Genomic DNA, 54238 nt, shown 5'->3' with positions numbered 1-54238 from the left:
TATTACCTGCCTCAGGCCTGCCATGGCGCGCAGCCACCCGCACGCCTGCCCACCATCGTCATCTTCACGCCCTATTACCGGCGCTTTGTGACCATCGACCCCACGGTGGAGGCCAGCCCCAACTGCGGCCGCTACCGCGACTTCTTCGTGCCGCATGGCTACGCCGTGGTGGTGGTGGACGTGCGGGGCACCGGCGCGAGCTTTGGCACGCGCGACGCGCTGCGCTCGCCGAAGGAGCGCGACGACTACCACGAGATCGCCGAATGGATCGTACAGCAGCCCTGGAGCGACGGGCGCATCGGCTCGACCGGCATTTCGTACCTGGGCGCAGCGGCGGTATTCCTCGCGAGCACGCGGCACCCCGCCGTCAGAGCCATCGCACCGCTGTTCGCCGTGACCGACATCTATACCGACCAGCTCTACGTGGGCGGCGTGCTCTCGACCATCTGGACCGGGCGCTACGACGAACTCATGGTCGCGCTCGACCAGGACGACCGCCCTGCCCTTGCCAAGTTCGCGTACTACGGCAATCCGCTGTTCGCGGGGCCGCAGCCGGTGGACGCCGATGCCGATGGCCACCTGCTGGCCCAGGCGCTGCACCAGCACCGCAGCAACTGCCGGCTGAACGACATGGCCCGCGAGCTTCCGTTCCGGCACGATGCAACGCTGCACGACCCCGCATTGACGCTGGACGTGTGCAGCCCGGGCCACTATGCGCGCCAGATCCCCGAGGAGGTGGCGATCTACTCCGTCTCGGGCTGGTATGACGGTGCCGGCTACAGCAACTCGGCGATCACGCGCTTCCTGACACTGCCCAGGCACCCGCACCGCCTGCTGCTCGGCCCCTGGGACCACGGCGCTCGCAGCAACGTCTCGCCCTGGCGCGAGCAAACCGGCTCGGACTTTCCGCTGCTGGCCGAAGTGCTGCGCTTCTTCGACCATCACCTGCGCGGCATCGACACCGGGCTCGACAGGGAGCAGCCGGTGCATTACTTCACCCTCCACGACGAGAAGTGGCAGGCCGCCGATGCCTGGCCGCCGATCGCGGGAACCCGCCGCGTCCATCCCGATGCGGATGGCGTGCTGGCACTGCATGCGCCCGCCGCCCCGGGCCGCGACCCCTACCAAGTCGACTTCGCCGTCTCGACCGGCCGCCAGACGCGGCTGGAACGGCTGGGCGCCGTCGGCATCGAGCACTACTACCCCGACTGGACCGAGCGCCAGGCGCAGTACCTGCACTACACCAGCGCACCGCTGTCCGCGCCGGCCGAACTGACGGGCCACGTGAGCGCGAGCCTGCTGCTCGCATCGTCGGAGACCGACGCGGCCGTCTACGTCTATCTGAGCGAGGTGCTGGCCGACGGCAACTGCCGCTACGTCACCGAAGGCCTGCTGCGCGCCCTGCACCGCGAAGGCCTGTCGCATTCGCCGGATTACGTGGCGAGCTGGCCCGTGAACACCTGTGACCGTGCGTCGGCCCGCCTGCTCGTACCCCACGAGCCCGCGCGCCTGGACTTCGCGCTGCTGCCGGTGTCGTGGACCTTTGCCGCGGGAAGCCGCATACGCCTGTCCATCGGCGGCAGCGACGAAGGCCACGGCCCGCAGGTGCCGCACGGGCGGCCGCCGCGGCTGGAAATCCTTCGCGGCGCTGGCGCCAGCTGGTTCGATCTTCCGCTGCGCGGCGCGCTGCGCTAGCACCACCCTCCCCCGTCCTTCAACACGCCAAGAGAGAGGCACGCCATGGCCCACATCACCCGTCGCTCGTTCGTTTCCATGCTGGCAATGGCCGGCCCAGCGCTCCTGTCCGTGCCGATGTCCGTCCAGGCCCAATCGCCCTGGCCCGCGCGGCCAGTCAAGCTCGTCGTGCCGCAGGGGGCGGGGTCGGGCTCCGACGTGATCGCGCGCCTGCTCAGCGACCGGCTCGCCCAGCAACTGGGCCAGGCCGTGGTGGTGGAGAACAATCCGGCGGCCAACGGCCTGGTGGCTCTCGGGGCCGTGGCCAAGGCGCCCGCCGACGGCTACACGCTGGTGCTCGCGGGCGTGTCGCAGATCGCCTTCAACCCGGCCTTGTACAAGAGCCTGCCCTACGACCCGCTGAAGGACTTCACCTTTCTTGCGCCGGTTGCCGACACCCCCTTCGCGCTGGTGACCAGCAACAGGAGCGGCATCAAGACCTTCGCCCAGTTCCTCGAACAGGCGAAAGCGAAGAACGGCGAACTGACCTTCGGCAGTGCCGGCATCGGCAACTCCACGCACATCGCGATGGAGCTGGTCGAGGCGACCGCGGGGGTCAAGCTGACGCACGTGCCCTACAAGGGTTCGGCCGCGGCGCTCACGGCCGTGCTGGCGGGCGAGGTCGACGCCATGGTGAGCGTGGTCGGCCCGGCCCTGCCGCAGGTGCAGTCGGGCAAGGTGCAGGCGGTGGCGGTGCTCGGCGCCAGCCGCGTGCCGCAGTGGCCCCAGGTGCCGACGGTGAAGGAAGCGGGGCTCAATGTGCCGCCGATGCCCGGCTGGTACGCCATCGCCGGCCCGGCGCGCCTGGACCCGAAGATCGTCGCCGCCTTCAACGCCGCGCTGAACAAAGTGATGGCGGACCCCGCAGTCAAGGCCCGGCTGGCCGAACTGTCGCTGCTGGCCATGAGCGGCGGCGAAGCCGAGATCCGCCGCCGCGCGATCGACGACCAGGCCTTCTGGGGCGCCTTCATCACCAGGAACAACATCCGCGTGGAATAGGGAGCGCCTCGTGAAAAGACGCACCGCCCTCCTCTGCACCGCGGCATTGCTCAGCGGTGCCGGCGCCCTGGCCAGCGCGCAGGACACTTACCCGCACCGTCCTGTCACGCTGATCGTGCCCTTCTCCGCAGGCGGCTCCACCGACTTGGTGGCGCGCCAGCTCGCGCAGGAGATGACCGCGCGGACCGGACAGCCCTTCGTGGTCGACAACAAGCCCGGCGCCGGCAGCACCATCGGTGCCGACTTCGTCGCCAAGGCGCCGGCGGACGGCTACACGCTGCTGCTGGGCACGATCAGTTCGCATGCGACGGCGGTGGGCCTGTCTCCGAAGCTGCCGTACGACCCGCTGAAGGACTTCGCGCCCATCACCGAGATCACCGCCATTCCCAACGTGATCGTCGCCAGCCCGCAAAATCCCCGGCTGGTCAACGTGCGCTCGCTCGCGGACCTGGTTGCGGCGGCGAAGAAGCCGCCCGCACTGACCTATGCGTCGAGCGGCTCGGGCAGTTCCAATCACCTGGCAACCGAGTCGTTCAAGTCGGCCGCGGGCATTGCGCTGAACCACATTCCGTACAAGGGCTCGGGCCCCGCACTCACCGACGTCAGCGCCGGCCACGTGGACCTGATGCTCGATGTGGTGCTGACCTCGCTGCCGCACATCAAGGCCGGCCGCCTCAGGGCGCTGGGCATCACGAGCCTGCGGCGCTCGCCGCTGTTGCCCAATGTACCGACCGTCGCGGAGCAAGGCTATCCCGGCTTCGAGGTGCTCGGCTGGTATGGCCTGTTCGCGCCGGCCGGCACGCCGCCGGCCGTGCTCGAGCGGCTGAGCCGGGACTTCACTGCCGTGCTGCGCAGCGACAGGATGCGCGCGACACTGGAGTCGCAGGGGGGAGCGGCCATCGCGAGCACGCCGGCCGAATTCGGCGCGCTGATTCGCACCGAGATTGCGCGATGGAAGAAGGTCGTCGAGCAATCCGGCGCCAAGCCCGATTGAATCCATGATCGATCCCCTCATGCAGGCGAGCGAGCGCGCCGGACATGCACTGGGCATGGAGGCCTTGCCCGCCGTGCTGGCGGCGCAGCGCGCGGACGATGCGGCGCTGGCGCTGTTCCAGGCCATGGATGCTGGCCTGGCTCGCTCGCCGGGCCACCTTCTGCTCACAGTGCTCGTCTACCACCGCGAGTTCGGCGAATCGCAACGTGCGTACAGCAGCCGGCCGCTGGAATATCCCGTCGGCGGCCGCAAGACCCTGGGCCAGGCGCCGCGCATGCGCCATGTGTTGGCCTCGGGCGAGCCGTTCATCGGCCGCAGCCGCCAGGACATCGTCGACAACTACGCCGACCACGCCACGCTGCTGGCCATGGGCTGCGAAAGCATCGTCAACATGCCGGTGCACTGGGGCACCGAGGTGCTGGGCACCGTCAATCTGCTGCACGCGCAGGGCCGCTACGCCGAGGCCGACTTGCCGCGGATCGCCGGCTGGGCTCAGCTGTCGGCGCCGGCTTTCCTGGCGACGCTTCAGCGTCGCTGAACAGCCGCACGCCCTTCCAGCGCTTGCTTGCGATCTCCTCCTCGATCACCCGCAGAAGCAGTTCGCGCACGCATTGCACGGCGGGGCTGCGTGCTGCCGAGACCGACAGGCTCAGCGACAGCTCGCGCAGCAGCGGCCGCCCCTTGATGGGCACGCCGCGCACGCGGCCATGCTGCTGCGCCAGCGCAAAGGCTGCGGTCGGCAGCACCGTGGCGCCGAGCCCGCGCTCGACGGCAAGGATCAGGATTTCCACCGCGCTGGTTTCGGCCACCAGGCGGAACTTCAGCTGGCGATCGCGCAGCAGCCGCTCGGTGGCCACGCGCACCGAGTTCGGGTGCGTGGGCAGCAGCAGCGGTAGCTTGGCGAAGGCCTCAATGCCGAAGGCGCGCGGTGCGGTTTGCGACGAGGCCACCACCACGAACAGTTCTTCCTCGAGGATCGGCTCGATGCGCAGGCGCGAATCGGCCCGCGCATCCATCGTGACCGCCAGCGCCAGTCGGTCGGCAGCCACCTGCCCCGTCAGGTCCCCGCTGGAGGCCTCCACCAGTTCCAGTTCGATCAGCGGATAGCGCTCCTGCAGCCGCGCCAGCAGCGGCGCGGCCAGGATGCGCGAGGTGCTGGTCGGGAACCCGATCGCCACCCGGCCGGATGGCGATTCGCTCTCCTGCCGGATGGCCGAGCGGGTGTCTTCGAACTGCCGCAGGATCGTCTTGGCATGGCGGTAGAGCAGTTCGCCGGTGGCCGTGGCCCGCGTGCCGTGCACGCTGCGCTCCAGCAAGGTGACGCCGAGCTCCGACTCCAGATTGGCCATGTGCTGGCTCAAGGAAGGCTGGGCGATGAAAAGCGCCTCCGCCGCGGTCGTGATGTTCTTGAGCTCGACGACCTTGACGAAATAGCGCAGCTGCCGGATGTCCATGTGAAGAGTATTGCGTGCAATGGGCCAGGAAGGCATTGTCGTCTTGGGCTGTCCGCGGCTGTCCTCCCGAGGCTGCGCGCATGGCGCGGTCGCCGTGCGCCATCTGGAAGGCAGAAGACAGTTTGCGCGCGAGCATCTTCGTGCCATAAAGCTGGACGTGAGAACTTCAAGACACAGCACCCTGCGCGCCGGCCTTGCCGCGGTTGCGGCACTCGCCGTGCTGGCGGGGCTGGCCGGCGTTGCCTACGAGCAGATCGGCCGCTACCGCGCGGCACGGGACTTCCCTACGCCCGGCAGGATGGTCGACATCGGCGGGCGCGGCATCCAGCTGGATTGCCGCGGCACCGGCTCTCCCACCGTGGTGTTCGAAGCGGGCCTGAGCGTCGATGGATCGTTGAGCTGGTCGGCCGTGCAGCCGAAGGTCGCCGCGCACACGCGCGCATGCGCCTACAGCCGCGCGGGGCTGATGTGGAGCGATCCTTCAAACACACCGCCGGGCGCAACACAGGCGGTGCACGACCTGCATGCCGTGCTGGCCAGGGCGGGCGAACGCGGCCCCTACGTGCTGGTCGGCCACTCGCTGGGCGGGCTCTATGCCCTGGGCTTCACGCATCGGTTCGGCACCGAGGTCGCGGGGCTGGTGCTGGTCGATCCGTCGCATCCGGAGCAGGTCGAGCGCGTGGCGCATTTCATGACCGAATCGCGCTCGATGCGCTCGCGCATCGGCATCGCGCTGGCACCGTTCGGCGTGCTGCGCGCGGCCGCGCCAATGCTGCTGCCAGAGAGCCCGCACCGCAGCGCACAGGACATGCAGGCGGTCCGCGCCTTCGCGCCCAAGTCGCTGCGCACGCTGCTCGCGGAGGGCGACGCGGTCGACGCCTCGCTTGCCGAAGCCATGGACTTCCAGCACCTGGGCGATCGACCGCTGGTGGTGCTGACCGCGATGGCCCCGCTCACCGCCACGGAACTGCGCGAAATGAAGGTCACGCCCGAGCAGGGCCGACAGGTCCAGGCCATCTGGCGGCACATGCATGAGGAAATGGCGGCCTGGTCCTCGCGCGGCAGGCAGCTGCTGGTGGCGAGCGCCGGGCACAACATCCAGCTCGACGAGCCGCAGGTGGTGGTGGACGCCGTGCTGTCGGTGATCGACGCAGTGCACGCGGAGCGCCGCTGAGGGCATCGCGGCAGCAGGCGTGCGTTTGCCTCACAGCTTCGGCTGGCCGGCCCGCGCCGGTTTCAGGGCCGCGGGTGCGTGGCCGTAAGCTCTTGAAAAGGCTCTGGAGAATGCCTCGGCGCTGCTGAACCCGGTGCGGCGGGCCGCGAGCTTGACCGGATCGCCGGCCATCAGGTAGCGGCGCGCCAGCGTCAGGCGCCACGCGCCGAGGTACGCCATGGGCGTGGTGCCGACGATCGTGCGGAAGGTCGACATGAAGGTGCTCCTGGACATGGCCGACCGGCTCGCCAGGTCGTCGACGGTCCATGGCCGCGACGGCATGTCGTGGATCGACACCACCGCCCGGTGCAGCGAAGGATGCGCGAGCGCGGCGAACAGGCCCGGCTTCTGCGTGCCCGCATCGATCGCGCTCCTGAGCGCCATCAGCACCAGCACTTCGGCGAGCCGGTTCAGCGCCGCGCTGCGGCCGCAGCGGCTCCCGGCCGCTTCCGCCACGAAGGCCGCAGCGGTGGCCTGCAGCGACGGCGAGCCGTCCAGGGGCACGGAGACCTCCTCGGGCATCGCACTCATCAACGGATTGGCTTCATTGTCGAAGTCGACGCTGGCCGCGATGCGCGCATCGGACGGCAGTTCGGAAAAGCCGCCAGGCCGGAAGACCACCCGGCCCGCGGTGCCGTCTTCCGGGCCCGCCAGCAGCAAAGCCGGCACGCCGGGCTCGCCCGGCGCCAACACCGCCACGCGGAGCTTGAACACTTCGACGAAGGCGGCGAGCCGGTCCATCTTGGGTGGATTCGGACTTTGGATCATGAAAGTCGGACGTTTCATGGCGCCGAGCATGAGATCTTTGGGCCTTGTTTGCAACCCCTCCCTTTTTTCCAAGGAGCACCCCCATGCTGATTCCGCGCCAACAAGCCCCGGACCTGAGTGTCGACACTCTCGGCGCAGGCCGGTTCCGGCTGATCGACGAGAAGCCCGAGCGCATGACGCTGGTGTGCTTCTACCGCGGGCTGCACTGCCCGATCTGCGCTGGCTACCTGAAGGAGCTCGAGCGGCTGACGCCGGCCTTCGCCGAGCGCGGCGTGGGCACCATCGCGATCAGTTCCGACGGTGAGGAACGCGCCCGCGCGATGGCCGACAAGATCGGCGCGGCGAAGCTGCGCATCGGTTATGGTCTGTCGCTCGCGGACGCCAGGAAGTGGGGGCTGTACATTTCGGCGAGCCGGGGCAAGACCTCCATCGGCATCGACGAGCCGGCGCTGTTCTCAGAGCCCGGCCTGTTTCTGGTCAGGCCCGACAACACGGTCTATTACCTCTCGGTGCAATCGATGCCCTTCGTGCGCCCCAACTTCGCCGAGATGGTGCAGGCGCTGGACTTTGTCATCAAGAACGACTACCCGGCGCGCGGCGAGCAGCTGCTGGCGCAGCCGCCGGGCTGATCACGCCCGCCGCCAGCACAACGCCGACGCGGTCACCAGGCAGAGCGCGAGGAACACGATCCCCGCGTTCACCGCATGCGAGTACTCCCACTGGCGCCGGAGGGTTTCCCAGTTCGCCGGGACGATGGTCCAGTTCTGCGTCGCCTGGTTGCCCGGCAAGGTCCACGTCACGAAGATCGCGAACATCGCCGCGATGCAGGCCGCGGCACCGAGCGCGAGCCGGAACGGCAGGGGCTGCGAGCGGACGACGACCGCGAGGACGATGTTTACCACCAGCGCCGCCACCCACAGCGACCCGAGCACGGCCCAGCCGCGGTAGATGCCCTGCACCAGAAAATACTCTGATGGGCCGAGGCCGATCTTGCTCGGGAGCGCCGCCAGGTGCGCGCCTGAAGGAATCAACGCGAGCGCGCCGATCGCAATGGCCAAGAACTGAACGATCCTCGTGCTCATGACACGAAGGGGCGGACCTTCTCCAGGAAGACCTGGTGCCTCGCGTCGAGCTCTTCGATGTCTTTTCCCAGCTCGGCCTTGTCGTAGGGCTCGCCGGCGGCGATGGCCGTCATCCAGCGGTCGAACTTGTCACGCTCCGCGCGCCAGGCGTCGTATGCGGCCCGGAGCTCGTCCCATTGAATGGTCATGCCGCGGCCTGCTCGATCTTCAGCACGCGGCTGGAGCTGCCCTGCTGCTTGGGCAGCGTGAGGCGCAGCACGCCATCCTCCAGCTTGGCGACGGCGGTCTTGTCGTCCACCTCGCTGCCGAGCGTGAAGCCGCGCGAGGCGCTGCCGTGCTTTTCTTCCAGTTCCTTTTTGATGTCGGCCGCGGTCGAGATGTAGTTGCCGTCGATCGAGACGCGGATGTCGGACGGCACGTCGACATCGTCGAGCATCTGCAGCGGCCGCGCCCAGCGGCGCATCATTTCAGGGAACAGGTTGTCTATTCGTTCCAAGCGGGTCTGGGCATTCATGAGGATGGTCTCCCGTCAAGGGTGGTGGCGAAACACGTCGCCTCCGCGCGGGAACGGCGACGCTCCAACCGGTATGTTCGGCCGTTGGCAAGCGAACTCAGCTGCGACGACACGGCAGAGGGAATCTCCAGACGGCAGGGCCGCGCCGAGCCCCGCCGGGCGTCCGCTGCATTGAGCGCGGGCGCGGACAGCGGGCGGGTTCGACCTCGCGCCGTGCTCAGGCGTGCGCCCGCGCATCTGCAAACAGCCGGACCATCTCGCGGTCGAAGGCCGGCAGGTCCTGGGGCTTGCGGCTGGTGATCAGGTTGCCGTCGACCACGACCTCGCGGTCCACCCACTTGGCGCCGGCATTCGTGAGGTCAGTGCGCAGCGAGGGCCACGAGGTCATCGTGCGGCCGCGCACCGCGTCGGCCTCGATCAGCGTCCACGGTCCGTGGCAGATCGCGGCCACGGGCTTGCCGGCCTTGAAGAAGTCCCGCACAAAGGCGATGGCTTCCTCGTTGGTGCGCAGCGCATCGGGGTTCATGACGCCGCCGGGCAGCACGAGCGCATCGAACTCGTGCGCGGCCGCCTGCGGCAGCGGTATGTCGACGTTGAACTCATCGGCCGGCCTGTGATGCTTCCAGCCGCGCACGGTGCTGTCCTTCGGCGAGACGATCCTGGTCGCGGCGCCGGCCGCCTCGAGCGCCTTGCGCGGCTCCGTCATCTCGGCTTGCTCGAAGCCGTCGGCCACCAGAATGGCAACCTTGGCGCCATCGAGTTGGGTCTTGCTCATGGGGAATCCTTTCGGCGGTGTTTTCGAGAGGGAAGGCAGCGGCCGGTCGCTGCGCTTCAAATAAGGGGGACGTGGTGCGCCTTTCATGCCATGCGCCTTGCCCACGAGCTTCGCTCATTGGCCTGTGCGCCGGCCTGTCCTGCTTCGTTCTCGTCGTGCTCGCTCGATTCCACTTGAGCACCGTCGGAGCCCGGAGGGGCGCACCACATCCGATGCCAGACTGCGCCACCGCATCGCCGACTTCTGTCAGAGGGATGCGGAAGCGCTGTAGGAAATCGCCAACGGTGGCGCCGGTGCTCAGGCGGGCTCCGAGATCTCGCACAGCGCTTCGGCCGCGGGTTCGGACTCGGCTTCCCTGACCGCAAGGTCGCCCAGCGCCACGATGCCCACCAGGCGCTTGTCGCGGCTGACGACCGGCAGCCGACGGATCTGGTACTCGCCCATGATCGCGACGGCGCGTTCGACCGGTTCGTCCTCGTAGGCCCAGCGGATGCCGTCGGACATCACGTCGCGCACCTTGGTGTCGGCGCTGCGGCCTTCGGCCACCGCGCGCACGGCAATGTCGCGGTCCGAGATCGAGCCGATCATCCGGTCGTTCGCGCCGACCGGCATCATGCCGAAGTCGCCGTCGCGCATCTGCCGCGCGGCCTCTGCGATGGTCGCATCGGGACTGATGACTTGCACGTCCCGGCTCATCACATCCTTGATCGTGTGCATGAGAAATCTCCTCTTCGGTTGAAAGGCCACGCAGCAGGTCCAGCCGAGGCGGCCGGCGCCCGGGCCTCGTGGACACTTTGCGAAAGATTGCCGCCTCCCATCTGTAGGACTCGGCGCCCCGCGCGCGTGATCGCCTGCATCGTCGAAGGCCTACATCGACGAGGTTGCGGCGCCCTACACCCACTGCACGCCACCGGCCTAGAGTGAAATTTAACTACGGGAGATATTTCAACTACGGGAGATCCGCCATGCCCGAGAAGAAAACCATCGAACGCGCCGAGCGCGACAAACGCGAAGGCAAGGCGCCGACCACGCAGGCCGGCGAATTCGTGCGCGAGGAAATCGAGCACATCCGCGAAGGCCGGCACGGAGCGCGTTCGCCCGAGCAGGCCATTGCGATCGGCTTGTCCAAAGCGCGCCGCGCCGGCGTCGACCTGCCAGTGCCCAAGAAGGGCACGGTCTCAGAGAAGACGCGGCGCAGCGCACAGCATGCGCTGGAGGCCGGCGACAAGCCGGATGCCAAGGTCTCGCGCAAGCGCTCGCGCGCGACCATCGGCGCCCTGCAGCACGAAAGCCAGGCTGCGGCGTCCAGGCCGGCGCTGGCCCGGCATGCCAAGGCGGCGTCCAAGGAGCGCACCGCGGCAGAGCGCTCGGCAGCGGCGCGCAAGGCGGCGCGCACCAAGGGTTCCGCCGAGCGTTCGCATGCCGCCCGCAAGGCCGCGCGGACGCGGGCCGCGCACAGGGCCGGCAAGTGAGGGCAGGCAGCGAGATGGCCATCGAATCCATCAACCCCGCGACCGGCGAGAAGCTCGAGGCCCATGCGGAAATGCCGCGTGCCGCCGTCGACGACATCATCGGCAAGACGCACGAGGCATTCCTGGCCTGGCGCGGCACCTCGTTCGAGCAGCGCGCACAGCACCTGCGCGCGGCGGCAAAGATCCTGTGCGCGAAGTCCGACAGCTGGGGCCGGCTGATGGCGCGCGAAATGGGAAAACCGCTGCGCGACGGCATTGCCGAGGCGCAGAAGTGCGCGGCATGCTGCGAATTCTTCGCCGACAACGCAGCACGGCTGCTGGCACGCGAGCCGGTCGAGACCGAAGCGCGCACGAGTTTCGTCACCTTCAATCCGCTGGGCGTGGTTTTGGCCGTGATGCCCTGGAACTTTCCGTTCTGGCAGGTGTTCCGCTTCGCCGCGCCCGCGCTGATGGCCGGCAACGCGGCGGTGCTCAAGCATGCGTCGAACGTGCCGGGCTGCGCGCTCGCGATCGAGCAGATCCTGCGCGAGGCCGGCATGCCCGACCACCTGTTCCGAACGCTGCTGATCGGCAATGCGCAGGTCGATGCGGCCATCGCGCATCCGCTGGTGCGCGCGGTCACGTTGACCGGCAGCGGCCCGGCCGGGAGCGCAGTGGCGCGCAAGGCCGGCGAGATGCTGAAGAAGACCGTGCTCGAACTCGGCGGCAGCGATCCCTACCTGGTGCTGGAGGACTCCGACCTCGACCTGGCCGCCAGCGTGTGCACAAGGGGCCGGCTGGTCAACGGCGGCCAGAGCTGCATTGCCGCCAAGCGCTTCATCGTCGTCGAGCCGGTGCGGCGCGAATTCGAGCAGCGCTTCGTGCAGAAGATGAAGGCGGTGCGGCAAGGCGATCCGCTGGACATGGCGACGGAAATCGGCCCGCTGGCCCGGCACGACCTGCGCGACGCCCTGCACCGGCAGGTCGAGCAGAGCGTGCAGCGCGGCGCGCGCTGCCTGCTCGGCGGCCGGATTCCCGAGGGCCCGGGCGCTTACTACCCACCCACCGTGCTGACCGACGTCGCCAAGGGCATGGCCGCGTACGACGAAGAGTTGTTCGGCCCCGTGGCCGCAGTCATTCCGGTGCGCGACGAGGCGCAGGCCATTGCGGTCGCCAACGACTCCTCGTTCGGTCTGGGCGCCGCCGTCCTCACGCGCGACCTGGCCCGCGGCGAGCGCATCGCGGCCGAGTCGATCGAGGCGGGATGCGTGTTCGTCAACGACGCCGTCCGCTCCGATCCGCGGTTGCCCTTCGGCGGCGTGAAGGACAGCGGCTACGGCCGCGAGCTGTCGGGCTACGGCATCAAGGAGTTCGTGAACATCAAGACGGTGTGGGTGGCATAGCCCGATCGCGCCTGGAAGCTCACCTGCCTTGATAACCCAGGCAGCGCTCGAAAAAGGCGTCGAGTTCGGTGGACTTGTCGAAGACCGCATCGGCGCCGAGCGCCAGGCAGCGGCGGCGCATCTCGGGGCTCGGGTAGTTCGTCAGGACGATCAGGTGCTTGTCCCTGGAGCGGCCCTGGCAGGCGCGGATGACCGTCAGTCCCGAGCCCTCCTTCAGGAAGAGATCGACGATGGCCAGTTGCCAGGAAGCGTGCAGCGCCAGCGCATCGATGGCCGCTTGCGCCGTCTCGGCGGTGGCCACGACGCGAACGCCGGCCAGCTCCTCCAATGCCGGAATCAGGTTGTCCCGGATCGTCCGGCTGTCCTCGACAAGGATTGCAGTGAGCGGCATGCATGCGCTTTCGGCGTCTGGAGGCGCTTGGGCAACGGGACGCAACCACCAATCGATTCTTTTTACGGCCGGTGTTTCTTCATCCTTGTAGGCAGGCTGCTCGACTTGGAGACGGTGCCCAGGCAGCACGCGGCGCAAGGCGCAGGGGCTTCTTTCTTCTCACGAGGCCTTCCTGTGGCTTTCGGCCTCCAGCGCTTCGGCGACCCGCTCCAGCAGATCGACCGACTTCGACAGCTTCTTCTCGATCTGGTCGGTCTGCTCGATCGCGCGGCCGAGGTCGTCGGTGCGCGCGTCCTCGGAGACGCCCTTGTCCAGCACCACATGAACGACAGCGAGTTCGTCCGCGGCTTCCTCCACTGTTTTCTTCACCTGCTTGCTTTCGTCCAGCGCGCGTTCGACGGCGCGGGTGCTGCTGCTCTCGGGCGCGTTCAGTTCGGGCATTTGCGATCTCCTCGTGAGTGCACTTTCATCCTATACCCGCGAAGCCGAAGCGTCGACAAAGCGGGGTAACCCGCCTCATGCTTCCAGCGCCTCCAGCGGCCCGAAGAATTCGTAGCGCAGCTGCTGCTTGGGCACGCCCAGCGCAAGGCCGCTCGCATACACCGCCTTCATGAAAGGCTTCGGGCCGAGGAAGTAGAGATCGACGTCGCGGTCGGCCGGCAGCTGCTGCGCGAGCAGCTCGCGCGTGACGAAGCCGGTCGCATGCGGCCGGTCGGATTCGCGCGGCACGTCGTAGACATAGAGCGGCTTCACGTTGGCATGCCGGGCTGCCAGCGCATCGACGCGCGCGCGGAACGCATGGGCGCCGCCATGCCGCGCGGCGTGGATGAAGTGCACCGGCCGGCCGGTGTGCGCCACCGACTCGAGCATGCTCATGGCCGGCGTGATGCCCACGCCGCCCGTCACCAGCACCAGCGGCCGCACGCGCTCGCCCGCGGGCTGCAGCACGAAGTCGCCGCAAGGCGCCTGCACCTGCAGCAGGGTGCCGACGCCGGCCTTCTCGTGCAGCCAGTTCGATGCGCGGCCGCCCTCTTCCTGCTTGACGCTGATGCGGTAGAAGGGCTTGCCCGGCGCATCGGACAGCGAGTAGTTGCGCCGCAGCGGCTCGCCGTCGATGTTCAGCACCAGCGTGAGGTACTGGCCCGGCGAGAAAGCGAGCAGCGGGCCGCCGTCGGTCGGCTCCAGGTAGAAGGAGGTGATGACCTCGCTCTCCTGCTCGCGGCGCGCCACGCGGAACTCGCGCTCGCCGCGCCAGCCGCCGGTCTGTGCGGCGTTGGCGCGGTAGACCTCTTCCTCGGCGGCGATCAGCAGCGCCGCGAGCGATTGGTAGGCCTCGCCCCAGGCCGCGATGATCTCGTCGGTCGCGGCCTCGCCGAGCACGTCCTTGATGGCCTGCAGCAGGCAGCCGCCGACGATCGGGTAGTGCTCGGGCAGCACGCCCAGCGCGGCGTGCTTCTGGATGATGCGCGGCAGCGCGCCGGCGATCTCGTCGAGCCGGTCGATGTGCGTGGCATAGGCCAGCACCGCGCCCGCGAGTGCGCGCGCCTGGCTGCCCGCGGCCTGGTGCGCCTCGTTGAAGAAGGCCTTCACCTCCGGATGGCTCTCGAACATGATCCGGTAGAAGTGGCTGGTGATGGCCTCCCCGTGCGCCTGGAGCGCGGGAACGGTGGCTTTGACGATGGCGATGGTTTGCGGGGTCATCTGTGGCTTTCGGGGTCGGCAGTTGGGATGCTCTTCCCTCTCACGATCCATGCCAGCCGGCGGCCTCTCGCAAGTGCCCGCCACCATTGGGGATTTGCGATACGTGGTCAAATCCGCAACAGGATTCATGTTGCATTTATGACCACCACAAGTGTCAATTCGACCACAAGCGGGGCGGCCGCGGCCACCGAGGGTCCGCGCTACCGGTCGCTCCTTGCCGCCGCGCGCGGCCTCGTCCGATGCGATGCCGCCGCACTGCTGCGGCTCGACGGCGACGTGCTGCGGCCGCTGGCCGTGGACGGCCTGAGCGACGAAACCCTGGGGCGGCAGTTTCCGGTGGCCTCGCACCCGCGCTTTGCCCGCCTGCTCGAGAGCGCGCGGGGCCTGCGCTTCGCGCAGGACTGCGGCCTGCCCGATCCGTACGACGGCCTCGTCGCGGGCCAGCCGGGCATCCTGCCCGTGCACGACTGCATGGGCGCGCCGCTGCGGCTGCGCGGCGTCGTCTGGGGCCTGCTGACGCTGGATGCGCTCGAGGCCGGCACCTTCGAGGCCGTGGGGCCGGCGCAGCTCAACGCGCTGGTGGCGCTGGTCGAAACCGGCATCGAGGCGGCCCACACGATCCAGGAAATGGAAGCGCGCGCGATGCGCGAGCAGGCCGTCGCGCAGGCCCTGCGCTCGGGCGGCGGCGCCACGCGCGAGCTGCTCGGCGGCAGCCCCGCGATGAAGCAGCTGTGCAGCGAGATCGACACGGTCGCGGTGTCCGACCTCACGGTGCTGGTGCTCGGCGAGACCGGCGTGGGCAAGGACCTGGTGGCGCAGCGCCTGCATGCGCGCTCGCGCCGCAGCGACCAGCCGCTGGTGCAGGTGAACTGCGCGGCGCTGCCCGAGACGCTGGCCGACAGCGAGCTCTTCGGCCACAAGCGCGGCGCCTTCACCGGCGCGCTGCAGGACCGCAGCGGCAAGTTCGAGATCGCCGATGGCGGCACGCTCTTTCTCGACGAGGTGGGCGAGCTGCCGCTGACGGTGCAGGCCAAGCTGCTGCGCGTGCTGCAGAGCGGCGAGCTGCAGCGGCCCGGCAGCGATCGCACGCTGAAGGTCGACGTGCGCGTGATCGCGGCCACCAACCGCGACCTGCCCGCAGCGATCGCGCAGGGCCGCTTCCGTGCCGACCTCTACCACCGGCTCTCGGTCTATCCGCTGGTCGTGCCACCGCTGCGCGAGCGCGGGCGCGACGTGGTGGCGCTCGCGGGCGGCTTTCTCGAGGAGAACCAGCACCGCCTGGGCGCGCGCAACCTGCGGCTGTCGCCGGCCGCCAAGGCCGCGCTGCTCGCGCACGGCTGGCCCGGCAACGTGCGCGAACTCGAGCATGTGATCAGCCGCGCATCGCTGCGCGCCTTCAGGGAGCAGCGCCGCGGCGCGCGCTGGACCGCGATCGAGCCGCATCACCTGGCGCTGGATGCGGCGGCGGCCGGGGGCTCCGCAACGCCATCGACATCACCCGCCCCGGTGTCCGCAGGCACGGGCACGGGCCTTGCCGGCGCCGCCGGCGGCACACTGCGCGAAGCCACCGAGGCGTTCCAGCGCGCCTGGCTCGCCGATGCGCTGGCGCGGCACCGCGGGCACGTGGCCAATGCAGCGCGCGAGGCCGGCATCGACCGCAGCAACTTCCACCGGACGCTGCGCAAGCTCGGCGTGCCGCGGACTGGCAGCACGCCCTGAACGGGCCGGCCGCGGCATAAGCGGCGCCTATGAATAACGAACGCGCGCGCGGATTCCGCTGCAGCGCTTCCCTGCCGATACTTCCGCCTCACTTCATCGAGGAGGCGCGATCTGTTTTCTTCCCATCCTCTGCCGCAGCGATCGACGTTCCGCGACGGTCCGCGAGACCTGCGCGCGGTCGACAGCCATGCGCACGTCTTCCTCGGCAGCCTGCCGCTCGCTCCCGAGCGCCGGCATGCGCCGGACTACGACGCCACGCCCGGCGAGTACCTCGGCCTCCTCGACGCGCACGATGTGTCGCACGGCGTGCTGGTGCAGCCCAGCTTCCTCGGCACCGACAACAGCTACCTGCTCGGCGTGCTGCGCGCCCACCCGGAGCGCTTGCGCGGCGTGGCGGTGGTCGACGCCGCAACGCCGTTCGATGAACTGCGGGTGCTCGCGGATGCCGGTGTCCGCGGCCTGCGGCTCAACCTCGTGGGGCTGCCGATGCCGGACCTTTCCCGGCCCGTGTGGCAAACCCTGCTGCAGCATGTGCGGGCGCTGGACTGGCATGTCGAGCTGCACCGGCCATCGCAGGACCTGGCCGCGGCGGGCCAGCCCGTGCTCGATGCCGGCTGCAAGCTGGTCGTCGACCACTTCGGACGTCCGGGCGAGAACTCCGCGGCCGACAGCGGCTTCGGCTGGCTCGCGCGCGCCGCCGCCGGTGGTCGCACCTGGGTCAAGCTGTCGGCCGCCTACCGCAGCTGGCGCGATCCGCTCGGGGCCGAGGCGCGGCGCGCCGCGGCGTCGCTGCTCGACGCCTGCGGACCGCAGCGCCTGCTGTGGGGCAGCGACTGGCCCCACACCCAGCACCGCGAACACGCGGGCTACGCACAGACGCGCACCGCGCTGAACCACTGGATCCCGGACGCCGACGCACGGCGCTGCATCCTGGTCGACACGCCGGCCGCGCTTTTCGGTTTTTCCAAGGAGACGACAACATCATGAATGCGACAACCCCCAAGCTGCGCGCGTGGCTTCCCGCCGCCTGCATCGGCACCGCGCTGTGCCTTTCGGCCCTGGGCGCCGCGGCACAGGCATGGCCCGCCAAACCCGTGAAGATGGTCGTGACCTACCCGCCGGGCGGCACGGTCGACGCGGTGGCGCGCGTGATCGCGCCGAAGCTCTCGGCCCGGCTCGGGCAGCCGGTGGTGATCGACAACCGCGCCGGCGCGGGCGGCGCGATCGGCGGCGACCTGGTTGCCAAGAGCGCGGCCGACGGCTACACGGTCATGCTCGACGCCTCCAACCATTCGCAGAACCCGGCGCTGCGCAGCAAGATGCCGTTCGACACGCTGCGCGACCTCGCGCCGGTCTCGCTGCTGGTGCGGGTGCCCAATGTGCTGGTGGTCAACCCTGCCGCGCCCATCGCGGGCGTGAAGGACCTCGTCGCGCAGGCGAAGGCCAGGCCCGAGCAGATCAACTACGCCTCCTCGGGCAACGGCTCGGCGCAGCACCTCGCCGCGGAACTCTTCGGTGCGATGGCCGGCGTGCGCATGACCCACGTGGCCTACAAGGGCGGCGGCCCCGCGCTCACCGACGTGATGGCGGGCCAGGTGCCGGTGTTCTTCGGCAGCCTGGCCTCCAGCCTGCCGTACATCCAGGGCGGCAAGCTGCGCGCGCTGGCGGTGACCGGCAAGGCGCGCTCGCCGGTGCTGCCGCAGGTGCCGACGGTGGCCGAGGCGGGGCTGGCCGGCTACGAGGTCTACGAATGGAACGGCGTGTTCGTTCCGGCCGGAACGCCTGCGCCCGTGGTCGACAGGCTGTCCAGGGAATTGGCCGCCGTGCTGCGCGAGCCCGATGTGCGCACGCGCCTCGAAACCATGGGCGCCGAGGTCATCGGCTCCACCCCGGCCGAACTGGACGCCTTCCGCCGCGCCGAGATCGCCAAATGGACCCAGGTCGCGAAGACCAACCGGATCGCGCTCGACTGAACCGGGGCCACTCCCCACTTTGTGGGAGTGTTAACCGTTACCAATATCAACACAATCAGGCGAAATTTCGACAAACAATTACGTGACGCAACGAAGCTGCCGGAGCCGAGAAGTTCTAGCGACAGACGAGTTCGGTACTGCGGATCCATTTGGAGCTTGTCTTGGAAAACCTGTTTTCAAGTTGCCCGTGCGGCTTCGGCCACCTGAAGCGCCTGCAGCGGCGCCTCTGGATGCGTCTGTTCCCTTCGCGGCGGCTCTATCGCTGCGCTCAGTGCGGCCGCTTGCAGCTCGCCTCGCGCAGGCTGGTTGAACAGGCAATCGTCACGCGGCTGGCCGAGGAAGCGGCGCTTCGACAGCCTTAGCGGCACGGCGACGCATCGAGCATGGCGGCGAAGGCATCGGCGAATGCGGGGCGCGATTTCGCCAGGCACATCGCGGAGAGCTCGAAAGGCGGCAGCGCGGCGCCGTCGCGCACCTCGGCATAGCGCACGCCTTCGTGGCGCAGCGCGCGCACCGAGCTCGGCAGCAGCGACCACCCCAGGCCCGCCGCCACGCACGACAGCACCGTGAGCGTGCGGTTGGCATCCTGCACGATCCGCAACTCGTGTCCGGCGGCGCGAAACGCCGCCAGAACCTGCGTGCGTAGCGCCGACATCTGCAGGCTCGGAAACCACACCAGCCCGTGCGCGGCAATCTCCGCCAGCGACACGCAGCCGTCGGCCCCGGGCTCATGGGCGACGGGAATGGCTGCGACCAGCCGTTCCTCGCCGAGCCGCTTCTCGTGCACGCGCGCGTTGACGGCCACGGGGGGATGCAGCAGCGCGATGTCGATGCGCCCGCCTTCGAGCGCCTCGACCTGCTCGGCATTGCTCATCTCGCGCAAGGAGATGTCGAGCTGCGGGTATGCCGCGCGCAGGCGTTGCAGCGCACGTGGCAGCACCTGGTAGACGGCGTGCGTGACAAAGCCGATGGTGAGCCGGCCCGCGCGTCCGGCGCCCATGGCGCGGATGCGCTCGGTGGCCGCGTCGCCGTAGGCCAGGCTCGCCCGCAGGTCATCGACGACGGCGAGCCCGGCCTCGGTGAGCGTGGCTCCGCGGCGCGTGCGCGTGAAGAGCCGGGTGCCGAGCTCGCTTTCCAGCCGGTTCAGCATCTGCGTCAGCGCGGGCTGCGCGAGGCCGAGGTTCTCCGCCGCGCGCGTGAGGCTGCCGGCCTCGGCAATGGCCACGATACAACGCATCTGCCGGGTTTCCATGCGGCATTCTAGGGAGCGGTCCTGCGCCGCCTGGCGCGGCCGCGGCTCAGGCAATGCCGGTCAGGGCGCGCCGTCGATCAGCCACTGCGCGAGCGACTGCAGGTCGGCATCGGGGACCCGGCCCTGCGGCGGCATGGGCATGGCGCCCCACTTGCCCGAGCTGCCGGCCTTGATGCTCGCCGCCAGCTGCGCCGCGCTGGTCTTCCCGTCGCCGTAGCGTGCGCCGATCTCCTTCCACGACGGCCCCACCACCTTGGCCGCGGGCTGGTGGCACGCGATGCAGGCGTACTTCTGCGCCAGTGCCTGGCTGGCCGCCGCGCGGTCCGGCCAGGCCGCGCCTGCGCCAAGCGCCAAGGCCAACGCGAGAGAGGCTGCGAGGCGCTGCTTGCGATCGTTGCGGGTCATGCCGGTTTGCTGTCCGCCAGGTTGAACGGCAGCTGGCGCAGCGGCTTGCCGGTCAGCTGCGCGATGGCGTTCGCGAAGGCCGGCGCCAGCGGCGGCAGGCCCGGCTCGCCGATGCCCTTGGGCGGCTCCGCGCTCGGCACGATATGCACGGCAAACTCGGGCATGTCGGTGATGCGCGCGACGGTGAAGTCGCCGAAGTTGCTCTGCTGCACTTCGCCGTCCTTCAGCGTGATGGCGCCGCCCGGCAGGCACATCGACAGGCCCATGACCGCGGCACCCTGCACCTGGGCTTCCACGCTGCGCGGATTGACGGCCAGGTTGCAGTGCACGCCGGCGGTGGCGCGGTGCAGCACCGGCTGACCGTCCTTCACCGAAGCTTCCACCACGTAGGCCACCACGGACTCGAAGGATTCGTGTACCGCCACCCCCCAGGCACGGCCGGCGGGCAGCTGCTTCTTGCCGTAGCCGCTCCGGTCGACGGCGAGCTGCAGCGCGGCGCGGTGGCGCGGATGCTTGTCGCCGAAGAGCTGCATGCGGTAGGCCACCGGATCCTGCTTCGTGCTGCGCGCGATCTCGTCGAGCAGCGTCTCCATCACGAAGGCGGTGTGGGTGGAACCCACGCTGCGCCACCACAGCACCGGCACGTTGGCCTTGGGGTGGTGCACGGTCAGGCGCATGGGCAGCGGATACGGATCGCGCATGCCCTCGACGGCCGTGGCGTCGATGCCGTTCTTCACCATCGAGTCGCCGAACACCGTGCCGGCGGTGATCGACTGGCCCACGATGACGTGGTCCCAGGCCAGCACCTTGCCGCGCTCGTCGAAGCCGATGCGCGCGCGGTGCAGGTGCATGGGGCGGTAGTAGCCGCCCTTGATGTCGTCCTCGCGGCTCCACAGCAGGCGCACCGGCGCATTGAGCCCGGCGGCGCGCGCGGCCTTGGCGATCTCGCACGCCTCGACCACCACGTCGCTCGAGCCCACGAAGCGCCGGCCGAAGCCGCCGCCGGCCATCTGCACGTTCACGCGCACCTGCTCGGGCTTGAGGCCGAGCGTGCGCGCCGCCGCGGCGCCGTCGAGCCCGGCGCTCTGCGTGCCGACCCACAGTTCGGCGCGGTCGCCCGACAGCTGGACGGTGCAGTTCAGCGGCTCCATCGGCGCATGGGCGAGGTAGGGGAACACGAACTCGGCTTCCAGCTGCCGCGGCGCCTTGGCCAGCGGCGCCATGTCGGCGTCGAACTTGCGCGCGCCGGGCTGCCTGGCCAGTTCGCGGTACTGGACCAGCTGCCGGTCGCTGTCGACCTTCTCGACGGCGGCCGTGTCCCACTGCAGCTTGAGCGCGTCGCGGCCCAGCTTGGCGGGCCAGTAGCCGTCGGCCACCACGGCCACGCCTTCGGCGCCGCGGTCCAGCGGCACGCGCAGCACGGCCTTCACGCCCTTGACGGCGCGCGCGGCGCTGTCGTCCACCGAAGCGAGGCGCGCGCCGAACACAGGCGGATGCGCCACCACGGCCGTGAGCTGGCCGGCGTGCCTGACGTCGATGCCGAAGTCCTGCCGGCCGCTGCTCTTGGCGCGCGCGTCCAGGCGCGTGGTCGGGCGGCCGATGATCCGGAAGTCCTTGGGATCCTTCAGCGTGACTTTCTCGGGCACCGGCAGCGCCATGGCGGCTTCGGCCAGCTCGCCATAGCCCAGCTTGCGGCCGTTCGGGCCCAGCACGGTGCCGGCCTGCGTGCGCAGCGTGGACACGTCGACGTTCCAGCGCGCCGCGGCGGCCGACAGCAGCATGGCGCGGGCGCGCGCGCCCAGCTCGCGGTACTGCGTGTAGCTGTTCTTGATCGAGTTGGAGCCGCCGGTCAGGTGCATGCCGAAGAGCGGGTCGTGGTAGGCGGGGTCGTTGGTGCCGCTCTTGCTGCGCACCAGGCTCCAGTCGGCATCGAGCTCCTCGGCCAGGATCATCGGCAAGCCGGTCTGCACCCCCTGGCCGAATTCGAGGCGGTTCTGGGTCACGGTGACTTCGCCGTTGGGGGCGATCTGCACGAAGGCCGAGGGCTGCTGCGTCGGCTTGAGGGTGCTGGCCGCGGCGCCCTTGCCAGTGGCCTGCGCCATGGCCATGTGGGGAAAGGCGCCGAGCGCGAGGCCGCCGACGCCGGCCAGCTTCAGGAAGCTGCGGCGCGGCAGCGCGGCGGCGTCTTCGGGTTGCTGTTGGCTGGCGGCCATCAGGCGCTGCAGGATGCGCGGCAGTTCGGCGGGATCGATGTGGGTGGGCAGCATGGCGGATGCTCCTTCAGGCCAGGGATTTGGCGGCATCGGCCACCGCGGCGCGGATGCGGGCGTAGGTGCCGCAGCGGCAGATGTTGCCGGCCATGGCGGCATCGATCTCGGCCGCCGTGGGCTGCTTGCCCTGGGGCTGCGACTTGAGGAACGCCGTGGCGCTCATGATCTGGCCGCTCTGGCAGTAGCCGCACTGCGCCACGTCGTGCCGGACCCATGCGGCGTGCACGGCGGCGCCGACCGGGTCGCTGCCGTCGGTGGCGGCTTCGATGGTGACGATCTTCTTGCCTTCAGCGGCCGAGATGGGCGTGATGCACGAGCGGATGGCCTGGCCGTCCAGATGCACGGTGCAGGCGCCGCACAGCGCCGCGCCGCAGCCGAACTTGGTGCCGGTCATGCCCAGCGTGTCACGCAGGGCCCAGAGGATGGGGGTGCCGGGATCGGCGTCGACCGCGTGGTCGCGGCCGTTGACGTTGAGCGAGCTCATGGTGGGATCCGTTCTTCGTGGGTGGGGTCGCGCCCGAGGGGCGCTGGCGGCGACTGTAAGAAGAAGAATCCAAAAGAAATAGTGGCGAATACTGCACACCTTGTGAAGCCAGGCTTCATGAAGCACGTCCGCGGGCGGGAGTTGGCCAGCCTGAGGGCGCCCTGCACCACCATGTTCCTGCTTTGAAGTATTTATATAAGCTATTGATTTATATATATTTTCATCACATTTTCCGAAATCATCTGTTTGCAGTGAAAGGAAACAAAGGGCCTGCCTTCGCGTTTTTCACCATAAAAATGAAAACTTCAGGAAAATGATGAAATGTCGGACATCCTCGAAAACAGTGAAAGCCAGAAGCGGCAGTACATCGACGCGGAGAGCGTCTTTGCAGAAATTCGACGCTTGAGGCATGAGGCCGCGCAGTTCCGAGGCGGGATGATCTGGCGCGAGATCTCGGGTCATCGGTATCTGATCCGTACTTCTGTCAAGGGCGCCCACAAATCATTGGGGCCCGAAAGCGACGCGACCGCCAAGATTTTTCAGATCTTCACCCAGCGCAAGGTCGCTCTTGCCGATCGACTGGCGTCCATCGAAAGGACATTCGAAGAGCAGCGTCGTCTGAATCGCGCGCTGCGGGTCGGCCGTGTCCCCCCCGTCGTCGTCGATGTACTGAACGTCCTGGACAAAGCGGGGATATCCGAGCATTTCACCGTGGTCGGCACACACGCCCTGTACGCCTATGAAAGTGCGTGTGGCGTGAGATTCGTGCCTCAGGCCATGGCGACTCGCGACATCGACCTTCTGTTTGATACGCGCAAGCATCTGGCCTTTTTTTCCCGCATGAAGGAATCGGAGGTGTCGCTGCTCGGTCTTCTTCGCAAGGCCGACAAGTCTTTCGAGCGCCTCGAGGATCAAAAGGAGACCGTGCGCAACGCGACCGGATTCGAGGTCGATGTCATTCGCCGTGTCGCCAAGGATGGTGACCCGCATCCACTGCGCATGAGCGATGACGAAGACGACATCTGGGCGGTGCAGGCCTCCACGGGCGAGCGGATCCTGAATTCCCCGCGATTCAGCCAGATGGTGGTCTCCACGACCGGTGAGATGGCACTCATGAACACGATGCATCCCTTGGATTTCGTGGACGTCAAGCTGGCTTTGGCGAAATATCCGAACCGCGATCCCCTCAAGCGTTCGAAAGACGTGTTGCAGGCTGAGCTCGTGGCAATGCTGGTGCGGAACTACATGCCCCAGTACGCACGACCGCTGTAGCCTCGCGCCATGGATTCCCTGATTGCCGCCTCCGCCCGCGCCCTGGCCGCCGGCGATGCGCTCGGCGCGCTCAAGCGGGTCGCGCTGCGTGACGACCCGCCGGCGCTGGCCCTGCGCGGCATCGCGATGGCGCAGCTCGGCGAGCATCCGCGCGCCCGCGAACTGCTGCGACGCGCCGCGCGCGGCTTCGGGGCCCACGAGGAACTCGCGCGCGCGCGCTGCGTGGTGGCCGAGGCCGAGGTGGCCATGGCCATGCGCGAGCTCGGCGGCTCGCCGCGCGCGCTGGCCGCGGCGGCCGCCACGCTCGAAGCGCACGCCGACCATGCCAACGCGCTGCAGGCGCGGCTGATCGCGGCGCGGCAGCAGCTCCTGCTCGGCCGGCTCGAGGCAGCCCGGGCCGCGCTGGCGCCGCTCGATGCGCGTGACCTGCCGCCCGCGCTCGAGGCGGTCGCCGAGCTGACCACCATGGAACTGGCACTGCGCTCGCTGCACGTCGGCCCGGCACGCGCAGCGCTGGCCCGCGCGCAGGCGGCGGCCGCCCGCGCCCGCGTGCCGGCGCTTTCGGCCGAGGTGGCGGAGGCGCAGGCTGCGCTCGACCGTCCCGCGGCACGGCGTCTCTTTGCCGGCGGCGAAGAGGCGCTGCGGCTCGACGAGGTCGCGGCGCTGCGGGCCTCGGACGCGCTGGTGGTCGACGCCTGCCGCCGCGGCGTGGGCGCCGGCGGTGCATGGCGGCCGTTGGCGCGCCGTCCGGTGCTGTTCGCGCTGGCGCGGGCGCTCGCCGAGGCCTGGCCCGGCGACATCGAACGCGAGGCGCTGATCGCCTACGCGTTCAACACCCGACATCCCGACGAGACGCTGCGCGCGCGCCTGCGGGTCGAGATCGGCCGCCTGCGCGCGCTGGTCGCGGCCGAGGCCGGCATCGAGGCCACGGCGCGCGGCTTTGTGCTCAGGCCGCGCGATGCCCGCGAGGTGGTCGTGCTCGCGCCACCCATCGACGGCGAGCAGGCTTCGCTGGTGGCGCTGCTGTCCGACGGGGCAGCGTGGTCGACCTCGGCGCTGGCGCTGGCGCTGGACGCGAGCCAGCGCACGGTGCAGCGCGCGCTGGCCGAACTCGAGGCCGAGGGGCGGGTGCGCGCCATCGGCCGGGCGCGGGCGCAGCGCTGGCTCGCGCCGCCGCTGACGGGATTCACGACGATCTTGTTACTCCCCGCCGCGCTGCCGATTGAATAGAGTTGTCTCCAAGGCGCCGATTCCGGAGCCCGCCACACCAGGAGCCCGCGATGAACAGCAGCACAGCAGCCAGCAAGAAAGACAAGCCTGAGGCCGCACCGCGCACGGCCGAGATCGTGCGCGAGTACGGTCCCTTCGCCGGCGCCACCAGCGTGGCCGGCGTGACCCATGACGGCGAGCGCGTCTGGGCGGCCACCGGCGCGCAGCTGGTGGCCTTCGACCCCGCGAGCGGCGAGACCACGCGCACCCTCGATTGCGCCTGCGACGCCGGCACCGCCTTCGACGGCACCTACTTCTATCAAATCGCCGAGGCGCGCATCGACAAGATCGATCCGGCCAGCGGCAAGGTGCTGGCGTCGATTCCCACGCCCGGCCACGGCGGCGACTCGGGCCTGACCTGGGCCGAGGGCAGCCTCTGGATCGGGCAGTACCGCGACCGCAAGATCCTCCAGATCGACCCGGTGAGCGGCGCGGTGCTGCGCACCATCGAGTCCAACCGCTTCGTCACCGGCGTGACCTGGGTCGACGGCGAGCTGTGGCACGCCACCTGGGAAGGCGACGAGAGCGAGCTGCGCCGCGTCGACCCCGACAGCGGCGCCGTGCTCGAGCGGCTGGAGATGCCGCGCGGCGCCAACGTGAGCGGGCTCGAGTCCGACGGCGCCGACCTCTTCTACTGCGGTGGCGGCGGCAGCGGCAAGGTCCGCGCCGTGCGGCGCCCGAAAGCCGCCCGGGCCTGAGCGGCCCACCGCGACAACCCCCTTTCGGCTTGCCTGCCGAAGACGAGCGCGCCGGCCACCAGGCGGGTGGCGCCGCGCATGGACGAAACCCACATCGGCTCACCGAGCCCAAGGAGAAACGCATGAACACCGCCATTGCCGAAAAGAACACCGTGACGAACCACCCCGTCGTCTCGAAGGACCGGTGGCTGGCCCGGCGCAAGGCGCTGCTGGCGCGCGAAAAGGAACTGACGCACCTGCGCGACCAGGTCGCCCGCGAGCGCCGCGCGCTGCCGTGGACCCGCGTCGAGAAGAACTACGTCTTCGACACGCCCGAGGGCCCGCGCGCGCTGGCCGACCTGTTCGAAGGCCGCCGCCAGCTGCTGGTGCAGCACTTCATGCTCGGCCCCGACTGGGAGCAGGGCTGCCCGAGCTGCTCCTACATGTCCGACCACCTCGGCGGGATGAAGGTGCACCTGGAAAACCGCGACGTCACGCTCCTGGTCGTCTCGCGCGCGCCGCTGGACCAGATCGAACGCTTCCGCCGGCGCATGGGCTGGCAGTTCAGGTGGGTCTCGGCACACGGCAGCGACTTCAACTACGACTTCAACGTGAGCTTCACGCCACAGCAGTGGGCCGAGGGCCAAGGCGAGGTCTGCTACAACTACAGTGTGCGGCCCTTCCCCGCGCAGGAGGCCCCCGGCATCAGCGTGTTCTATAGAAACGACGCGGGCGAGGTGTTCCACACCTATTCGACCTACGAGCGCGGCGTGGAAGTGATGATGGGCACCTACAGCCTGCTCGACCTCACGCCCAAGGGCCGCGACGAGCCGAACCCCATCTACGCGATGGACTGGGTGCGCCATCACGACCGCTACGAGCCGGCGCCGGCCGCAAAGCCGGCGGCCGCGGCGGGTTCGTGCTGCCACGCGTCCGACTGAACGGTCAACGCGCTGAACCGGCAGGCACACCATGGCAAGCCTCTGGCCGTGGCTCGCGGTTGCGGGCGTCGGCGCCCTGCACGGGCTGAACCCTGCCAGCGGCTGGATGTGGGCCGCCGCCTGGGGCCTGCGTTCGCGCGACCGCAGGCAGGCCTTGCGGGCGCTGCTGCCGATCGCGATCGGCCATGCCGCCTCGGTGGCGCTGGTGGCCGGTGCGGTGGCCTTCGGCCTGTCGTTGGACCGCGCGTTGCTGCAGATGCTGGCGGGTGTGCTGGTGGTGCTCTTCGCGGCGCTTCACCTGTGGGGCCGCACGCCCAGTGCGGCGCGCGCACCGGCGGGGCATGCGGGAATGGCGCTCTGGTCCTTCATGGTGTCCACCGCGCACGGCGCCGGCCTGATGCTGGTGCCGGCACTGATCCCGCTGTGCATCGGCGATGGCGCAGCGACGGCGTTCAGCTCGTCGGACTCGCTGCTGCTGGCGCTCGCGGCGGTCGGCGTCCACACCGCGGCCATGCTCGCGGTCACCGGTGCGATCGCGGTGGGCGCTTGCCGCGGCTTCGATGCCGGCGGCCGCTGGCTTCGAAGACTCAGGCGCAAGCCATCAGCTGCAGCCGCGCATCGGCCGTGACGTAGCGGATGTGGCGGTAGTCGCGGATCAGGCTGATGCGGCCACCCCGCCACTCCAGCCACATGATGTAGCCGGGTTCCGGATCGCCGCGCTGGTCGAACACCGCGATCACCTCGCGGCCCTCGAGCCATGCCGGGGCCAGCCACACGCCATCGATCTTTGCGTAGAGCGTGAAGAACATGCCGACGTCGGCGCGGCCGGCGCGCACCGGATGCGCCGACTGGACCAGCCTCACGTCGTCGGCGAGCAGCGCGCGCAGGCCGTCCCAGTCACGCTGGTTGAAGAGCGCGACATAGCGCGCAAGCGCGGCGGACGGCGGTGGCGGTGCTGCGGGCGGGCCGGGCGGCTGTGCGTTGATCTCCCGCAGTCGCGCTCGCCCGCGCGCAAGATGGCCCTTCACGGCGTCGACCGTGAGGTCGAGCACCGCGGCGATCTCCGCCAGCGATTCGCCGAGCACGTCCTTCAGGACCACCACGCTGCGCTGGTGGATCGGGAGTTCCGCGAAGCGCGACACCGCGGTCTCGACAGCTTCCTGGCGCATCAGCATCTCCATCGGGTCGGGGTTGGCGGTGTCGGCCAGGTCGTCGGCAGCGGCTATCGGCTCGGCCATGCGGATCGTGCGGCCGCGCAGCAGATCGAGCGCGCGGTTGTGGGCGATGCGGAACAGCCAGGGCCGAAGCGGCGTGGCCTCGTCCATGCCATGCACGGCCGCGAAGGCACGTTCGAAAGTGTCCTGCACGACGTCCTCGCCCTCGATGACCGAGCCCATCAGCCGCGCGCAGTAGCGGTGCAGCTCGGGCCGCAGCGCCTCGGCAAGCGCCGCCAGCTGCGCCTGGGTGCCGCCGAGGTCCGGCGAAGGCGCCTGTGCTGCACTCATGCGGCCGCCTCCTCGAGCACCGTGATGCCCGAGTCGCCGCCGAAGCCGAAGGCGAAGCCCTTGGCCCACGCCGGGTCGTCCAGCATCGAAACCACCTTGTCGCCGAAGGCGCGCGGCGGCATCGGCGTACCGAAGCGCGCGAGGAACTCGCCGGGCGCAACGCCCATGGCGCGCGCATAGGCGGCGGCCCCCGCGTCGCCCACGCCGGTGCCGCCGATCATCTGCATCGGCACGATCGCCTGGAAGCGAATGCCGAGCTTCTGCTGTTCCGAAATGCCGTTGGCATACCTGGCCATGAACCAGAGCATGCGCTTGGCGCCGGCATAGCCGCCCGAGAGCGGCGAGCCGTTGCGCGCCGCGCCGCTCGATCCCACGAGCACGCGGCTGCCGGGCGCGAGCGGCAGCCTGAGCGCCGCCTGCAGCCAGTAGAGCCCGGCCTTGACGTCGGTCTCCCATGGCGCGCTGAAATCGGCCCAGCTCAGCTGGTCGAGCCGGCCCATGCGCGGCGGCGCGCCGGCGTTCAGCGCCAGGATCTCGGGGCGGACCTCGGCCAGGATGCGGTGGGCCGCGGCCTCGTCCGTCACATCCGCGGAGACGGTGGCCACGCCCAGCCGGGCGCGCACGGCTTCGAGCGCACCGGCGTCGCGCGCGACCACCGTCACCCTGGCGCCCTGCGCGACCAGCGCTTCGACCAGCCCCAGGCCCAGGCCGCGGCTTCCGCCGGTGACGACGATGTTCTTGTCCTTGATGATGCTCATGATCTGGCTCCGTTGTTGGTGTGGATGGAACCAGGACGATCCAGGCCTGCCAAAGGAGTCAGCCGGCCGGCTGAAGCTGCGGCTGCTTGTTGGCGGCACCGGTCCGCGGGAACGTGAGCGCGATGGCCACGGCGCCAAGCCCCACGGTCATCGAGCCGATGTACATCCAGGTGTAGCTGCCGTAGCGGTCGAACAGCCAGCCGCCGAGCACCGGGCCGAGCGCCATGCCCAGGCTCGACAGCATCGACGCCGCGCCCAGCACCGTGCCCAGGATGCGGGGACCGAAGTAGTCCCGCGCCAGCACCGCATAGAGCGGCATCACGCCGCCATAGGCAAGGCCGAAGACGATGGCCACGGCATAGAAGCCGCCGAGCTGCTTCACCAGCAGGTAGCTCGCGGCGGCCAAGGCCTGGATCAGCAGGCCGGCCACCAGCACCCGCTTGGCGCCCAGCCGGTCCGCCAGCACGCCGAACAGCAACCGCCCGCCGAGGCCCGCCGCCCCTTCCATGCTGTAGATGGTGACGGCCGCGAAGGTCGGCAAGCCGCAGCCGATGGCATAGCTCACCGTATGGAAGATCGGCCCGGAGTGCGCCGCGCAGCACGCGAAGAACGTGATGCCGAGCACCAGGAAGGCACGCGAGCGCAGCGCCTGTCCGACCTTCATCTCCGCTGCCGGGGCGGCGCCTCCCGCCGAAGCGTCCCTGTGGGCTGCGCGTGGTGCCGCGCGAATGAGCCAGACCGCCGGCAGCAGCACGATCCATGCGCCGATGCCGATGATCAGCTGGGCCGTGCGCCAGTCGTGGTGCGTGACCAGCCACGCGGCCAGTGGCGAGATGGTCATGGGCGCCACGCCCATGCCCGCCGAGACCAGCGAGACGGCCAGGCTGCGGTGCCGGTCGAACCAGGACGCGGCAGTGGCGATCACCGGCGCGAAGAAGCTGCCGGCCGCGAGGCCCATCAGCACGCCGTAGAAGAGCTGGAATTCGAGCAAGGTCGATGCGCGGCTGGCCAGCACGGTCGAGAGTCCGAGCAGCACCGTGCCGGCCAGCACCACCATGCGCGGGCCGTAGCGGTCGCTCAAGGCGCCCCAGCCGAAACCGGCCACGCCCATGCTCAGGAAGGCCAGCGTCATGGCGCTGGAAACACCCGCGCGCGACCAGCCGGTGGCCGCGCTCATGGGTTCCAGGAAAACGGCCAGCGAAAACAGCACGCCGATGGCCACGCAGGTCATCAGCGCGCCGGCGGCCACGAGGGACCAGTTCGAGTCGAGCGCGTCGGCCGGACGCGCGGGAGCAGCAGTGTTCATTGTCTTGTTCCAGTGGAAGGTCGAAAATAGTGAACTGATTGGTTGACTATAAAGGAATTCACCTCTTCGGGCGCGCTTTTCAGCGCAGAGGTCCAACCAGGACGTTCAAGACTTCGCAAAGGAGCCGGACATGCGCCGGCGCCGCGCGGCGGGCACGGCGCACTTCGGTGCCGCTGCGGTGGCTACTGCGCCTCGATGCCGAACTCCCGCATGCGCCGGGTGATCACGTCGAAGTCGCGCCGGTAGTTCGCATTGAACTGCTCGGGCGTGGTGTTGAGCATTTCCAGACCGCGCTCCGCCATTCGCGCCTGGATCTCGGGCATGGCGGCGGCATTGCGCAGCGCCACCGTCAGCCGCTCGACCACCGCGGGCGGCGTCCTGGCGGGCGCGACGAACGCGATCCATACCGCCGCCTCGAACAGCGGATCGTCGAAGCCCAGTTCGCGCATCGTGGGCACCTGCGGCAGCACCGCCGAGCGCTCGCGCCCCATGATCGCGAGCGGAACGACCTTGCCCGCCTGCACATGCTGGCGCGCGAGTCCCGCCGACGTGAGGCCGACGCTCACGGTGTGGCTCAGCAGGTCGGCCATGACGGGCGCCTCGCCGCGCTGCGGCACGTGCACCATGTGCGCATCGAGCCTGCGGTTGAGCGCCTCGCCCGCCAGATGGCCGAGCCCGCCCGGTCCCCAGGTGCCATAGCTGAGCTGCTGGCCCGGCCGGGCCGCGAGCTTGCGGAAGCCTTCCATGTCCTTGACGCCGAGCTCGAGGTTGGCCGACAGGAGGGCCGGGCTGCGCACGACCTGCGTCAGGAAGACGAAGTCGCGCTGCGGGTCGTAGGGCAGCGTCTTGTAGAGCGCGACGTTGTTGATGAGCGAGTCGCCGAGCGTGACCGCGATCGTGTAGCCGTCGGGCGCAGCGCGTGCCACTTCGCCCAGGCCCACCGCGCCGTTGGCGCCGGCGCGGTTGTCGACCACGAAGGGCTGGCCCAGCGCCTTCGCGGCATGCTCGCCGATCAGGCGCGCGACGAAGTCGTTGGCACCGCCGGCCTGGGCCGTGACGACGACGCGGATCGGCTTGCCCGGGAAGTTGCCTTGCGCAAGCGCCGCAAGCGGCAGCGCGGCGAGCATGGTGAAGCCGAGGGTGAGGAAGTGGCGGCGCATCGGGGTCTCCTGGCGTTGTTCTGGATGTGGTCCGCAGCGTCAAGCGGCCTGCGAGGCGCGCTGCTCGCGCTCGACCTCTTGCTGCAGCAGCCGCCGGTACTGGACCAGCGCGGCGTCCATCGCGAGCGGCAGCATCCGCGCTTCGGGATCGATGTTCAGGTACTGCGAGGTGATCATTGCGCGGTCTTCCTCGAAGGCGGTGACCAGGCCCTGGTAGATGGTCTCGGTGACCGCGGGGTCCGCGATGCTGCTTCGGTGCGATTGCTGGAAGAAGTAGTGCGTGGTCGTGGCCGTCTCGGGCGTGAGCGCCTGGCAGCTGTGCAGCTGCACGCCGCCGCGCAAGTCGCCCTCGGCCTGCCCCACCGGCGCGCCGCCCGACTTCATCAGCAAGGTGCCGGGCAGCAGGAAGTCATAGATGAAGTAGCGGTCGACGTTGCGGTCGAAGCTCTGGAACGACTTCCAGAACGGAGACGGGGGCACGTCGGGCACGTGCCGCGTCACGCGGATGCCGCGCGGCACCTTCTCGATCCTGGGCACGGCCTGGGCGATGGCCGTCGATCCGCCCAGCGTGCCTTCGTGCACATAGCTCAGGTGCGAGAAGTCCAGCAGGTTGTCGCACACCAGCAGGTAGGGCGTGTCGTAGTGGACATAGCCGGGCCTGTAGCGCCAGTCGGGATGGTCGCACGAGAAGTTGTCCGGCAGCAAGGCGCAGTGCGCGCGCGCCGGATCGCCCATCCACACGAAGATCCACTTGTTGTGCGAGACCACCGGGTAGGTCCGCACGCGCGCCTTCGCGGGAATGCTGGCCAGACCGGGCGCTTCCACGCAGGCGCCGTCGGCCGCGAACTTGAGGCCGTGGTAGCCGCAGCGTACGCAGTCGCCTTCCCTGCGTCCTCGCGACAGCGGCGCATGCCGATGGCAGCAGCGGTCCTGCATCGCAACGAGTTCGCCGCCTTCGGTTCTATAGACCAGGATGGGCTCGCCGAGCACCGTGCGCGTGAACAGCGCGTTCGCGGAAATTTCGTGATCCCACGCAATGACGTACCAGCAGTTTCGAAGCCACATGCCTGTCTCCAAGAGTCCAGGCAATGTAGGAATTCGCGCGGCGCTCGTCTGTCCTCGCAGAAGGGTACAAAACCCTAATGGATGAAGCGCAGGAGCTGTTGCCGCCCGTGGATCGCGAGCTTCAGGTAGGCGCGCTTGCGCAGCGTGGCCACGCTCGACGCGGCAATGCCCAGGTCCGCGGCGATGCCGTCGGCGCCGATCCCGCAGGCGATGCGCGCACAGACCTCGCGCTCGCGCGGCGACAGCTGCGGCGCCGTGCGCTGCAGCGTGCGCTCGATGCTCGCCACGCGCAGCGGCGTATCGGGCGATGCGAGCTGCGCGAACAGCGCATTGCGATGTGCGCGTTTCAGCAGGGGCGCCAGTCCGAGCAGTTGCGCGACATCCGCTTGCGCGAACCTGCCGTTCTGCCGGTTGCGATACAGGTTGATGGCAAAGACCGTCCGCGGCACGGGCGAATAGAGAAAGCTCAGCCGACCCGTCAATTGGCGGCCGACGAAGATCTGCTCGCGCCATGCGGGGTCGGGAATGTCCGCCGCGTCGTACAGCAAGGCGGTGACGGGTGCATGGGCCAATGCCTCCCCGCCCATGCGCGCGGCCAGGCGGGTCATGTCGTCCGCCTGCCGGAACCGCTTCTTGTAGAGGGAGAAGCACTCGGCCGTGATGTTGTCGCGCCGGCCGGCCGAATGCCCTTCGACCTGCGAGGGAACGCCGTCGATGTACTCCACGAGCGAGATGTATTCGACCGGCACCACGTGGTTGATGAAGTCGAGCATGTGGAGCGCGGGCGCCTGCTCATTGCCTGCATCGAGCAGGTGCGCGACGGCGCCGGCGTCCAGCAGCTGGCCCGCAGGTGGCGCGTCGAGAAACCAGGTGGAAGGCATGGCGGCCCAATATAGGCAAGCCGCGCCCGATTCAACAGGGTGGAAGCCCGCGGGCCGGGTGCCGGTCCGTCAGCGAATGCCCAGCGCGTGGTCGAGCGACAGGCGGCCCGCGCCGCGGCCTGCCAGGTACAGCAGCAGCGCGGCCCATGAGAGGTGCGTCGGCCATGCGTCCGGGTAGACGAAGACCTGGATCACCAGCGTCATCCCCAGCAGGGCCAGTGCCGACAGGCGCGTGAACAGGCCCAGCACCAGCAGCAGCGGGAACAGATGCTCCGAGTAGGCCGCGAGGTGCGCGGCGATTTCGGGCGGCACGAACGGCAATTTGTATTCGGTGCGGAACAGCTCGTAGGCACTGTCGGTCAGCGTGAGGAAGCCCTCGACCTTGGTGCGGCCCGAGTAGAAGAAGATGGCCGCCACGGCCACGCGCGTGGCCAGTGCCAGCGCATCGTGGGCCACGACGCGCGTGAGGCGTTCGGCCATTGCGTTCCAGTGCGCGCGGAGACCGCGATGGTCGCTGCCTTCGATCGAGGCGGAAGCCTCGGGGGTGGTGCTCATGGTGCTCTTTCGTTGGATGCAGGCGAAGCCGAAGTGCCGGCGAATGCGCCGGACCGCAACAGGGCCGCGAACACGGCCGAGATGTCTGCCGCCGGGTCGGCCGCCAGCGCGCGCTCCGCCGCCTCGGCAAGGCTTGCGCCGCTGGCGCAGGCGTCGAGGAAGGCGCAGCCGGCCTGGGTGATCTCGTGCCAGTTCACCGTGTCGCCGGGCCGCGTCAGCAAGGCGCCCTCGCCTCGCCAGGCCAGTTCATCGCCCACGGCGCCCGGCCGGCGATGGCGCTCCCAGATGCTGTAGACCGGTTGTTCGTCGAACCAGGCCCAGCGGGCCGCGGGATGGGGCGCGAGGGCCAGGGCCGCCATCTGCGCCGGCGTGCGGCGGGCGATCCATGCGGCGTCGGCGGCCGGCGCGTCCTGTGCGGCATGGGCTTCGCGCCAGAGCGTGTCGAGCTGCGCCACGCCGGGCAGGTAGACGAGCTCGGCGGCCGGCTCGAAGCCGCGCAGGAAAGCGGGGAAGCCGCCGCCGTAGTGCAGCAGGCGCCCATCGCTCGGCAGATGGGCCGCCACGTAGCGTGCGGCGGCGGCGCGAAACCATTCCTCGCCCACCAGTTGCGCAACGGTCGGGAAGTTGGCCTGCAGCGCATCGATGCAGGCCTTCGTCACGGTGTTGCGGTACACCGCGAAAGCGGGCTGCATGGCGAGCGCCCGCACTGAGGGATGCGCGGCTTCCGCCGGAGCGAACAGGGCCTGCGCAAAGGCTTGCTGGAATTGATCGTGCGGCGTGTTCATGCCATGGCCTCCTGCGCCACGCGACGCAGCTCGGCCGCGGCCCGTGCCTGCTCGGCCATGAGTTCCTCGAAGGCCGGCACGTTGCCGTCGCGCTCGATCAGCGTGGGCCGGGCGCCGGCGCGGTCGACGAAGCGCCGGTACAGCTGCCAGACCTCCGGTGCGATGGGCGCATCGTGCGAATCGATCAGCAGCGCATCGCCGAGCGTGGGATCGGCGCTGTGCCCCGCGAGATGGATCTCCCCGACCAGCGCCTGCGGAAAGCGGTCGATCCAGCTCGCAGCCGAAAAACCCAGGTTGCGTGCGGACACGTACACGTTGTTGACGTCGAGCAGCAGCCTGCAGCCGGTGCGGCGCGACAGCTCGGCCAGAAAATCGATCTCGTCCCATTCATGCCCGTCGAGCTGCAGGTAGTGGGACGGGTTCTCGATGGCGATCACCATGCCCAGCGCGTCCTGCGTGTAGGCGATGTGGGCGGCGATGCGGTGCAGCGCGGCGGTGCTGCGCGGAAAGGGCAGCAGGTCCGGAAGGTACTGGCCGTTCCATGCGGACCACGCCAGGTGCTCGGAGACCAGCGCGGGCTGGATGCGCCGGGCAAGCGCCGCCAGCCGCTGAAGATGCGCCGCATCGGGTTCTGCCTCGCCTGCGAGCGAGAGCGAGACGCCATGCAGCGACACCGGATGGTGCGCACGGATCGCTTCCAGCCATCCGATGCGCGGCCCGCCCGCCACCATGTAGTTCTCGGGATGCACCTCGAACCACAGGCCCTCGGCACGCGCGCCGAGCGCGGTCTCGTAGTGCTCCGGCTTGAGGCCGAGGCCGGCCCCGGGGATGTCGGACATGGCGGCGTGCGCGGTGCCGCGATCAGGACTTGATCGGCGTGAGCGAACCCATGCCCTTGGGCGTCTTGATGGTGGTGCAGGTGCCGGCCGGGACGTTCTTCCAGGCGTTGGCCTGGTAGTCGACCTTGGCGGTGCCCGCGCAGGTGGTGCCGGGGCCGGCGGCGCAGTCGTTCTTGCCGGCCATCGAGACGCCGTAGCACTTTTCCATCGCGGCCATCTTGTCGGCCATCGGTTTGTCCTGCGCCATGGCGGAGCCGGCGGCAAGGGCACCCAGTGCAAGAGCGGTGATCGCGAACGAACGGTTGATCATGGATGAACTCCAAAAAATTGATTGAGAAATTGCAACCGCGCCCAATGCGCAGTCCCTTGCTAGTTCGCGGCCTGTAGGGCGGCGGTTACAGGCCCCTGCGCGATGCGGAAGTTTTTTTGTCGGGCGCAAGAGAATGGAGCGCACCGGTGGTGGCGATCGGTTGCCGGCGATACACTGCGGGCCTCATGAGCGGCTACCGCCTTCCCCGACATTGCATGACCGCGTTCCTCGTGGTCCTGTCGCTGCTGTTCTCGCAGCTGGCGCTGGCAAGCTACGTCTGTCCCGGGGCGGCGGACGCGGCATCGGCGGCCGAAATGACGATGGCACCGGGCGAGCCCTGCGAGGGCATGGACACCGCCCAGCCGGTGCTGTGCCACCAGCATGCCGCCGACATGTCGCTGTCGTTCGAACCGGTGAAGGCCGCCACGCCTTCGCTGCCTGCCATCGTGCAGGTGCTGGCCGTGCCGCTGATGCTGGCGGCGCTTGCCGAGCCGCTTCCGCGCCAGGCGCTGCCCGAGCGGCAGCATCCGCCGCCCGATCCCGTTTTTCTTGCGACCCTCAGACTTCGCGTCTGACCCCTCCGTCGACTGACCGGTGCTGGTGCGGCGCGTCCGCTTGCCAGCGATTGCCTCGTTCGTCCGCGGAGTTGCCATGTCCATTTTCTTTTCCCGCGCAACCGCCTTGGCGGTTGTACTGCTGCCGTGCCTTGCGACGGCCGCGCCCCTGTCCCTCGAAGCCGCGCTCGAGCTCGCCGCCCGGCGCTCCGAGACTGCCCGCGCCGCCCGCGCCGGCGTGCAGGGCGCCACGCAGGCGGCGCAGGCCGCGGCCCAGCTTCCCGATCCCGTGCTGCGCGTCGGCATCGACAACCTGCCCGCGACCGGGCCGGACCGCTTCCACACCGCGCGCGAATCGATGACGATGAAACGCATCGGCATCAGCCAGGAATGGCTGTCCGCCGACAAGCGCGCGGCACGCCAGGCCACCGCCGATGCATCGGTCGGACGCGAAAGGGTGCAGGCGCAGGTGGCCGCGGCCGAGACCCGCCTGCAGACCGCGCTCGCGTACCTGGACGTCTTCTACGCCGGCGAAACCCTGAAGCTCGCCGTGCTGGCGGAACACCACGCGCGCGAAGAGCTGGAAGCCTCGCGTGCGCGCCTGTCGTCGGCCGCCGGCAGCAGCCATGAGGCGTTGGCGATGGCAGGCGCAAGAGGCGTCTCGGAGGACGAGGCGGCGGACATCCGGCAGCAGCAGAGTGCCGCACGCGTGGCGCTCGAACGCTGGGTGGGTGTGCCACCCGACGAACTGATGCCCGTCGGCGAGCTTCCTGTGCCCGCTGAAGAAGCCTATGTGGCCGGGCATGCCACGGTGGCCGCGCTGCAGCGCGACGTCGACATGGCCCGGCAGGCGGCGGCGGTCACGGCGTCCAACCGCAAGCCCAACTGGACCTGGGAATTCGCCTACGGCCAGCGCAGCGGCTATGCCGACATGGTGTCGGTGGGCATGAGCATTCCGCTGCCCGTGGCGCCTGGCGAACGGCAGGACCGCGACACCGCCGCCAAGCTGGCGCTGGTCGAAAAAGCCGAAGCCGATCTGGCCGAGGCCACCCGCGCGGCCGGCGCCGAATACCGCGCACTTGCGAGCGATGCCGAGCGCCTGCAACAGCGCATCGAGCGCTATCGCGCCGGTGTCGTCGTTCCCGCCGGCCAGCGGACGGCCGCGGCGACGGCAGCCTATCGCTCCAACCAGGCGAGCCTCGCCGCGCTGTTCGAGGCGCGGCATGCCGAGCTCGAGGCGCAGCGCAAGCTGCTGGCGCTGCAACGCGATCTCGCGCGAACCCGAATCCAGCTGGCCTTCCGGCCGCTCACTGCCGAGGTGGCGCAATGAACCGAAAACTCTCCGCAGGCGTATCGCTGCTGGCCGCCCTGCTGTTCGCCGCCGGTGCCTTCTACCTGGGCCGCAAGACGGGCCAGGCCGCGGATGCGCCGACCGCGGCCGCCACGCCCGACGGACGCAAGGTCCTTTACTGGCATGACCCGATGGTGCCCGGCCCGCGCTTCGACAAGCCCGGCAAGTCGCCGTTCATGGACATGCAACTCGTGCCCGTGTATGCCGACAACGCCACCGGCACCGCCAGCGATGCGGGCGTGAAGATCAGCCCCGCCGCGCAGCAGAACCTCGGCATCCGGTATGCGCAGGTGCGGCGCACCGAAGCATCCACGTCGTTCGAAGCCATCGGTTCCGTGCAGTTCGACGAGCGGCTCAACGCCGCGGTGCAGACCCGCGTGGCCGGCTACGTCGAGCGCCTGTCGGTTCGCGCACCGATGGAGCGCGTGCACAAGGGCCAGGCCCTGGCCACCATCTTCGCGCCCGACTGGCTCGGGCCGCAGAACGAGTGGCTCGCGCTCAGGCGCTCGGGCGTTTCGCCGGATCTCGTGGCGGCGGCCCGCGACCGCATGCGGGCCCTGTCGATTCCCGCCGAACTCATCCGGCGCAGCGAGGAGACCGGCACGGCGCAGGCGCGCTACGTGCTCGCCGCGCCGGTCGATGGCGTGGTGGCCGAGCTGGGCGTGCGCGAAGGCGCCGCGGTCACGCCCGGCATGACGCTGTTCCGCATCGCAGGCCTGCAGAAGGTCTGGGCCGTGGCCGAGATTCCGGAAGCGCAGGCGCTTGGCCTCGCGCGCGGGCAGAAGGCCAAGGCCGTTGTGCAGGCCGACGCATCGCAGTCGTTCGACGGTGTGCTCGACGAAATCCTGCCCGAGATCAACACCGCCACGCGCACCTTGAAGGCCCGCTTCGAGGTCGACAACAGGAGCGGAAAACTCACGCCCGGCATGTTGCTGCGGCTGCAGGTGGCGGGGCCCGCGGGCAGCCGGCTGGTCGTGCCATCGGAGGCGATGATCCGCACCGGCCGGCGTACGGTGGTCATCGTGCGCAGGACCGACGGCGCCTTCGAGCCGCGCGACGTGTCGACGGCCGCGGACGTGGGCGACGACACCGAGGTCGTTTCGGGCCTGACCGAGGGCGAGCAGGTGGTGGCCAGCGGCCAGTTCCTGATCGACTCCGAAGCGCGGCTTCGCTCCGTGCTCGGCAACATGGCGGCGCCTGCGGCCACATCGGGCGCAAGCGCCTCGGCATCGGCCGTGGTCACTCACCGGGCCGAAGGCAAGGTCGAGAGCGTGGCGCCCGACGGCATCACCATTTCGCACGGGCCGGTCGCGACGCTCCAGTGGCCCGCCATGACGATGGGCTTTGGCAAGGCCTCGCCCAGTGTCTTCCCCGAGATCAAGCCGGGCGACCCGGTGCGTTTCGAGTTCAGGGAAGGCGGCCCCATGGGCTACGAACTGGTCTCCATTCAACGGCTGCCATCGGGTGCCGGCAAATGATCGCCGCCCTGATCCGATGGTCGGTCGGCAACCGTTTCCTGGTGCTGATCGCGACCCTGTTCCTGGTGGCCGCGGGAGGGTGGTCGGTGGCGCACACGCCGCTCGACGCCCTGCCCGATCTCTCGGACACGCAGGTGATCATCCGCACGGCCTACCCCGGAAAGGCGCCCCAGGTGGTCGAGGACCTGGTCACCTATCCGCTGACCACCACCATGCTCAGCGTGCCCGGTGCCAAGACCGTGCGCGGCTATTCGTTCTTCGGCGACTCGTTCGTCTATGTGCTGTTCGACGACAAGACCGATCCGTACTGGGCGCGCTCGCGCGTGGTGGAGTACCTCAACCAGGTGCAGAGCAGGCTTCCCGCGGGCGCGAACGCGTCGCTGGGCCCCGATGCCACCGGCGTGGGCTGGGTCTACGAATACGCGCTGGTCGACCGCACCGGCACGCACGACATCGGGCAGCTGCGCGCGCTCAACGACTGGTTTCTCAAGTTCGAACTCAAGACCGTGCCCGACGTGGCCGAGGTGGCCGGCATCGGCGGCATGGTGCGGCAGTACCAGGTGGTGCTCGACCCCGACCGCATGCGTGCGCTCGGCATCACGCAGCAAATGGTCGTGGAGGCGTTGGGGAAGGCCAACCAGGCGTCGGGCGGCTCGGTCGTCGAGTTCGCCGAGGCGGAGTACATGGTGCGCTCGCGCGGCTACCTGCGCTCGCTCGACGATTTCCGGAGCATCCCGCTGTCGGTGACGGGCGCAACGCCGGTGCTGCTGCGCGACGTGGCGACCGTGCAGATCGGCCCCGAGATGCGCCGCGGCATCGCGGAGCTGGACGGCGAAGGCGAAGTGGCCGGCGGCGTGGTCGTCATGCGCTCGGGCAAGAACGCGCGCTCGACCATCGAGGCCGTCAAGGCGAAGCTCGAGGCGCTCAAGCCCAGCCTGCCGCCGGGCGTCGAGATCGTGCCCACCTACGACCGCTCGCTGCTGATCGACCGCGCGGTGGAGAACCTGCGCACCAAGCTGATCGAGGAGTTCGTCGTGGTGGCGCTGGTCTGCGCGGTCTTCCTGTTCCACCTGCGCTCGGCGCTGGTCGCGGTGGTGGCGCTGCCCATCGGCGTGCTGGCGGCGTTCGTGGTCATGCACTGGCAGGGGGTCAACGCCAACATCATGTCGCTGGGCGGCATCGCGATCGCCATCGGCGCGATGGTGGACGGCGCGATCGTCATGGTGGAGAACGTGCACAAACATATCGAGGCCTTCGAGGCCGCGCAGGGGCGGCCGCCTGCGGTGGCCGAGCGATGGCAGCTGGTGGCCGATGCATCCGTGGAAGTGGGGCCGGCGCTGTTCTTCTCGCTGCTGGTGATCACGCTGTCCTTCGTGCCGGTGTTCTCGCTCGAGGCGCAGGAGGGGCGGCTGTTCTCGCCGCTGGCCTTTACCAAGACCTACGCCATGGCAGCCGCGGCGGGCCTGTCGGTGACGCTGATCCCGGTGCTCATGGGCCATCTTGTCTGCGGGCGCATTCCGCATGAAGCTTCCAACCCGGTGAACCGCTTGCTCATGGCGGCGTACCGGCCCGCGCTGGACCTGGTGCTGCGTTTTCCCAAGGGAACGCTGGCGATGGCGGCCGTGCTGCTGGCCCTCACCGCGGTGCCGATGATGCGGCTCGGCGGCGAGTTCATGCCGCCGCTGGACGAGGGCGACCTGCTCTACATGCCGTCCGCGCTACCCGGGCTTTCGGTGTCGAAGGCGTCCCAGCTGCTGCAGCAGACCGACCGGCTGATCAAGACCGTGCCCGAGGTCGAGCGCGTGTTCGGCAAGGCGGGCCGCGCGGACACGGCCACCGATCCGGCGCCGCTCGAGATGTTCGAGACCACCATCCAGTTCAAGCCCAAAGCGCAATGGCGCGCGGGCATGACGGCCGACAGGCTCGTCGAGGAACTGGACCGCGCCGTCAAGGTGCCGGGGCTCAGCAACGTCTGGGTGCCGCCGATCCGCAACCGCATCGACATGCTGGCCACGGGCATCAAGAGCCCGGTGGGCATCAAGGTGGCAGGCGCGGACCTGGCGACGATCGATTCGCTGACCATGCAGATCGAGGCGGCAGTCAAGGGCGTTCCCGGCGTGACGTCGGCATTGGCGGAGCGGCTCACCGGCGGGCGCTACATCGACGTCGACGTCGATCGGCTCGCGGCGGCACGCCACGGGCTTTCCGTGGCGGACGTGCAGGCCGTGGTGTCCACGGCCATCGGCGGCGACAACGTGGGCGAGGTCGTCCAGGGGCGCGAACGCCATCCGATCAACCTGCGCTATCCGCGCGAGATCCGCGACTCGCTCGAACGCCTGCGGCAGCTGCCCTTCGTTACGGCCAGGGGCGCGCAACTGCTGCTGGGCGAAGTCGCAAGGATCCGCATCGAAGACGGTCCGCCGATGCTGCGCAGCGAGAACGCGCGGCTGTCGGGCTGGGTCTATGTGGACGTGCGCGGGCGCGACCTGCGCTCGGCCGTCACCGACATGCAGGCGGCCGTCGGCCGCGCCGTGAAGATGCCCGCGGGCTACGCGGTGTCGTGGTCCGGCCAGTTCGAATACCTGGAGCGCGCGACCGAGCGGCTGAAGCTGGTCGTCCCCGCGACGCTGGCGGTCATCTTCGTGCTGCTCTACCTGCTGTTCCGGTCGTTCGGCGACGCGGCGCTGGTGATGGCGGCCGTGCCGTTCTCTCTGGTCGGCGGCTTCTGGCTCGTCTGGGCCATGGGCCACTCGTTCTCCGTCGCCACGGCGGTGGGCTTCATTGCGCTGGCCGGCGTGGCGGCCGAATTCGGCGTGGTGATGCTGGTCTACCTCAAGAACGCGCTGGTGCGGCGCCTGGCCGCCGGCGAGCCGATGAACGACCAGACCTTGCGCGCTGCGATCCGCGAAGGCGCCGTGCTGCGCGTTCGGCCCAAGGCCATGACCGTGGCTGTCGTGATGGCGGGCCTGCTGCCCATCCTCCTTGGCAGCGGCGCTGGCTCGGAGGTGATGACGCGCATTGCCGCGCCGATGGTGGGTGGCATGGTCACCGCGCCGCTCCTGAGCATGCTGGTTGTTCCGGCCGCGTGGTATTTGCTGCGTCGCCGGCAGGGGGCAGAAGAGCTCGGCGAGCAAATACACTAACGGCACGCCATTCACAATCTGCCCCTTCAGATCCTTCCCCAAAACCGCCTTCGCACTGTTCTCCAATCCAAAGGCTTGCCGTTAGCGTATTTTCTATGCCGTCCCTTCCCCTCTTCCCCGAACCCTCCGGCGAATCGCATCAGGCGGCGTTTGCCAGCTGGCTGGCCGCGCAGCAGGAAAACGGCGCCTTGCGGCAGCCCTCCTCGATCGCGGTCTACCGGGACATGTGGGGCAGTTTCACGGCCTGGTGCCTCGGCCAGTCGCCCGCGGTGACGCTGGCCTCGCTGGACAAGGGCGACCTGTCGGCGTTCCAGCAGGCGCGCTTCGGCATGAAAAGCGACGACCTGTCGCTGTCGCCGCGCTATGCGCTGCGCCTGCTCCGGCTGATCGACCGGGTGCTGCGCCACCATGCACAGACGCACGACATTCCCGTCAACACCGCCGCTGCGGACTGGATCGCGACGCAGCCGGAGATTCGTTACGCAGATTCGGCGCGGACCGATCCGCTACCGGAATTCCTCTCGGTCTCCGAGGCCCGGCACCTCATCGTCTTTCTCTCGAGCGCCCGGCCACGCCCCGGCGCGGCGGGCGACCGGCATGCCCAGGCCGCGCTGAGCTGGCAGGCGCTGCGCAACCGGACGGCCGTTGCCCTGCAGCTGGGCGCAGGGCTCACGCCGGGCGACGTCCGCCTGCTGCGGCTCGATGCGCCGACGTCGCAGATGGCCGGCCGGCGCGATCGGCCGTGGAAGGTTGCGGTGCCGGGCAACGGCAATTCGCCGGCGCGCGAGGCGCCGGTCGCTCCGTGGGCCGGCGAGCTTCTCCAGCACTGGCTCAAGGTACGCGCCGAGACGCTGATTGCGGGCGAGTTCCTGTTCCCGGCCACGCGCAGCGGCAAGCCCTGGAGCAAGGAGGCGCAGTACGTTGCCGCCAAGCAGGTGCTCCAGGACGCGGGCATCGAGGCGGCCGGCGGCGGCTCCTTCCTGCTGCGCCACACCTTCGCGCTGCGCCAGTTGCGCAGGGGCGCCACGCTCGATCAGGTGGCGCGCTGGCTCGGCGTGGAACCCGAGGCGATGGGCAAGTACCAGCGCGTGCTCACCGGTCCGGCCGAGGTCGTCTGACGATCAGTTGTCGGGCCGGCTCCACAGCCAGATCGCGACGGCCGCCATAAACACCGGCGCGCCGATCTTCACGGCGATGGGGGCGGCGGTGGCCAGCAGAACGGCCGAGCTCAGCGCCATCATGGCCGTCGCGGTCCATTTCGCGCGGCGGGGCACTGCCCCTCTCAGACGCCACTGGCGGATGTACTCGCCATAACGTGGATGCGCGAGCAGCCGGTGTTCGAGCGCGGGCCAGCCGCGCCCGGCGGCCCAGGCGGCCGCGAGCAGGAACGGCACCGTCGGAAGAACGGGAAGAAAGGCGCCGATCAGGCCGAGGGCGACGAACACCAGCGCCAGCACGCGCCAGAGCAGTCTCGCGACGGGGCCGGCGGGCCTCATGAAGAAAGGCACCCTTCGGGGCGATCCGCCGGAAGTTGCGAAAGGAGCATCGGCGCATCCTAAGCCAAGGCTGTTCGAGAGCCGTCGGCGGCCATGCGTGATGTGAACCCCGTTCTCCGACAAAATCGAGGCCATGAAGGAGATCGACAACCTGTTCGGCAAGGAGCCTCGTGCTCTGGAAGATTGGCGCGGCACCGTGGCGGATGCCATGGCAAGGCGCGACGTGCAGGTCGACCAGGCCGTCGACGCGCTTCGTCATGCAGCCGGCGGCGCCGCGGCCAGCGTCGCCGCCTTGATGCACGCCGTCAGCCCGGAGGCTTCGCACAGGCCGGCACGCCCGGCCGCCGCCAGGACGGAGGACCCGGCCGGATTCACCACCCTTGCCGAGCAGCTGCACGCCATTGCGCTCCAGCTGCGCGAGCTCGAGTCCTCGGTGCGCAGCCTGCTGGCGCGAACGCGCAGGGGTGCCGCTCTGGACGAGTGAAATAGAGGGCTACCCGATGTTCGCCTGCGGACCCGGCCCCGATTCGCCATCCCGGTCCCAATAGCCGCCGCCGATCAGGCTCTCGCGCACCATCGCGCGGGCGCGATGCAGCCGGCTCTTCACGGCCTGCACGCTCAGGCCCAGGCTTGCCGCGACCTCGGGGGCGGTCAGTTCCTCGACATCGCGCAGGACCAGCGCGACGCGATAGGCCTCCGGCAATGCGGCAATGGCCCGCGCAAGGTCGAGGCGCAGGTCCGTGGGAATCTGCGGCGCGGCCAGTTCCTCTGCCAATGGCACGGAAAGGGGCACCCTGGCGGCACTGCGCTTGAAGATCCGGTAGCACTCGCGCTCGACGATGCGGAACAGCCAGGTGGCAAAGGCCGCCACGGTGCCAAGCGTGCCGATCTTGCGGTGCAGTTGCCACAGCGCCACCTGCACCGCATCCTCGGCGTCCTCGCTGTTCGAGCAGGTGCGGCGCGCGAATCGCCGGAGGTCGGGCTGGCAGGCGCGCAGCAATTGGGACAGCGCCCGCTCGTCCCCGGCGCAGGCGGCTTCGATCAGCGCAGCGGACGCGCCGATCATCGGGCGGGGCCCGCGACCTTCCGGCCCAGCATCGCGCAGGCGGGACAGAACCCGGCGATGGCCGTGGCCGCGAGCATTCCCGCGGCACCGAACCCCAGCATGCGAAGCGCCCCTGCCGGCAAGAAGTAGAAAGCGCCCAGGGCGGCGAAGGCGCCGAGGCACAGCCGAACTGCGCGCTCCCAAGACGGGACATTGCGTTTGAGATGAAACATGGTGCGGGCTCCGGTGATTGTTGACCCTTGCATGGAGGCCGCTTCAGGGCCCAAAGGATTCGGCGCGGAAAAGAAATCCGCAGGATCCTATTGCCCGGCCGCGCCGCCCGGCTGGTCCCTGCCGCGGAAGGCGCCGCGCGTCTCCAGCATGCGCCGCGTCTTCTCGAGTTCGCTCTGCAACAGCTCTGCATCCGGCAGCACGGTGCGGTAGTTCGCGGCCATGATCTTGCTGGGCAGTCCCTCGAGCGCATAGCGCGCCAGCGCCTGGCCCTTGTCGGCACAGAGGATCAGGCCGACCGGCGGGTTCTCGTCGGGCAGCGTCCAGTGCGCCCGGGCGTAGTTGCAGTACATGTGCATCTGCCCCACGTCCGCATGCGTCAGCCCGCCCAGCTTCAGGTCGATGATGACGAGGCAGCGCAGGCGCCGGTGGAAGAACAGCAGGTCCACGCGGTACCAGGTCTGGTCGATGCGCAGCCTTCGCTGCCGCCCGACGAAGCTGAAGTCGCCGCCGAGCTCGAGCAGGAAGTCTTCCAGCCGGTGGATCAGGGCCGCCTCCAGGTCGGATTCGGAGTACTCGTCCCGGAGATCGAGGAACTCCAGCACGTAGGGGTCCTTGATCGCGTCGTCGGGCGTCACCGCATCCTGCGGCTTCGGGACCGCGCCCTTCGCGAGCATCGCGGCCTTGTTGCTGGAGAGCGCGGTGCGCTCGTAGAACTGGCTGCCGATCTGGCGGTCGAGCTGGCGCACGCTCCATCCGCCGCGCAGCGCCTCGGCTTCATAGAACCGGCGTGCGTTGCCGTCCTTGACCGACAGCAGCCGGACGTAGGCGGACCAGGGCAGTGTGAACATCCGCGCGAGGTCTTCCAACGGCCATGATCCGGGAGCGCCGGCAGGATCGCTGGCGAACAATGGCCCATCGGTCTCCGGCACTGCCTGTCCGGGCGACGGCAGTGCAGGAGATTCGCCAGACACTGTCTGGCGAATCGGCCAGGCCAGGAAGAACGAGCGCATCTGCTGCAGGTTCTGGCGGCTGAAGCCCCGGCCGAACCGGCTCGTCAGATCGAGCGAAAGCCGCTCGATCAGCTGCTCGCCGTAGCCTGCCCGTCGCCGGCCCTTCTGCTCGGCCTCGACGATCCGCCGGCCGATCTCCCAGTAGCTCGCCGTCATCCACGCATTGACGCTGCGCGCGGCGGCCCGCCGCGCCGCATCGAGCAATTCGACGATGCCGCCGCGGAAATCGGCGTACCCGCCGAACGGGACGGCGGCCCTTGCCTTGTCCGGCGGAGGAATGGCTTTGCTCATGGCTGGGTGTTGTGCACTGCCTATCCTAGCGGCAGGCATCTGCCCCTCTTCCCCCTCGATCGGCAGGGAAGCATCTTGACTTTGATGATACGAATGCAAATACTTCTCATTATCATCAATGGACAGAAGGCTTATGGTCGATCATTTGTGCGGGCGCCGGCGCGGCGTGAAATCGAAGTTGGCCGTCGCGGTGCAGGCGGCGTTCGCGGCCAGCATGGCGTCCTGCGCAGGCGCCGCGCTGGCGCAGACGGTGGGTGCAAGGCCGGCGAACGAACCTGCTCCGGCCGCAACAGCGACGCTGCCGCCGGTCACGGCAATCGAGCAGAGCGATTCGATCGATGCGCCGCCCCCCGCGATCCGCGGGGGCCAGGTGGGCCGCGGCGCGCGCATGGGCATCCTCGGCAACGTCTCCGTCATGGAAACGCCCTTCAGCGTGACCAGCTATACCGTCCAGACGATCGAGAACGACCAGGCGCGCTCGGTGGCCGACGTCCTGTCGGCGGACCCGTCCGTGCGCATGGGCAGCGCGCGATCCAACCTCAACGAGGACATCACGATCCGCGGCTTCAGCGTCCCGAGCAGCGACTTTGCGCTGAACGGCGTGTTCGGCGTGACGCCGTACTGGCGCGCCCCCCTGGAAGCGGTGGAGCGGGTCGAGATCATCAAGGGTCCGTCCGCCTCGCTGTTCGGCATGACGCCCGGCGGCAGCGTGGGCGGCGTGGTCAACCTCGTCCCCAAGCGCGCGGAAAGCGAGCCGATCACGCGCTTCACCGGCAGCGCCTCGTCCGACGCCGTGTTCGGCGGCCATGTCGACATCGGCCGGCGCTTCGGGCCGGACGGATCGTTCGGCGTGCGCATCAACGCGATGCAGCGCGAAGGCGACACGGCCATCAAGGGCCAGTCCACGCGTGAAAGCCTGGGCGCCGTCGCCCTGGACTATCGGGGCCGCGCACTGCGCGCTTCGCTGGACCTGCTGGCGCAGAAGGAGCGCATCGACAATGTCGTGCGCCAGTTCCAGACGGGCCCGACGCTCGCCGCCGTGCCGCGCGCGCCGGACAACAGCTATCCCTATCCGGGTCTGGGCTGGTCCGACGGGCGCAATGGCTCGGCGGTGCTCAAGGCCGAATACGACCTGAACGACCACCTCACGGCCTACGCCAGCTACGGCCAGCGCAAGCTGAACTGGGGCGCGGTCGCATCCAACCCGGTCATCACGGACACCGCCGGCAACTACTCGTTCTTCGGCGGCTGGCAACGCATGTCCGTCGAGAGCAAGTCGCTGGACGCGGGCCTGCGCGGCAGGTTCTCGACCGGCCCCGTGAAGCATGAGGCGGCGTTGAGCTTCTCGCGCCTCGAACAGGATCAGCTGCTGGGCTTCTACACGGGCTACCCCGGCGGCAGTTCCAACCTGTATGCCGGATTGCTGTTCCCGACGCCGTCCACGGCCGGCATCCGCAACCCGCTGCGCCCGTACCTCGACACCAAATTGACCAGCGTGGCACTGGCCGACACGCTGTCGTTCATGGACGACCGGCTGCGCGTGACCCTGGGCCTGCGCCGGCAGCAGGTGGCCGGGCAGAACTACGACTTTTCCACCGGCCAGGCGAGCGGCGCCTACTACGACGAGAGCGCCACCACGCCGGTGGCCGGCGTGGTCTACAAGCTCCAGCCGAACATCTCGCTCTATGCGAGCTACATCGAGGGCCTGTCGCGCGGGGACGTCGCGCCGATCAGCGCAGCGATCAGCAATCCGGGTGCGGTCATGCCGCCGTACAAGTCCAAGCAGAAGGAGATCGGCGTCAAGTTCGACCTCGACGCAGGCATGGTGGCAGCCGTCAGCCTGTTCGAGCTGACCAAGCCGAGCGCCGGCATCTCGGGTTCGACCTTCGGCGTCTTCGGCGAGCAGCGCAACCGGGGTGTCGAAGCCACCCTGGCCGGCGAGCTGGCGCGCGGTGTGCGCGTTCTGGGCGGCGTCACCTACATGGACGGCGTCATCACCAAGGCGGCCACGAGCGCGCTGGAAGGCAAGAAGGCGATCGGCGTGCCGGATTGGCAGTTGAACCTGGGCGCGGAATGGGACATGCCGTTCCTTCCCGGACTGACGCTCACGGGCCGCATGATCCACACGGGCAAGACCGCCGTCGATCCTGCCAACACCCTGCACATTCCGGGCTCGAATCGCTTCGATGCCGGCGCGCGCTATGCGACGCGGCTCGGCGGCAAGCCCGTGACTTTCCGCATGAACGTGGAGAACCTGTTCGACAAGGACTACTGGGGCACGTCGACCGCGGGCTACCTGTTCGTCGGCTCGCCGCGCACGCTGAGCCTCTCGGCCAGCATCGACTTCTAAGACCCGGCCGACGCGGCGCATGGATGTGCGCCCACAGGGCGGTGTTCGCACGGCGGGCAGATTGGCGCTCACGCATGCCAGAGCACCACCAGAAGCCCCCGCCGAAGAAAACGAAGACGACGACGCGGGCCGCCGTCCGCAAGGAACGCACCCGCGCTGCCCTTGAAGCACCCGTCGACCGCGTGCTCCACGAGGTGTTTGGCCACCGGCGGCTGCGGCCTGGGCAGCGCCGCGTGATCGATCGCGTGGTCGGCGGCGAGTCCACGCTCGCCGTCATGCCCACGGGGGCGGGAAAATCGCTGTGCTACCAGGTGCCCGCGGTGCTCGCGCCGGGACAGACGGTGGTGGTCTCGCCCCTGATCGCGCTCATGAAGGACCAGTGCGAGAAGCTGAACGCGACGGGCGTGAGCGCCGTGCAGCTCAACAGCCAGTGCGCCGCACAGGAGATCGGCGTCGCCCAGGCCGCCATTGCCGACGGTTCGGCGCGCGTGATCTTCAGCACGCCGGAGCGCCTGGCCGACGCCGATTTCCTGGCGCTGCTCCAGCGGCACCCGACCTCCTTGCTCGTGGTCGACGAGGCGCATTGCATCTCGCAGTGGGGGCACGACTTCCGGCCCGCCTACCTCGAGCTGGGCGCGGCGGTGCGCGCGCTGGACCATCCGGTGGTGCTGGCGCTCACGGCCACGGCGAACGGCGAAGTGGCCGGCGAGATCATGGAGAAGCTCGGCATTCCGCGCGCCGGCCTCGTCGACACCGGTGCGTACCGGCCCAACCTGCACTATGCGGTCGAGCCGGCGATGCGCGAGGAAGACAAGCTGCGGCGCGCGCTCGCGCTGGTGGCGGGCCTGCGGGGCAGCGGCATCGTCTACACCGCCACGGTCAAGGCGGCCGAGGCCTTCTTCGCCGAACTGGCGGCCGCCGGCGAGTCCGCGGGCCTCTACCACGGCCGTCGGCGTGCCGGCGAACGGCGCGCCGCGCAGGACGCGTTCATGGCCGGCGCGCTGCGCGTGATGGTGGCCACCAATGCCTTCGGCATGGGGGTCGACAAGCCGGACATCCGCTTCGTGCTGCACTACCAGATGCCCTCCAGCCTGGATGCCTACTACCAGGAATCGGGCCGCGCCGGCCGCGATGGTGAGCGCGCCGACTGCGTTCTTCTCTACCTGCGGCGCGACCGCGCCGTGCAGCAGTTCTTCCTGGCCGGCTGGCTGCCCGACCTGGCCGAGCTGCGTGCACTGCAGCAGCAGCTGCTGCGGATGTCGAACGCGGCCGCGGCACCGGGCTGGAGCGAGGCGGCGCTCCAGCAGCGCGCGCGCCTGCCGCGCGGCAAGCTTCGCGTGCTGCTGAGCCTGCTGCGGCAGGAAGATCTGGTGGCGCGCGACCGCGAGGGACGGCTGCGCTGGCGCGGGAAGCCGCCGCTCGAAGACGCCGAACTCGATGCACTCCTGAACGAACACCGCGAGAAGCGCGAGCAGGACCGCGAGGCGCTGGAACGCATGACCTTCTACGCCACGACCGGCCTGTGCCGTTGGCAGGTGCTGCTGGCGGGCCTTGGAAGCGATGCGCTCGCGCAGCGCTGCGGTGCCTGCGACAACTGCGTGCGGCTGGCCCGCCACGAGCGCGAGCGCCGCGCGGCCGCGCCAGATGCGGCAGCAAAGGAAGAAGCAGAAGCGGGCCCGCCGCAGCATGCCGTGGCCTTTGTGCGGGGAGCCTCCGTGCGCGTGCCGCGCTATGGGGTCGGATGTGTCACGGCGGCCGATGCGGTCTCCGTCACGATCGAATTTCCCGACGGCAGCCAGCGCTGCTTCCGGCCCGAGTTCGTGCGTCCGGTGCCCGCGCTTCGCCGGGCCTGACTCCGGCACCAAACTCTACTTGCCCGCGATCACGTGCCGCTTGTGCAGCGAACTCGAAGCGTTCATGCCGGCGTCCTCGTCGACACCGATGCCCAGCCGGTCCACCAGCTCTCCGCCGAGCCAGGCCGTGACCATCACGAGGGCCGCGCCTGCAAAGGACCAGGCCATCTGGCTCAGTTGCGGCGCATAGTCGCGGTCGCGCAGCAGAAAGCTCGCAACGAACAGCAGCAGGACGAGCACGTTGCCGCCGCCGTGCATGGCGCCGATGCGCTTTGCCCGGGTGCCCGAAGGAATGGCCAGCCAGTCGAGGGTTCCGAAAGGCGCGGCGAGCACGCCGCCCACCAGGCCGGCCGCGATCAGCCAGTACGACACGGCGGCCATGACCTGGCTGCGTCCCGCCAGGTAGATGATGTCGAACACCACTGCCGTGGCGAGCAGCCCGAGCGGAAACACCACGAGCATCTGGTGCACCGAGTGGCCGAGGAAACGGACTCTTGCATGCATGGGATCACCTCCATTGCCTGACCCCTGCCATCTGAGCGGCAGCCGGGGCCGGTCCCGCGCAAGCAGGTGCCGCCAGTGCGGGTCGGTACTTTCCTACCCGCCGGCTGCCGTCTCACAAGCACAAGGGAAAAATTCAAACTCTCTTTATCGACGAAGGATGACGCCCTGCGGTTGCCAACGCAGCACGCTGCGCGACATGGACAAGTTCTTCGCATCCTTCGCCAATGCCACGGCGCGCGCGGCCGGCAGTCCGATCGCATTCCTGATCTGTGTCGCGCTGGTCGTTGCGTGGGCGGCGGCGGGGCCCTTCTTCCATTTTTCCGAGAACTGGCAGCTGACCATCAACACCGGCACCACCATCGTCACGTTCCTCATGGTGTTCCTGATCCAGAACACGCAGAACCGCGATGGCGCGGCGCTTCAGACCAAGCTCGACGAGCTGATCCGGTCATCGAACGCTGGTGACGAGTTCATGGGCATCGAGAAGCTCACGGACAAGGAACTGGCCGAGCTGCACGAGAAATGCGAGGCGGCCGCCAGGAGAAGCCATGCCGCGCTCGATCGCACGCGCAGCGAGCGCGCGCGCCGTGGCAACGAGGGTGCAACCCAGGAAACTGCGCAAACTGAAAGCAAAGCATGAAGAAATCCTGATCTGCACGGCGTCTCACCGACGAGCCTGCCGGGCGAAGCACTGCACTACCTGCACGGACAGTGGCCCAAGCTCGTGCGGTTCTTGGAAAACGGCGCTTGGCCGCTGGACTCCAACCCGGTGGAGAACGCGATCCGGCCCTTCGTCAGACGTATTGCGAGCCGCGATCCGAGTGGCAAATCAAGCTGCCATCGCTCTCGGGTTGGCGGTCGTACAGCGCTTGCTCCAACGCATCGAGCACGAAGTCCGTGCGCATCGAACTGCTGACCCGCCAACCCGCTGCCATGCAGCAGAACGACGCTGTATAGCCGAAATTTTGCCGTGGCGGCGAATGTCTGGTTCTGGCCCGAGAAAAGTCCGACCGCCCCGACCCTTTGGAAGTGCCGGCGGCATCAGCGTTTAGCGGGGCACCCCGTCACGGTCGGTGTCGTCTGTTGCGCCATCAGATTCGTCCAGGGCATCAGTGAGAACTTCTCGGGCCTTACGCTCGATCGCATCGAAGATCTGAGGCGCGACCTCATCGGCGTAGCGCTTTCGCTTTTTATTGGAGATCGCGCCGCCGTTGTTGAGCGCGATAGACACCAGCGTTGCCAGCGTCGAGCCACGCAGGTCGTACTGATCGTCGATCTGTTTGCGCACTGCGTCGAAATGAACGATGAAGTTCGTCTCGTTGCGCAGCTCCACCTCCAGTGCTTCGCGCGCCATGCTCAAGCCGAATTCCACACAGCGCGTGGCATCCCAGAAGCGAAAGATCGTGTCGTCACACTTGAACGTGAATTCAAAGTCGCCCTCGCCGGCCGCCCTGGCGTTGACCAGCGCGCGCGCCGGACGGGAGAAGTCCTGTAGGACGCTCAGATACTGTGCCTCGTGGCGCTTCATGGCCACAGAAACCGGGAGGAGCATGCCGTCGGGCAGTTGACCGGACTGGCACAGGACCTTGTGAAAGAGAAAGCGGGAAAGACGTCCGTTGCCGTCCATGAATGGGTGCAAGTAGACAAAACCGAAAGAGGCAATGCTGGCGGCCATCAGTGGATCCAGATGCTTCGCGGTGTCGTTAGCGAAACGTGACCACGCATCCATCAGCGCCGGCAGATCATCAGGCCGCGGAGGCACGAAGGTCACGCCCAGCGCACCGCGGCCGCCGTCGCTCAGCCAGTTTTGCTCCGTCCGGTATTGAACCGCCTGGTTGTAAGGATTGGAGACGATCGAGGCCTGCAACTCCACCAGATACGCCTCGTCAAGGGTGCGCGGCTTGTGCGCCTGACGCAGCAGGTGGATGAAAGTGCGCGCCTTGTCTTCCGACGGCGCCTCTTTCTCTATCGCGTAACTGTCTTGGGTCTCGTGCAGATACGCCCAGGTCAACGTGCGATCAAGGAGTTCGCTGTTGAGGGAGGCGGCGAAGTCACGAGTGGCCCCCAGCACATCAAAGTCCAGCCCGTCCCTGATCGCGGGCGTGCGCTCTACGGTGACGCAGTAGTCCCAGGTTCCGAGGCCGTTGAAGTTGACTCGCCATCGAGAGTCGCGGTCGGTACCGCCCGTGTAGTAACGACCCTCGTCGAACAAGTCAACATAGCCCGCGGTGATGACCGGCTGGGCCACCACCTGGTTGCCGGTGAAGTGTTCCCATGCGCTGCAGAGCATTCGCACGTATTGTCCATTCGGAGTCGCGGCAAGCGCCGCGGCCAGGTCGGAGGCGGCGAGGTGCTGGGATGCGCTTGCAAGCACCTGCAGGTTCACGCCCTCATGCTTGAGGGCAAAGAGCAAGTGCGCTACAAAGTCGCCGTCGGCCGGCGCCAGCGAGGCCGGCACGCCAAGTGCTTCCGCCGATGACATGATGCGCGTGACCGGTTTGACCAAAGCGGGTCGGCGCACTTCGAAGATCGGCAGGGCCAGGCTCGACCGCACGTATTCGTAGCCTACGTAGGCCATTTTTTTCCTAAATGTTACAGGATTTTTTGCATTCTAGGCCATGGATCCCAGAATTTTGTCATTCTGCTGGCGCTTGGCGCAATGCCACGTCGGTTGGCAGCGCGCTATCCAAGAGGGTGCGCGTGTTGTGGGCTGCACTGAGCCCGGGTCGACCGACCGCGCCTGGCCGACCGTAACCGCCTTGACCGTGAAGCAGGCCACGTTAGGAGGGTTGACAAAGGGCCAGTAGACGCTTTCGCTCGGCATGTTGGGTCGTTGCGATGAATGTCTGGTCTTGGCCGAGGCCGTGTGAAAACGGGTTGAATAACTGACGGTGCTCGCCTAGATTGTGGCAACGCTACTGAAGGGCAACCACATGAAGCGATTCATCGAAGGCGAGGATCGACAGCAGGTCACTCTGCTGCCAGAGTGCCTTGACGACTATATCGGCGAAGACAACCCGGTGC

Annotated in this window: 56 protein-coding genes and 2 pseudogenes (1 of these 58 cut by a window edge); 27 read left to right on the top strand and 31 right to left on the bottom strand. The window is 69.0% G+C overall.

Going from position 1 to position 54238, the window contains the following annotated elements:
- The 4 genes in view from FB547_RS27365 to FB547_RS27350 are tightly spaced (at most 45 nt apart) and all read left to right on the top strand, a layout consistent with a single transcriptional unit that may run on beyond the window.
- On the top strand, positions 1 to 1695 hold the 3' portion of the coding sequence (locus FB547_RS27365) for a CocE/NonD family hydrolase (RefSeq protein WP_145746783.1). Its footprint begins 144 nt before the window's first position; 1695 of the gene's 1839 nt are visible here — the last part of the coding sequence; its start codon lies off the left edge, out of view; the stop codon is at positions 1693 to 1695.
- A gap of 45 nt (positions 1696 to 1740) precedes the next feature.
- Complete coding sequence (locus FB547_RS27360) at positions 1741 to 2733, top strand: Bug family tripartite tricarboxylate transporter substrate binding protein (protein WP_145746782.1); 993 nt, start codon at positions 1741 to 1743, stop codon at positions 2731 to 2733.
- A 10-nt stretch (positions 2734 to 2743) separates the two neighbouring features.
- Positions 2744 to 3727 (top strand): Bug family tripartite tricarboxylate transporter substrate binding protein, encoded by a 984-nt coding sequence (locus FB547_RS27355; RefSeq protein WP_145746781.1) that lies wholly within the window; start codon positions 2744 to 2746, stop codon positions 3725 to 3727.
- A gap of 4 nt (positions 3728 to 3731) precedes the next feature.
- The gene (locus tag FB547_RS27350; RefSeq protein ID WP_145746780.1) at positions 3732 to 4265 is read left to right on the top strand and encodes a GAF domain-containing protein; all 534 of its coding nucleotides are present in this window, start codon (positions 3732 to 3734) and stop codon (positions 4263 to 4265) included.
- Here FB547_RS27350 and FB547_RS27345 read toward each other — a convergent pair.
- Positions 4156 to 5181 carry a LysR family transcriptional regulator gene (locus tag FB547_RS27345; RefSeq protein WP_261380412.1) on the bottom strand — a complete coding sequence of 342 codons (1026 nt, stop codon included), beginning with the start codon at positions 5179 to 5181 and terminating at the stop codon, positions 4156 to 4158. The two genes, FB547_RS27350 and FB547_RS27345, sit on opposite strands and share 110 nt — an antisense overlap.
- 157 nt (positions 5182 to 5338) lie before the next feature.
- Between FB547_RS27345 and FB547_RS27340 the strand changes: the two genes are divergently transcribed.
- A complete protein-coding gene (locus FB547_RS27340; RefSeq protein WP_145746779.1) occupies positions 5339 to 6355 on the top strand; it encodes an alpha/beta fold hydrolase in 1017 nt (338 codons plus the stop codon).
- A 30-nt stretch (positions 6356 to 6385) separates the two neighbouring features.
- Here FB547_RS27340 and FB547_RS27335 read toward each other — a convergent pair whose 3' ends face one another.
- Complete coding sequence (locus FB547_RS27335; protein ID WP_186454259.1) at positions 6386 to 7162, bottom strand: AraC family transcriptional regulator; 777 nt, start codon at positions 7160 to 7162, stop codon at positions 6386 to 6388.
- An 83-nt stretch (positions 7163 to 7245) separates the two neighbouring features.
- Between FB547_RS27335 and FB547_RS27330 the strand changes: the two genes are divergently transcribed.
- Complete coding sequence (locus tag FB547_RS27330) at positions 7246 to 7791, top strand: peroxiredoxin-like family protein (protein ID WP_145746777.1); 546 nt, start codon at positions 7246 to 7248, stop codon at positions 7789 to 7791.
- Here the strand turns inward: FB547_RS27330 and FB547_RS27325 are convergent, their stop codons facing one another.
- From FB547_RS27325 to FB547_RS27305, 5 genes are all read right to left on the bottom strand, one after another.
- Positions 7792 to 8244, bottom strand: coding sequence for a DUF1772 domain-containing protein (locus FB547_RS27325; protein ID WP_145746776.1), 453 nt, complete (start codon positions 8242 to 8244; stop codon positions 7792 to 7794).
- A complete protein-coding gene (locus FB547_RS27320; protein ID WP_145746775.1) occupies positions 8241 to 8432 on the bottom strand; it encodes a hypothetical protein in 192 nt (63 codons plus the stop codon). The genes FB547_RS27325 and FB547_RS27320 overlap by 4 nt, the downstream gene beginning before the upstream one ends.
- Positions 8429 to 8758: an Hsp20/alpha crystallin family protein gene (locus FB547_RS27315; RefSeq protein ID WP_145746774.1), complete on the bottom strand. Its 330-nt coding sequence runs from the start codon at positions 8756 to 8758 to the stop codon at positions 8429 to 8431. The genes FB547_RS27320 and FB547_RS27315 overlap by 4 nt, the downstream gene beginning before the upstream one ends.
- Before the next feature lie 217 nt (positions 8759 to 8975).
- Entirely contained in the window at positions 8976 to 9533 is a 558-nt protein-coding gene (locus FB547_RS27310) for a type 1 glutamine amidotransferase domain-containing protein (protein WP_145746773.1), read from the bottom strand.
- Positions 9534 to 9830: 297 nt separating this feature from the next.
- On the bottom strand, positions 9831 to 10250 hold the full coding sequence (locus FB547_RS27305) for a CBS domain-containing protein (RefSeq protein ID WP_145746772.1): 420 nt from the start codon (positions 10248 to 10250) through the stop codon (positions 9831 to 9833).
- A gap of 248 nt (positions 10251 to 10498) precedes the next feature.
- On the opposite strand from FB547_RS27305, the gene FB547_RS27300 reads away from it, so the two are divergent.
- Both FB547_RS27300 and FB547_RS27295 read left to right on the top strand, forming a co-directional pair.
- Positions 10499 to 11005, top strand: a complete 507-nt coding sequence (locus FB547_RS27300; protein WP_145746771.1) for a transcription elongation factor — start codon at positions 10499 to 10501, stop codon at positions 11003 to 11005.
- A gap of 14 nt (positions 11006 to 11019) precedes the next feature.
- Positions 11020 to 12387 (top strand): NAD-dependent succinate-semialdehyde dehydrogenase, encoded by a 1368-nt coding sequence (locus tag FB547_RS27295; protein ID WP_145746770.1) that lies wholly within the window; start codon positions 11020 to 11022, stop codon positions 12385 to 12387.
- Positions 12388 to 12406: 19 nt separating this feature from the next.
- Here the strand turns inward: FB547_RS27295 and FB547_RS27290 are convergent, their stop codons facing one another.
- The 3 genes from FB547_RS27290 to hmpA all read right to left on the bottom strand — a co-directional run bounded on the left by FB547_RS27290 (position 12407) and on the right by hmpA (position 14479).
- Entirely contained in the window at positions 12407 to 12778 is a 372-nt protein-coding gene (locus FB547_RS27290) for a response regulator (protein WP_145746769.1), read from the bottom strand.
- 159 nt (positions 12779 to 12937) lie between these two features.
- The gene (locus FB547_RS27285; RefSeq protein WP_145746768.1) at positions 12938 to 13219 is read right to left on the bottom strand and encodes a hypothetical protein; all 282 of its coding nucleotides are present in this window, start codon (positions 13217 to 13219) and stop codon (positions 12938 to 12940) included.
- Between the two features lie 75 nt (positions 13220 to 13294).
- On the bottom strand, positions 13295 to 14479 hold the full coding sequence (gene hmpA / locus FB547_RS27280; RefSeq protein ID WP_145746767.1) for an NO-inducible flavohemoprotein: 1185 nt from the start codon (positions 14477 to 14479) through the stop codon (positions 13295 to 13297).
- A 138-nt stretch (positions 14480 to 14617) separates the two neighbouring features.
- On the opposite strand from hmpA, the gene norR reads away from it, so the two are divergent.
- The 4 genes from norR (at position 14618) to FB547_RS27260 (ending at position 18533) form a co-directional block, all read left to right on the top strand.
- A complete protein-coding gene (norR, locus tag FB547_RS27275) occupies positions 14618 to 16198 on the top strand; it encodes a nitric oxide reductase transcriptional regulator NorR (protein WP_145746766.1) in 1581 nt (526 codons plus the stop codon).
- Positions 16199 to 16327: 129 nt separating this feature from the next.
- Positions 16328 to 17185 carry an amidohydrolase family protein gene (locus FB547_RS27270; RefSeq protein WP_145746765.1) on the top strand — a complete coding sequence of 286 codons (858 nt, stop codon included), beginning with the start codon at positions 16328 to 16330 and terminating at the stop codon, positions 17183 to 17185.
- Positions 17182 to 18171: a tripartite tricarboxylate transporter substrate binding protein gene (locus FB547_RS27265; RefSeq protein ID WP_145746764.1), complete on the top strand. Its 990-nt coding sequence runs from the start codon at positions 17182 to 17184 to the stop codon at positions 18169 to 18171. The genes FB547_RS27270 and FB547_RS27265 overlap by 4 nt, the downstream gene beginning before the upstream one ends.
- A gap of 161 nt (positions 18172 to 18332) precedes the next feature.
- On the top strand, positions 18333 to 18533 hold the full coding sequence (locus tag FB547_RS27260; protein WP_145746763.1) for a hypothetical protein: 201 nt from the start codon (positions 18333 to 18335) through the stop codon (positions 18531 to 18533).
- On the opposite strand, the gene FB547_RS27255 is transcribed toward FB547_RS27260, so the two are convergent.
- Genes FB547_RS27255 through FB547_RS27240 form a run of 4 tightly spaced genes read right to left on the bottom strand, consistent with a single transcriptional unit; the run spans position 18530 to position 22582 of the window.
- Positions 18530 to 19423 carry a LysR family transcriptional regulator gene (locus tag FB547_RS27255; RefSeq protein ID WP_145746762.1) on the bottom strand — a complete coding sequence of 298 codons (894 nt, stop codon included), beginning with the start codon at positions 19421 to 19423 and terminating at the stop codon, positions 18530 to 18532. The genes FB547_RS27260 and FB547_RS27255 overlap by 4 nt on opposite strands.
- A gap of 60 nt (positions 19424 to 19483) precedes the next feature.
- Positions 19484 to 19828 (bottom strand): c-type cytochrome, encoded by a 345-nt coding sequence (locus FB547_RS27250; protein WP_261380410.1) that lies wholly within the window; start codon positions 19826 to 19828, stop codon positions 19484 to 19486.
- Positions 19825 to 22095 carry a xanthine dehydrogenase family protein molybdopterin-binding subunit gene (locus FB547_RS27245; protein WP_145746761.1) on the bottom strand — a complete coding sequence of 757 codons (2271 nt, stop codon included), beginning with the start codon at positions 22093 to 22095 and terminating at the stop codon, positions 19825 to 19827. The genes FB547_RS27250 and FB547_RS27245 overlap by 4 nt, the downstream gene beginning before the upstream one ends.
- A 13-nt stretch (positions 22096 to 22108) precedes the next feature.
- On the bottom strand, positions 22109 to 22582 hold the full coding sequence (locus FB547_RS27240) for a (2Fe-2S)-binding protein (RefSeq protein ID WP_145746760.1): 474 nt from the start codon (positions 22580 to 22582) through the stop codon (positions 22109 to 22111).
- Positions 22583 to 22903: 321 nt separating this feature from the next.
- On the opposite strand from FB547_RS27240, the gene FB547_RS27235 reads away from it, so the two are divergent.
- From FB547_RS27235 to FB547_RS27215, 5 genes are all read left to right on the top strand, one after another.
- Positions 22904 to 23854, top strand: a complete 951-nt coding sequence (locus FB547_RS27235; protein ID WP_145746759.1) for a GSU2403 family nucleotidyltransferase fold protein — start codon at positions 22904 to 22906, stop codon at positions 23852 to 23854.
- Between the two features lie 9 nt (positions 23855 to 23863).
- Positions 23864 to 25084, top strand: a complete 1221-nt coding sequence (locus tag FB547_RS27230; protein WP_145746758.1) for a helix-turn-helix domain-containing protein — start codon at positions 23864 to 23866, stop codon at positions 25082 to 25084.
- Between the two features lie 50 nt (positions 25085 to 25134).
- The gene (locus FB547_RS27225; RefSeq protein WP_145746757.1) at positions 25135 to 25821 is read left to right on the top strand and encodes a hypothetical protein; all 687 of its coding nucleotides are present in this window, start codon (positions 25135 to 25137) and stop codon (positions 25819 to 25821) included.
- A gap of 122 nt (positions 25822 to 25943) precedes the next feature.
- Positions 25944 to 26741, top strand: coding sequence for a DUF899 domain-containing protein (locus tag FB547_RS27220; RefSeq protein ID WP_145746756.1), 798 nt, complete (start codon positions 25944 to 25946; stop codon positions 26739 to 26741).
- A gap of 31 nt (positions 26742 to 26772) precedes the next feature.
- On the top strand, positions 26773 to 27369 hold the full coding sequence (locus FB547_RS27215; protein WP_145746755.1) for a hypothetical protein: 597 nt from the start codon (positions 26773 to 26775) through the stop codon (positions 27367 to 27369).
- On the opposite strand, the gene FB547_RS27210 is transcribed toward FB547_RS27215, so the two are convergent.
- From FB547_RS27210 to FB547_RS27165, 10 genes are all read right to left on the bottom strand, one after another.
- Positions 27329 to 28246 carry a sigma-70 family RNA polymerase sigma factor gene (locus FB547_RS27210; RefSeq protein WP_145746754.1) on the bottom strand — a complete coding sequence of 306 codons (918 nt, stop codon included), beginning with the start codon at positions 28244 to 28246 and terminating at the stop codon, positions 27329 to 27331. The two genes, FB547_RS27215 and FB547_RS27210, sit on opposite strands and share 41 nt — an antisense overlap.
- Positions 28243 to 29004, bottom strand: a complete 762-nt coding sequence (locus FB547_RS27205; RefSeq protein WP_145746753.1) for an SDR family NAD(P)-dependent oxidoreductase — start codon at positions 29002 to 29004, stop codon at positions 28243 to 28245. Before FB547_RS27205 ends, FB547_RS27210 begins: the two co-directional genes overlap by 4 nt.
- Positions 29005 to 29062: 58 nt before the next feature.
- Positions 29063 to 30310, bottom strand: a complete 1248-nt coding sequence (locus tag FB547_RS27200) for an MFS transporter (protein ID WP_145746752.1) — start codon at positions 30308 to 30310, stop codon at positions 29063 to 29065.
- 182 nt (positions 30311 to 30492) lie between these two features.
- Positions 30493 to 31470, bottom strand: a complete 978-nt coding sequence (locus FB547_RS27195) for a Bug family tripartite tricarboxylate transporter substrate binding protein (RefSeq protein WP_145746751.1) — start codon at positions 31468 to 31470, stop codon at positions 30493 to 30495.
- Positions 31471 to 31509: 39 nt separating this feature from the next.
- Entirely contained in the window at positions 31510 to 32535 is a 1026-nt protein-coding gene (locus FB547_RS27190) for an aromatic ring-hydroxylating dioxygenase subunit alpha (protein WP_145746750.1), read from the bottom strand.
- Positions 32536 to 32609: 74 nt separating this feature from the next.
- Positions 32610 to 33416 carry a helix-turn-helix transcriptional regulator gene (locus FB547_RS27185; protein WP_145746749.1) on the bottom strand — a complete coding sequence of 269 codons (807 nt, stop codon included), beginning with the start codon at positions 33414 to 33416 and terminating at the stop codon, positions 32610 to 32612.
- Between the two features lie 69 nt (positions 33417 to 33485).
- Complete coding sequence (locus tag FB547_RS27180) at positions 33486 to 33971, bottom strand: DoxX family protein (protein ID WP_145746748.1); 486 nt, start codon at positions 33969 to 33971, stop codon at positions 33486 to 33488.
- Positions 33968 to 34756 carry a DNA-binding domain-containing protein gene (locus tag FB547_RS27175; protein WP_145746747.1) on the bottom strand — a complete coding sequence of 263 codons (789 nt, stop codon included), beginning with the start codon at positions 34754 to 34756 and terminating at the stop codon, positions 33968 to 33970. Before FB547_RS27175 ends, FB547_RS27180 begins: the two co-directional genes overlap by 4 nt.
- Complete coding sequence (locus FB547_RS27170; protein WP_145746746.1) at positions 34753 to 35595, bottom strand: DUF692 domain-containing protein; 843 nt, start codon at positions 35593 to 35595, stop codon at positions 34753 to 34755. Before FB547_RS27170 ends, FB547_RS27175 begins: the two co-directional genes overlap by 4 nt.
- Before the next feature lie 22 nt (positions 35596 to 35617).
- A complete protein-coding gene (locus FB547_RS27165) occupies positions 35618 to 35905 on the bottom strand; it encodes a DUF2282 domain-containing protein (RefSeq protein WP_145746745.1) in 288 nt (95 codons plus the stop codon).
- Positions 35906 to 36120: 215 nt separating this feature from the next.
- Here FB547_RS27165 and FB547_RS27160 point away from each other — a divergent pair, with 215 nt between their 5' ends.
- From FB547_RS27160 to FB547_RS27140, 5 genes are all read left to right on the top strand, one after another.
- Positions 36121 to 36480, top strand: a complete 360-nt coding sequence (locus tag FB547_RS27160; RefSeq protein WP_261380409.1) for a hypothetical protein — start codon at positions 36121 to 36123, stop codon at positions 36478 to 36480.
- Between the two features lie 76 nt (positions 36481 to 36556).
- On the top strand, positions 36557 to 37789 hold the full coding sequence (locus FB547_RS27155; protein WP_145746743.1) for a TolC family protein: 1233 nt from the start codon (positions 36557 to 36559) through the stop codon (positions 37787 to 37789).
- Positions 37786 to 39288, top strand: a complete 1503-nt coding sequence (locus FB547_RS27150) for an efflux RND transporter periplasmic adaptor subunit (protein WP_145746742.1) — start codon at positions 37786 to 37788, stop codon at positions 39286 to 39288. The genes FB547_RS27155 and FB547_RS27150 overlap by 4 nt, the downstream gene beginning before the upstream one ends.
- Positions 39285 to 42431, top strand: a complete 3147-nt coding sequence (locus FB547_RS27145; protein WP_145746741.1) for an efflux RND transporter permease subunit — start codon at positions 39285 to 39287, stop codon at positions 42429 to 42431. Before FB547_RS27150 ends, FB547_RS27145 begins: the two co-directional genes overlap by 4 nt.
- A 95-nt stretch (positions 42432 to 42526) precedes the next feature.
- On the top strand, positions 42527 to 43549 hold the full coding sequence (locus FB547_RS27140; protein WP_145746740.1) for a tyrosine-type recombinase/integrase: 1023 nt from the start codon (positions 42527 to 42529) through the stop codon (positions 43547 to 43549).
- Positions 43550 to 43552: 3 nt separating this feature from the next.
- On the opposite strand, the gene FB547_RS27135 is transcribed toward FB547_RS27140, so the two are convergent.
- Entirely contained in the window at positions 43553 to 43927 is a 375-nt protein-coding gene (locus FB547_RS27135; protein ID WP_145746874.1) for a YbaN family protein, read from the bottom strand.
- 133 nt (positions 43928 to 44060) lie between these two features.
- Here FB547_RS27135 and FB547_RS27130 point away from each other — a divergent pair, with 133 nt between their 5' ends.
- Positions 44061 to 44411, top strand: a complete 351-nt coding sequence (locus FB547_RS27130) for a hypothetical protein (RefSeq protein WP_145746739.1) — start codon at positions 44061 to 44063, stop codon at positions 44409 to 44411.
- Between the two features lie 9 nt (positions 44412 to 44420).
- Here the strand turns inward: FB547_RS27130 and FB547_RS27125 are convergent, their stop codons facing one another.
- From FB547_RS27125 to FB547_RS27115, 3 genes are all read right to left on the bottom strand, one after another.
- A complete protein-coding gene (locus FB547_RS27125) occupies positions 44421 to 44993 on the bottom strand; it encodes an RNA polymerase sigma factor (RefSeq protein WP_145746738.1) in 573 nt (190 codons plus the stop codon).
- Positions 44990 to 45205, bottom strand: a complete 216-nt coding sequence (locus FB547_RS27120; RefSeq protein ID WP_145746737.1) for a DUF2892 domain-containing protein — start codon at positions 45203 to 45205, stop codon at positions 44990 to 44992. Before FB547_RS27120 ends, FB547_RS27125 begins: the two co-directional genes overlap by 4 nt.
- Positions 45206 to 45292: 87 nt before the next feature.
- The gene (locus tag FB547_RS27115) at positions 45293 to 46507 is read right to left on the bottom strand and encodes a YhcG family protein (protein WP_145746736.1); all 1215 of its coding nucleotides are present in this window, start codon (positions 46505 to 46507) and stop codon (positions 45293 to 45295) included.
- A 166-nt stretch (positions 46508 to 46673) separates the two neighbouring features.
- On the opposite strand from FB547_RS27115, the gene FB547_RS27110 reads away from it, so the two are divergent.
- Together FB547_RS27110 and FB547_RS27105 are read left to right on the top strand one after the other, a co-directional pair.
- Positions 46674 to 48857 carry a TonB-dependent receptor gene (locus FB547_RS27110; RefSeq protein ID WP_261380408.1) on the top strand — a complete coding sequence of 728 codons (2184 nt, stop codon included), beginning with the start codon at positions 46674 to 46676 and terminating at the stop codon, positions 48855 to 48857.
- 74 nt (positions 48858 to 48931) lie between these two features.
- Entirely contained in the window at positions 48932 to 50710 is a 1779-nt protein-coding gene (locus FB547_RS27105; RefSeq protein WP_145746735.1) for a RecQ family ATP-dependent DNA helicase, read from the top strand.
- A 15-nt stretch (positions 50711 to 50725) separates the two neighbouring features.
- Here the strand turns inward: FB547_RS27105 and FB547_RS27100 are convergent, their stop codons facing one another.
- Complete coding sequence (locus tag FB547_RS27100; RefSeq protein WP_145746734.1) at positions 50726 to 51214, bottom strand: DUF2231 domain-containing protein; 489 nt, start codon at positions 51212 to 51214, stop codon at positions 50726 to 50728.
- 196 nt (positions 51215 to 51410) lie between these two features.
- Here FB547_RS27100 and FB547_RS27095 point away from each other — a divergent pair, with 196 nt between their 5' ends.
- Together FB547_RS27095 and FB547_RS27090 are read left to right on the top strand one after the other, a co-directional pair.
- A complete protein-coding gene (locus FB547_RS27095; RefSeq protein WP_145746733.1) occupies positions 51411 to 51854 on the top strand; it encodes a low affinity iron permease family protein in 444 nt (147 codons plus the stop codon).
- A gap of 12 nt (positions 51855 to 51866) precedes the next feature.
- Positions 51867 to 52010 (top strand): annotated as a pseudogene (locus FB547_RS27090) (transposase); the annotation flags it as partial.
- A gap of 1 nt (position 52011) precedes the next feature.
- Here the strand turns inward: FB547_RS27090 and FB547_RS27085 are convergent.
- Positions 52012 to 52143 (bottom strand): annotated as a pseudogene (locus FB547_RS27085) (IS3 family transposase); the annotation flags it as partial.
- Between the two features lie 119 nt (positions 52144 to 52262).
- Positions 52263 to 53792 carry a Fic family protein gene (locus FB547_RS27080; RefSeq protein WP_145746732.1) on the bottom strand — a complete coding sequence of 510 codons (1530 nt, stop codon included), beginning with the start codon at positions 53790 to 53792 and terminating at the stop codon, positions 52263 to 52265.
- Positions 53793 to 54238: the final 446 nt, after the last annotated feature.

Source organism: Variovorax beijingensis, from assembly GCF_007828835.1.
Classification (GTDB): domain Bacteria; phylum Pseudomonadota; class Gammaproteobacteria; order Burkholderiales; family Burkholderiaceae_C; genus Variovorax; species Variovorax beijingensis_A.
Note: the sequence above shows the minus strand (reverse complement) of the source record. Positions and strands in the feature narration are given on the sequence as shown.

Coding starts and splice junctions, on each gene's coding strand:
- FB547_RS27245 (WP_145746761.1), bottom strand. CDS start 22,095: ATGCTGCCCACCCACATCGATCCCGCCGAACTGCCGCGCATCCTGCAG.
- FB547_RS27130 (WP_145746739.1), top strand. CDS start 44,061: ATGAAGGAGATCGACAACCTGTTCGGCAAGGAGCCTCGTGCTCTGGAA.
- FB547_RS27230 (WP_145746758.1), top strand. CDS start 23,864: ATGGATTCCCTGATTGCCGCCTCCGCCCGCGCCCTGGCCGCCGGCGAT.
- FB547_RS27080 (WP_145746732.1), bottom strand. CDS start 53,792: ATGGCCTACGTAGGCTACGAATACGTGCGGTCGAGCCTGGCCCTGCCG.
- FB547_RS27265 (WP_145746764.1), top strand. CDS start 17,182: ATGAATGCGACAACCCCCAAGCTGCGCGCGTGGCTTCCCGCCGCCTGC.
- FB547_RS27225 (WP_145746757.1), top strand. CDS start 25,135: ATGAACAGCAGCACAGCAGCCAGCAAGAAAGACAAGCCTGAGGCCGCA.
- FB547_RS27285 (WP_145746768.1), bottom strand. CDS start 13,219: ATGCCCGAACTGAACGCGCCCGAGAGCAGCAGCACCCGCGCCGTCGAA.
- FB547_RS27165 (WP_145746745.1), bottom strand. CDS start 35,905: ATGATCAACCGTTCGTTCGCGATCACCGCTCTTGCACTGGGTGCCCTT.
- FB547_RS27330 (WP_145746777.1), top strand. CDS start 7,246: ATGCTGATTCCGCGCCAACAAGCCCCGGACCTGAGTGTCGACACTCTC.
- FB547_RS27240 (WP_145746760.1), bottom strand. CDS start 22,582: ATGAGCTCGCTCAACGTCAACGGCCGCGACCACGCGGTCGACGCCGAT.
- FB547_RS27100 (WP_145746734.1), bottom strand. CDS start 51,214: ATGCATGCAAGAGTCCGTTTCCTCGGCCACTCGGTGCACCAGATGCTC.
- FB547_RS27345 (WP_261380412.1), bottom strand. CDS start 5,181: ATGGACATCCGGCAGCTGCGCTATTTCGTCAAGGTCGTCGAGCTCAAG.
- FB547_RS27210 (WP_145746754.1), bottom strand. CDS start 28,246: ATGAGTGCAGCACAGGCGCCTTCGCCGGACCTCGGCGGCACCCAGGCG.
- FB547_RS27115 (WP_145746736.1), bottom strand. CDS start 46,507: ATGAGCAAAGCCATTCCTCCGCCGGACAAGGCAAGGGCCGCCGTCCCG.
- FB547_RS27160 (WP_261380409.1), top strand. CDS start 36,121: ATGACCGCGTTCCTCGTGGTCCTGTCGCTGCTGTTCTCGCAGCTGGCG.
- FB547_RS27235 (WP_145746759.1), top strand. CDS start 22,904: ATGTCGGACATCCTCGAAAACAGTGAAAGCCAGAAGCGGCAGTACATC.
- FB547_RS27310 (WP_145746773.1), bottom strand. CDS start 9,533: ATGAGCAAGACCCAACTCGATGGCGCCAAGGTTGCCATTCTGGTGGCC.
- FB547_RS27295 (WP_145746770.1), top strand. CDS start 11,020: ATGGCCATCGAATCCATCAACCCCGCGACCGGCGAGAAGCTCGAGGCC.
- FB547_RS27195 (WP_145746751.1), bottom strand. CDS start 31,470: ATGCGCCGCCACTTCCTCACCCTCGGCTTCACCATGCTCGCCGCGCTG.
- FB547_RS27305 (WP_145746772.1), bottom strand. CDS start 10,250: ATGCACACGATCAAGGATGTGATGAGCCGGGACGTGCAAGTCATCAGT.
- FB547_RS27125 (WP_145746738.1), bottom strand. CDS start 44,993: ATGATCGGCGCGTCCGCTGCGCTGATCGAAGCCGCCTGCGCCGGGGAC.
- FB547_RS27300 (WP_145746771.1), top strand. CDS start 10,499: ATGCCCGAGAAGAAAACCATCGAACGCGCCGAGCGCGACAAACGCGAA.
- FB547_RS27140 (WP_145746740.1), top strand. CDS start 42,527: ATGCCGTCCCTTCCCCTCTTCCCCGAACCCTCCGGCGAATCGCATCAG.
- FB547_RS27190 (WP_145746750.1), bottom strand. CDS start 32,535: ATGTGGCTTCGAAACTGCTGGTACGTCATTGCGTGGGATCACGAAATT.
- FB547_RS27150 (WP_145746742.1), top strand. CDS start 37,786: ATGAACCGAAAACTCTCCGCAGGCGTATCGCTGCTGGCCGCCCTGCTG.
- FB547_RS27175 (WP_145746747.1), bottom strand. CDS start 34,756: ATGAACACGCCGCACGATCAATTCCAGCAAGCCTTTGCGCAGGCCCTG.
- FB547_RS27360 (WP_145746782.1), top strand. CDS start 1,741: ATGGCCCACATCACCCGTCGCTCGTTCGTTTCCATGCTGGCAATGGCC.
- FB547_RS27135 (WP_145746874.1), bottom strand. CDS start 43,927: ATGAGGCCCGCCGGCCCCGTCGCGAGACTGCTCTGGCGCGTGCTGGCG.
- FB547_RS27105 (WP_145746735.1), top strand. CDS start 48,932: ATGCCAGAGCACCACCAGAAGCCCCCGCCGAAGAAAACGAAGACGACG.
- FB547_RS27170 (WP_145746746.1), bottom strand. CDS start 35,595: ATGTCCGACATCCCCGGGGCCGGCCTCGGCCTCAAGCCGGAGCACTAC.
- FB547_RS27145 (WP_145746741.1), top strand. CDS start 39,285: ATGATCGCCGCCCTGATCCGATGGTCGGTCGGCAACCGTTTCCTGGTG.
- FB547_RS27350 (WP_145746780.1), top strand. CDS start 3,732: ATGATCGATCCCCTCATGCAGGCGAGCGAGCGCGCCGGACATGCACTG.
- FB547_RS27335 (WP_186454259.1), bottom strand. CDS start 7,162: ATGATCCAAAGTCCGAATCCACCCAAGATGGACCGGCTCGCCGCCTTC.
- FB547_RS27185 (WP_145746749.1), bottom strand. CDS start 33,416: ATGCCTTCCACCTGGTTTCTCGACGCGCCACCTGCGGGCCAGCTGCTG.
- FB547_RS27325 (WP_145746776.1), bottom strand. CDS start 8,244: ATGAGCACGAGGATCGTTCAGTTCTTGGCCATTGCGATCGGCGCGCTC.
- FB547_RS27315 (WP_145746774.1), bottom strand. CDS start 8,758: ATGAATGCCCAGACCCGCTTGGAACGAATAGACAACCTGTTCCCTGAA.
- FB547_RS27180 (WP_145746748.1), bottom strand. CDS start 33,971: ATGAGCACCACCCCCGAGGCTTCCGCCTCGATCGAAGGCAGCGACCAT.
- FB547_RS27095 (WP_145746733.1), top strand. CDS start 51,411: ATGGACAAGTTCTTCGCATCCTTCGCCAATGCCACGGCGCGCGCGGCC.
- FB547_RS27220 (WP_145746756.1), top strand. CDS start 25,944: ATGAACACCGCCATTGCCGAAAAGAACACCGTGACGAACCACCCCGTC.
- FB547_RS27255 (WP_145746762.1), bottom strand. CDS start 19,423: ATGGAAACCCGGCAGATGCGTTGTATCGTGGCCATTGCCGAGGCCGGC.
- norR (WP_145746766.1), top strand. CDS start 14,618: ATGACCACCACAAGTGTCAATTCGACCACAAGCGGGGCGGCCGCGGCC.
- FB547_RS27155 (WP_145746743.1), top strand. CDS start 36,557: ATGTCCATTTTCTTTTCCCGCGCAACCGCCTTGGCGGTTGTACTGCTG.
- FB547_RS27120 (WP_145746737.1), bottom strand. CDS start 45,205: ATGTTTCATCTCAAACGCAATGTCCCGTCTTGGGAGCGCGCAGTTCGG.
- FB547_RS27200 (WP_145746752.1), bottom strand. CDS start 30,310: ATGAACACTGCTGCTCCCGCGCGTCCGGCCGACGCGCTCGACTCGAAC.
- FB547_RS27250 (WP_261380410.1), bottom strand. CDS start 19,828: ATGACCCGCAACGATCGCAAGCAGCGCCTCGCAGCCTCTCTCGCGTTG.
- FB547_RS27320 (WP_145746775.1), bottom strand. CDS start 8,432: ATGACCATTCAATGGGACGAGCTCCGGGCCGCATACGACGCCTGGCGC.
- hmpA (WP_145746767.1), bottom strand. CDS start 14,479: ATGACCCCGCAAACCATCGCCATCGTCAAAGCCACCGTTCCCGCGCTC.
- FB547_RS27215 (WP_145746755.1), top strand. CDS start 26,773: ATGGCAAGCCTCTGGCCGTGGCTCGCGGTTGCGGGCGTCGGCGCCCTG.
- FB547_RS27290 (WP_145746769.1), bottom strand. CDS start 12,778: ATGCCGCTCACTGCAATCCTTGTCGAGGACAGCCGGACGATCCGGGAC.
- FB547_RS27205 (WP_145746753.1), bottom strand. CDS start 29,004: ATGAGCATCATCAAGGACAAGAACATCGTCGTCACCGGCGGAAGCCGC.